Consider the following 55,408-nt stretch of genomic DNA (forward strand, 5'->3'; position numbering starts at 1 on the left):
TGGATGTAGGTAAGGGGCGTGAGCAGGACGCGGAAGCTTTGCTCGGTTTTTACTTATTCTTACATGGATGTAAGCCAGTAGAATAACGCAGGAGCAGTTATCGAGCCCACTAGGTTACAAACCTCACGCCGCGATTAAATCGCCCCTAGATTGAATAAATTTCAATCCACAAAAATCAATACGCCCTAGATTTATTCCTACTCAAAGCACTTACTACTAGCCCAATTCCCATCCCAAGCGCTGGCCATACTACCCAGATATAACTAGGCGAAGTTAGTAAATTTATAACGCTTAGCAAAGTTAAAATAAGTAAATATGCTTTAATTTTTTTGCCTATTGTAATTGTATTGCTCATTTATATTCTCCAAGTAATGTATGTCGCTATTATTGTTTTAATAAGCAACGTACACACCTGCCAAATGTCACTAAGTGATCTGACATTAGTCATTATTTTTCATTTAATTACATAGTTATTTATTACGTATAAAAACATAAAAAACAATACTTTAATCTATTTGTGTTAGAATCTAATCTCAACTAACCTAAACAAATATGCATCAGAGGATGAACTAAGTGATCGAAAAATCAAAAGATTGTGAAAAAGTGACATGTAGTAATTGTGCTGACGCCAACGATCTTGAATTTGATTTTTCTATGGCTTTTCAACCGATTATAAACTGTAAAACTCGCCTAATTTATGGCTATGAAGCATTGGTTAGAGGTTTAAATGGCGAGTCTGCTTATTCAATTATTTCAAAAGTGAATGAAGACAACCGCTATGCATTTGATCAGCTTTGTCGTATTAAAGCCATTCAACTAGCCGCAAAGCTGGGCATAACATCAATGCTAAGCATTAACTTTTTACCTAATGCTATTTATAAACCTGAGCGATGTATACGCACCACACTCGAAGCTGCAAAAAAGTATAACTTTCCAATTCAAAATATTATGTTTGAATTTACTGAAGTTGAAAAAATAGAAGACACCGCACACATTAAACGCATTGTTGATTACTATCAGTCTCTCGGATTTAAAACCGCCACTGATGACTTTGGTGCAGGTTATTCTGGTTTAAATCTACTGGCTGACTTTCAAACAGATATTATCAAGCTTGATATGGCGCTCATACGCGATATTAACAACGACAAAAAACGCCAACTAATAGTAACTCATTGCTTAAATATGTTTCGCGATTTAAACATCACCGCACTAGCTGAAGGGATTGAAACGGTAGAAGAATATAAGTGGCTTAAAAACGCAGGTGTTGAGCTTATGCAAGGGTATTTATTTGCCAAACCAAGCTTCGAAAACTTGCCTGAGGTAAACCTAATTTTTTAATTAGGAAAACCAACAACATCTAAACACTTTATTACAATCATTTAATTGCCTTATAAACCTCACAAATATAATACCCATTCTAGTAACAAATTTACTTAATTATAAGAAGGGATACTTATGCGCTTTTTAATGCCACTCACTTTACTCGCACTTAGCTGCACAGCGTCTGTAAACGCCGAGCAGTCAGAATCAAAACAATGGTTTAACTCTATAAACTACGCAAAAATTGATTCTGATTATTACAACGATGATGTGTACGGGTTATCAACTCACTATTACTTTGAGAAGCAGCAAAATTCAGGTGTGTGGGATGATTTTGGCTACTTAGATACAGATAGCAATATAGGCTTAAATTATTTTAATTCAGATGGTTATAGTGGAAAAGGTATTTTTGGAGAAGGCTTTTACGGCAATGCTTTTGCAACTTTTGAACTACCTAATATTGGTGATGCCGACAACTATTCACTAGGTTTAGGTTACTTATTTGCTGATTCACTAAAAGTATCTGTACGTATGTTAGATTATGAATATAGCGATACAGTTTATTTGTTTAAAGCTCAGTATAATCATGAAATTAACGACACCGACTACATTGGTTTTACTGTTGAAACAGATGATGAAACAGAGTCGTGGGACCTATCATCACGTTACTTTGCCCATCTTTATGATGACAGCTATTTTGCTGTAAATGTTGACTATCTAGATGTTGGCGACGACTCAGTTTTTAATGTGCTCGCAAACTATTACTTCAATAAACATGTTGCAGTCGGTATTGGCTCAAACGACTCTGATTTAGTTATTGAAGGTAAGTACTTTATTAATGATAGCTACTACTTCACAGCTAATTACACTGATAATGATAACTATGATATATACAATCTTAGCTTTGTAGCCCAGTTTTAATAAACACAAAAAAGCCGCCTTGCTGGGTCTGCTCAGTCAAACAAGGCGGCTTTTACTAAACAACTATAACTTACATATTACCCAGCTCTATCATCATCGCTGTGTACATACGCAAATTAAGATCTAGTTGCTCAAGTGTCATAAATTCATGCTCTGAGTGACCTGTGTAGCGCTTACCTGGCATTGAAGGACCAAACGATACCGCGTTATCAAACAGCTTTGCATTAGTCCCACCACCAATCGATACAAAGTCAGCTTTTTCGTCACCCGTAAAATGCTTGAAAATATCAAGTAGCTTTTGCGCATGCGGCGCACCATCAAGTAGCATAGGTGTGCCAATAATTGTTTCTATGTTAGCAAGCGTTACATTGTTAGCAGCCTGCCAATTCGCGAGTGCATCATCAATTTGCTTTTGCAGTACAGCTTCGTCTTTACCCATTGGGCGACGTGCATTTACAGCAAGTGTTAGCGCATTACCATCGCGCTCAATAACGGTTGGTGCCACTGTCATTGGGCCCATAAAGTCGTGCTTGTAAGCTATTTCGCCAAATTGTTTACCGTGAATGTCTAAACCAATTAACTGATTCACAAAGTCGATTAGCTCGCCGTCACTGTTATTTTCAAGCTTCACACCTTTAAATAACTCAGCTAAATAAGCAATAGCATTTATACCCGACTCCGGCTCAGATGAATGCGCCGACATACCTTTAACGCTTATTGCTAAACCATTACTTTTTTCACTAAAGTTAAATTCAACTTTATTTAATGTTTTAGCTTTTGCTTTTAATGTATTAATAAGTGCCGCGTCTGCATTGTGAAGCACTAAGCTGGCGTCTTCTGGAATTTGGCTTCTAAACGCACCGCCAGTTACATCGCTTACATACACACCCGTTTGTGGTGATGTTGCATTAAAAGTAGGTGCAATTAAGCTCCAGCCTTTCTCGGCAACCACTACAGGGTATGATGCATCAATCGTTACTGCATATTTTGGTTGTTCGTACGTTTTCATAAATTGAGTAAGCGGACCCCAATCAGACTCCTCAGCAAGGTAAATCATAAGCTCAATACGGTTATTAAGGGTTATGCCTTTATCTTTAATTGCTTTCATGGCGTAAAGCGCTGTTGCTATTGCACCTTTGTCGTCCTCAGTACCACGACCAACTAATTTACCCGGTTCAGATGTATCAATAATAAAAGGGCTTTGTTTCCATTTACTTGCATTAGCAGGTTGCACGTCGCCGTGGGTTACTACCGTTACTTTTTCGCTTTGCTCGCCCATACCAATTAATACGGTGTAGCCTAAATCTTGGTAGTCAAAACCAAGCTCTGCGGCTTTCATTTTTAAAAGTGCTTTAAAGCCAATAAAATCGGGATTTTGAGGAGTGCTAATGTCGCTTTTATTAACCGTCGGAAAAGCCACTAAGTTAGTTAGTGTGTGTATTTGAGCATTTTGGTAGGTATTTACTGCGTAATCGGCAACGCTATCAATATTTTTATTTAACTGCGCATGTGCGCCAAATGCAAATAAAGCAATACTGGCTAAAGCTAACTTTTTCAAAACAATTCCCATTTAATTAATAGCTAAGAGCGGTAATTATAACGCTATGAGTTACTTACTTATAGCTCTTTACGCCAAACGCGCAGATTACTTAAGGCAAATATTTATATAGCAGCTTTTATGAGGATGACTGTATAATGCGCGACTTAAAATTAAGAGAGTATTTAATTGTGAACCGTCGTAAAAAAATCGTCACTAAATTTCAAAAAAAAGATAAACGCACTAACGCTAAACTACACAAAAGCAACAAACCTGGTTATGTGTCAAAAGCTGAGCGCGAAAAACTAGCTGAGCAAGAAAATAATGAGCCACAGGTAATCCAAGAGTAACTTTACGTTACCTGTTGCTTTGATAATTTAAAGTGGCAAAAGTACCGACCACTTACATAACCAACCACTGCCGTGGCAACTATAAGTTCAAACGTAGCTAAGTAATTAACTGTATCTACATATGGCATTGCGAGGTTTATACTTTGCATCCAGTCTTTCATTTTAAATAATGCAGTTGCCCCAATAACCATTGGAAATGTAAAAGCAGCGTAGCTCGGCGTAAAAGGTCTGCGTAATAACTTTATAAATAACACATAAACAATCAGTGTTTTTATTATCGCTAATATAAATAATGCCCCCACTATAACAAGTGACGGATTAGCTAAAACATGAAAATACCCCACTAATGTTAAACTGGCTGGTGCTGCTAAAATGGCAAGTGTTGGCTGCATTTCGTAGTCACTTTTTAAGGCTAATAAAAAACGATAAAACATAATTGGCAGCATTATGGCGTACGTTGATATACCAATAACTAACGCACTATAAGCTAACCACGCTAATGTCGGATTACCCAAAAAAGTAACATCTGCAATAATGATCCCCACTGGTGGCACAAACCAGCTAGGTGCCATATCTTCAAAATCAAACTTTTTTGCCCGCTGGTATAAAAAGCTCACCAAAAATGTGAGATGCAGCACAAAAGCTAAAACCCACATAATATCACCAGCTAATGGGTTAAATTGCCCAACTGAGTTTGAAATAACAAGATTAGCCATTGCAAATGTAGGGATCACACTTCCTGCAACTGGGTGTGCTAAATCGGCTTTTAATAAATGAGGGTGTAGTAAAAACTTAGCAGCCAAAAGTAAAACTAATACGCCAGCTAATACCGCTCCCAAAAATTGCCCTTGGGAGTTTAAATTAAAAACGTTTTCCCATGTCCATCCCATACTAGCAATACCCAAAGCTAAACCGGCCATAGCTGTTGGCGCACCCATCACTTTATTTTTAAATTGCTTAAACACTGTACTTCCTAATCATTGGGTGATGAACAAGTTACTGCTTTTTACTGCATTGCCTTAAAATAACGCTGTAAAATTAGTACAAGCGTGCTTAATAGAGCGCTTTTTGCGTACAAATATTTCATAAAAATAAGTTTACGGCTTACATATTAAAGCGTATGAAAAAAGCCATAACACAGTTATGGCTTTTACTTTATTTTAAAATTTAATTTAGTTAAAACGCGTAACTAATGCTTACATTAAATGAACGACCCTGCCCAGCAAGTTGTTCAAACCCGTTGCTGCTATCTTGTTTAAGTGCTGCAATACTTACGCCGCCTAGTGGGAGTTGGTAGTACTCATCAAACACGTTACTCACTTCTGCGCTTAGCGTTAATGAATCCCATGTGGCTTTAGAGCTTAAATTAACCAAGCTGTAGCTGTCTGTTTGGTTTTCAAAACGATTATTATCTACACGGCTTTTATTATCGACCCACTGCCAAGATAATGCGTTTTCAAACCGACCCATTTGCTGGCTAATACCTAGCTGGGTCTGCAGTGGTTTAACTTGATAAAGCGGCTGGTTAGTATCGTCGCGCTTGCCTCTCGTATTAGTAACATTAGCGTGTAACTGCCAGTTACCTAAGTCCTTAGATTCATAAATGTTGGCTGTTAAATCTATTTTTGCACCATACAAAATGGCATCTACATTAGTGAACTGAAAAATGTTACGCGTTGTATTGTCCAAGTTATAACTATTGAAGCTTCTTACAACATCAGCATCAATATAGTCGCTCACATCGGTATACCACACATTGGTACTTAATCGCCAACCATCATCTTTAGCCGATCTAATATAAGTAGCACTTATTGTATGCGCAGTTTCAACGTCTAAATCAGGGTTACCAATATAGCCACTACCATCGCCATACCAACCAATCATGGTGGTTGCCATGGTGCTTACACCCCAACTGTATCGCTCGTATAAATTGGGCGCGCGGTTTTTACGGGCAAGACCAAATTGCAGCTCATCATAATTTGTTATTTGGTAGTTAATTAATAAGTTAGCATCAACTATAGTGTCGGTTTTATCTCTGCCGCCAGCATTAAAATTCTGTGCAGCAATGCTATTATCTGTAGACGTATCACTCATGGTCATAGTTTCCATACTATCCATGTCGCTCATATCGTCCATATCCATCATGCTCATACCGTCGTTGTAAGGCTGAACCTCACCTACTTGGGTATTAACACTTTCAATACGTACACCTGCGTTTAGCCACAGTTTTGTATTTATTTGGCTCTCATATTCAGCAAATGCCGCTATGCGCTCTCGTTTACCGTTATTTATATTTACGTAATCGTTTGGTCCCATCATGGTTGAGCCTTCAATACCTGGCCACCAATCATCAATGCGGTAATTGTAATATTCTTGAGCGAGTAAAATACTGCTGCTTTTATTAAGCGCGATACGCCATTTAAGCTGCGTACTTATATCTTGTGCATCGGTTTTCATTGGCATCATGCCTGTTTTTTCTTGGCTAAAAAAACCCATTTCGTGCTTTACACTGTGCCAATTAACTTGCCCTTCAAGCTCGCTGTTATCAAAAGAGCGTTTGTATTGAGCTATTGCACCGTAACTGGTGTTATCGGTCATATCCATATACTGATTTGCAAATCCCTGATACGGGATTTTTTGATGTGTTAGCTTTATCACTAATTGCTGTTTATCATCGCGCATAGCTGCGGTTAAACTATGATTTTGTGCTCGATACAATGTATCTAATACTACATCGCCGTTACCGTCTTCATAACTATCTGCGTCACTAAACGAACCCTGATAATTAAGGCTAAGCGTGTCACTTGCTAAACGTGCACCAACGCCAAGTTTACGTCCGTTATCAACGCTACTGTACTTTGCTGACACATAACCTGAGTGCCAACCTAATTCATTGCTATCGCTATACTGTGGTGAAATAGAATTAACGCTTATTACGCCAGCAATATTATCGCCGCCCGCACTCACTGGCGACACGCCTGCAACCACATTATAAGACGTAATTTGATTAGCCGAGATATACGAAAGTGGCGGGTTCATATGATTAGCGCATGCAGCGGTTACATCTGCGCCATCAATTAACACTTTAACTCTGTCGCCCATTAAACCATTTAAAATAGGTAAGTTAGATACGCCGCCCGCAGCTGAAAAGTCGACACCTAAATCACTTAATAACGATTCTGACGAACCAAGTGCTAAGTGCTTATTTTGAACATGTCCGTGTACTTCAATTACTTCTAAAGACGTATCGTCGGCAAATGCAAAAGTAGATAGCACACCGCTAATAAAAAGTGCGACAGGGGAAAGTAAGTAAGTTTTTTGAGTTTTGCTTTTATAAACCATTGTTAATTTATGCCACTGTAATAATTGGCGTAATTATAGTGTGAACTGCAAAAGCAAAAGCGCGACATATTGTCGCACTTTATCAATTTTGAATGTTGTTAGGCGTGTTTAATCTAAAAGGTCATATAATAAATTAAGTATTTAACTCAGCGACTGTTTGAGAAACAATATCAGCCCCTCGCTCAATCTCTTTAATAACCTCAGATACATTCGCAATAAGCTCTCGGCCTTGCTCTGAAGAGTCTGAAACCGACGTAATTTGCCTTGATATATCATTAGTGAGCTCTTGGTTATTTTTAACAACGGTCGCTATTTCATTAGTTGAACTACTCGTACTGGCTGCAAGTTGCCTTACTTCGTCAGCTACTACAGCAAAACCTCGACCGTATTCACCAGCACGTGCAGCTTCAATAGCAGCATTGAGTGCAAGTAAATTAGTTTGATCAGCAATGCTGCTGATTGTAGAAACAATGGAGCCTATTACAGCTGATTGTTCATTAAGATTTTTAATTAAATCAACTGACTTAAGAACTTGGCTTACAATAGCATCTGAGTTTGCAACAGAACTTTGTAGTATCTCAGAACCTTTTTTAGCGGTTTGCGTTGTAGCTACCGCCGATTCATACGCGATTGCAGCGGCTTCAGTCACTGCATTATTATTGTGTATACGATCAGTAATATTTGATGCAAACTTAATTATTTTAATTACATTACCTTTGCTATCTAATATTGGGTTATAAGTAGCTTCTAGCCAAATTTCTGAACCGTCGGCGGCAATACGTTTAAATTTTCCTGACTTAAACTGCCCCTGCGCTAATTCATTCCAAAAGTGTGGGTTTTTCTCATAAAACACTTCAGTACAAAACATTTTATGATGTTTACCTACAATATCTTTTAAGCTGTAGCCTACTGTTGCTAAAAAGTTTTGATTTGCGCTTAAAATATTACCTTGTGGGGTAAACTCTATTGTAGCCAATGCTTTATCGAGTGCACTAGCTATGGCTTCTTGTGCCTTTCGTTGTATATAACTAGTCGTAATATCAGAGGCTATTTTAATCACTTTAGTGACTACGCCATGCTCTTCTACAGGAAAGTAAGTTGCCTCAAGCCAAAGCTTATCGCCATTAGCTTTGTATCTTAAAAACGATCCTGATTTAGAATCTCCGGTTTTTAATGCTTGCCAAAATTGGCTATATTCGTCTGACTTTGCATATTCAGGTTCGCAAAACATGCGATGATGTTTGCCAATTATTTGCTCTTTGCTGTAGCCTACAGTAGCTAGAAATAACTGATTTGCGTCTAATATTATTCCTTCAGGTGTAAACTCTATATAAGCCACATGCTTGTTAATTGCCGACAAGATAGACTGTTTTTGAATTAATTGAAGCTCCATTTCTTCAATTTTTGCGTTTCTTTTAGAAATACCAAACATATAAAAACCTTAAGGAGTAAATTAGTAAAAACATTAGCAAATTAATGTGATATCAACATGTAACTGTACTGTAAATATAAGCTCTAAATAACCTTTCGGCGAATATTTAACACCTTATAGATGCATGCTTTATAAATAGTTTTTTTATTTTATGAATTTTAAGTAGTATTTTCTTCTAATTAACATTTTAAAAACCTAACAAAAACACTAATTTATGCATGACTCTGTACTTTTTTTAACTTAAAATAGCACTTTCACAGACTACCCTCTCACACCAAAATTTAAGCATACATATAATATTTTCTATTCAGAATTTATTGCGCTGTTTCACTTTTAAAATTAAATCTTAAGGGATCATCTATGACATCAGATGTAACGTCGGCATCTAGTCAACTTAACAGAACCGCTATTTTACTCGTATTAGCACTTGGCACATTTATTTTAGGATTATCTGAGTTTTCGATGATGCCTATGCTGCCACTAATTAGCGAAACATTTGGCTCAACGCCCTCACAAAGTGGTTACGCAATTAGTGCTTACGCCATTGGTGTTGTAGTGGGTGCGCCTATTTTAATGCTTACCACTGCTAATATGAGAAAGCGCAAAGCATTGCTCATTTTTATAAGCTTAATGTTTATCTCAAACGGGTTAAGCGCGATGGCAACGTCGCTTGAGCAGCTTGTAATATTTAGATTTTTAAGTGGCTTACCTCATGGTGCATATTTTGGTGCTGCTATTTTATTAGCATCAGATATTGCCCCAAAAGGTAAGCGTGCAAGCTTTATGTCTAAGGTGTTTATGGGTTTAACTGTGGCTACTATTGTTGGCGTGCCTATAGTTACACTTGTAGGTCAAAATTTAAGTTGGCGTTATTGTTTAGCTGGCGCTGCAGTACTGGCCTTTATTGCTTTTGTTTTTGTTTATAAAGTAGTGCCTAGTATCGATAACGCTAAGCCTTCTAACTTACTAAACGAGTTTGGCGTACTTAAAAATAAACTGGTTTGGTCCATTTTGGGTATTGTAATTATTGGCTTTGGCGGAGTGTTTTGTATTTATACTTACATTGCCGACACCATATTAGTGGTAACAAAAACAGCTCCGTATACTATTTCTATCGCAATGGTAATGTTTGGTATCGGTTGTACACTCGGTAACTATGTACTGGGTAAAGCTGCCGATAAATCAGCAATTAAAACGACTGGCCTTGCGCTTGTATGTACTATTGTATTTGCCTTTGCATATGTAACGGCAAGCCATAATATTTGGGCTCTTTACGCGGTGATCTTCTTTATTGGTTGCAGTGTGGGCTTGGCTACGCTGATTCAAACGCTTTTAATGGACGTTGCGCCCGAAGGCCACGCTATGATTGGTGCCTTAGTACAGTGCGCATTTAATACTGCCAATGCTATAGGTCCTTGGGTTGGCGGAATTGCAATAGCGCAAGGTGCTGCACCTAATCAAACAGGTTACGTAGCAGCTGCATTGTTTTTAGGTGGTTTGGGTATGTGGCTATTAAGTTACTTACAACTAAACAAACAGCAACCAACAGCGCAAGCTACTAATTAACTGAGTTCGAGTTAATTTAAAATACAAAAAGAGCCGCTAATTAGCGGCTCTTTTATTTTTAATTTACCTAGTAAATTAAGCGTTTAACGATGCCATATCAATAACAAAGCGGTATCGTACGTCTGACTTTTCCATACGCTCGTATGCCGTGTTAATTTCGTCAATGTTGATCATTTCGCACTCAGGTAGCACGTTATTTTCACCACAAAAGTCGAGCATTTGTTGCGTCTGTGCAATACCACCAATAAGTGAGCCTGCAATACGACGGCGACCCATTAATAATGGCACCGTGCTTAGCTCATCCACTGGACCAACTTGGCCAACAATAACTAATGTACCATCTACATCAAGTAGCGGTGTGTAAATAGATAAATCATGTTTTACAGGGACTGTATCTATAATGACGTCAAAGGCAGATTGCGAGTCTTTCATTTCGTCATCATTAGATGACACTAAATAGTGCTGAGCGCCTAATTTAACCGCATCATCTTTTTTAGACTCACTACGGCCAATTACCGTAACGCTTGCACCCATTGCAACTGCATTTTTAACGGCCATGTGACCAAGACCACCTAGACCAACAACACCAACACGGCTACCTTTTTTTACGCCCCACTTATGAAGTGGCGAATACGTAGTAATACCTGCACAAAGTAGCGGTGCAACGCGTGAAAGGTCTAAATTTTCTGGTACAGAAAGTACAAATTCTTCGCGTACAACAACATGCTTAGAATATCCACCTTGGGTCATTTCACCACTAACGCGGTCTTTGCCTGCGTACGTACCAACCATGCCTTCGCGGCAAAATTGCTCTTCGTCGTTATCACATTGATCGCAACTTTGGCACGAATCAACCATACAACCCACAGCAACTGTGTCGCCTTGCTTATATTTTTTAACGTCGCTACCTACCGACATAACTTTACCAACAATTTCGTGCCCAGGTACTAGCGGGTAGTCACTGCCACCCCAATCATTTCGTACGGCGTGTAAATCTGAATGGCACACACCACAGTATAAAATTTCAATTTCTACATCGTTATTTCGCAAATCGCGGCGCTCAAAAGAAAACTCTGTCAATTCAGAACCTTGGCTTTTTGCTGCATATCCTACTGTTTTCATAATAACTCCATAGTGGTTAAAAATTTAAATCATCAACAGCATAGTCCATAGCCCGTGAATAGAACCTGACAATATAAAATAGGCACAAAAAAGCCCAAACAGTGTTTGGGCTCAATCGTTAGTACTAGGGCGCTAAATTTAATTATTTTGCAAGTAAGCTGTTTAGTTCATTAATAATTGAATGAATGCGCTCTGCATTTTTTCCTAAATCACTACGCCCTACTCGCGATTTACTACGAATATCAACAAAACGCTGGCTGCCTTCATCTTTAATACGAATTACCACATCGTCTTTAAAACCAAACCATGTGGTTGTATCAGTAGCTTCTACAATACCTGTAGCCGTGTTTGCACTTACCACTGCAAAACCAAGATTTTTAACTGCTTGTTCGCTTGCTGCCATCAAATCGGCTTTAGATTGTGCAAAGCTTAACGTTGCCAGTTCAGGGTATGCTTTGCGTTGCTGTACTGCCGTTTCTTCACCTGCGTACTCTACTGGATTTGGTGCTTCAACACGCAGTGGCGCAATTGCTACAAATTTTGGTGGGTTAACTAAATCTGTTGAAATATCATGAATTGCCGGTACGCTTTTAGCTTTGTTCATCATGTTAAGTGGCATAGCAATAGCCACAACCGAAAACACAAGCGCAATAACACCACTGCTTAGCGTTAACGTTTTACGCATAAATAACGCTTGTACTATAAGTAGCACCAATGCAGCGCCACCAGCGTAAACACCAAATTTAAAACCAGCAAACGCAGTTCCTAGCTCTACAATACCAAATTTATACAAAGGCCCCGGCAGTATGACGAGTAAAAAGGCGATTAGACTAACTAAGCTCACTAAAACTTTCATTTTATGATTCCTATATTGTGTGATTTTTTATTATTAAAACAATTAAGCACTATTAAACAGTAGCTTATACTACTAACAAGCGCTTTTAGATTACTATTAGCGACTAATTACACAAAAAAGTCCAATGTTGTGTGATCAAAGTTACTCAAGTTTGGAAAAATATCAACAAGCTCAGAGCTTGGCACACCAAACCACTGAGCCAATGTGGCAAAGTACTGCTCATTAGCAACACTTGGAATTAAACGCCCGCCACCGGTATCTTGTGCGCCATCCAAATGTTGAGTTAATAGCTCGCCATATATATTGCCGCCTTTTACTGCGCCGCCCATTACTATTTGGTTCCCTGCCCAACCATGGTCAGTGCCATCGCCATTTGAGGTCAACGTGCGACCAAAATCAGACATAGTAAACGTAGTCACTTTATCAGCCATATCAAGCTCTTTCATCGCACTATCAAATTCACTTAACCCTTGAGCTAACGTATTTAATAAAGCAGGGTGCGTTGTTAATTGGTTGTCGTGGGTATCATACCCCCCCATAGAAACAAAAAACACTTGGCGTTGAGTACTCAACTTTGCCTGTACGCTAATTGTTTTAGCGACTGCGGCAAATTGCTCACTAAGGCTATTATCGCTAAATGGGGTAATAAGTGCAGGCGCGCTTTCTAACGCGCTGTTCATTGCTTGAGTGTTATTTATCGCACTTGTTAAGCCATTGGCATAAGCTGTACTTAACGGATGGCTCGTATTGCCTAGTAAGCGGTTCATAATAGCGGTTACGTGCTCGCTACGAGGTTGATACCCTCCAAACGCGTTAATACTACTAATGCCGCTTTTGTTAAGCGCAAATGCATTGCTAGCACTTCCCGTTTGCCATAAATTAGTACCGTCGAGTGATACATTAGCTGCAAACTCATCTTGTAACTCTAAACGCTCTAAAAGTCGTGCGCCCCACCCGCTATTAAGTGATTGTTTTTCTCGACCATACATCCACGCAGCTTGCTGATCGTTATGCGAAAACAAATGCTTAGGCAAACCTATTGTTTTATTTTTATAGTCATTCAATGTTGTGGGAGCGAGTAAAGTACCTACCCCGCCTATAAATGCTAAATTTTGAGATTCAAACACATTTTGTATCGGTTCAAGTGAAGGATGAATACCTACGCCACCTGCAAACTGGCTTTTAATGCTTAGCTCAAGTGGGCTCTCTACCGCTAGGTTTTGCCTGCTTTGCTTGTACAAACTCCGTTGCTCGCCTTCAAGCGGAACGAGCATATTTAACGAATCATTCCCCCCGTATAAATACACACACACTAATGCTTTATAATCACCTAGCTCAACGGCATTAGTCGCTCCAGTTAATGCTTGTAATTGCAGGCTCGTTAACGCGGCAGCCGATACGCTGCCTTTTACACATAACGACAAAAACTCTCTTCTATTAATGCTCATTATGCGCTCCTAATACTGCACGTTAAATTCAGGTGAAATAGCAATCATATATAATAAATACGAAACCCGTTCACGGTATTGCTCTTCATTAAAGTAGGCATCTAAATCAAGTAATGCTTGGCGTGTGCCACTGCTCATTGCGCCTGCAAAATATAACGTGTTGTACTGAGTTAATAGCGCGCTAACACCGTTTTTCTCTAAAACATTCATGTCGTCTTGAATATAAACATAAATACCATTTGAATTTAAATCACTGTGTGCTTCAGCGGTACTCCACACTAAACTTGCGTAAAGCGCGTTCATGGTGCCAATCAGTGTCGCATCGTTTGCTATTTGTAACTCTGGCGCAACAATACCTTCATTTCGCAAAGCTGCGGTTTGATAATCAGGCCTAAAAAAGTTAAATACCGAAGCCGACTGCATGGGTCCTTGCCCGTAGCTATTTATTAAATTCCATGTTTTATAGTAACTAGCCAAAGATTTAGCATCGAGATTTCGCCAAAACTGTACGGTTTTTAAAATAGGCTCTTTAATTTTACCTTGATAGTTAAGCACTGAGCCAAAATGCCGTGCTTCATCATCTAAATATATAGCCTTTACTACCGCCGCTAAATCGCCGCGTACACCGGCGCCATTATCAATAAATACATTAGCTACTCGTTCAACGTATTGGGGGGTTGGATTTGACGTAATTAATCGCTGAATAAGTTGCTTAGTAATAAATGGCGCAACATTTTGATGGTTAAATAAATTATCGAGCGCTATTTGCAATGACTCTTCTGCTGTATAACCTTGTGGTATAACCTCGCCATTTAGTAAGGTTTTTTGTTTACTAGAATGGTACTCGTCAAATGCTTCCATTGGTTTAATATAGTCACGACTTTTACGCTTAAATGTTTCACTATCGGCAAACGTCCAACCAGTAAATACGCGTGCAAAACCCTCTATTTCGACCTGTCCGTAAGTAGCAATAGTATTACCTTGTGCATCAAGCTTGGCGCTGCCATCTAGGTTTAGCTCTTCAAGGCCAATAGTAAATAACTGCATTACTTCACGTGCGTAATTTTCATCTGGGCGAATATTAAGTGCATCGTCTGCTTTTTCGTTACCCAAATGGCTTAAGTAAGTTCCCATAATAGGCGAAAGCGTGACATCTTCGAGTAAGTCACGATAATTACCAAAGGCATGCTTTAGTAGCAAATCGTAATAAGTGATCATGCCCTCAGGTTGGCCTCTTAAGGCACTGTTTTCATCCGACACTACTAATATTTCACTTAACGCAAATGCAACACGTTGACGAAGTTGATCGTCACTTTGCATTACTGCCTTCCACCATGCGTCTATGCGGCTTATGTATTTAAAGTCATCATCGTCATTTAACTTTACTAAATAATCACGGTGATAATTAATAGGTAGCGCTATTTGTTTATCAAGCCATTGCTGCTCGCTTAAACCTTGTGCGTTTTGTATTTCACTAAGCTTAGGTCCCATTGTTGCTTGGTGTAGTAACCGTGCGGCGCTAATGTCATCCATATTATTACGTGCAGTAAAGCTTAGCGTTTTTACACTGCTTGCCCCTTCGTTATCGGTTGCTGTTACCGAAAAAGCATAATCAACAGGCTTATAACTTTGCGCATTTAGCAGTGTTACTGAAGTAGTTGTTGCCTCTAAAGGCCCACTAATTAGTTCAGGCCCTTGCGTTTGTTGCCACACAACAGATGTAATAGTGCCGTCTTTATCACTGGCTGTTGCTGTTAGCTCAATTGTTTGGCCTTTACTTAATTCACTAGGAATATCAGCGACTGACAAAATGGGGATTTTATTTCCGTTAACGGTTGGCGTATCATCGGAGCCTGAACCACCGCAAGCGCTTAGTATAAAAACCGAGCTTGCGATAAGAGCAAATTTATAATGCATGTAAAGTCGTCATCATTTGTTAATTAAAGTACGTTAGTGTGTACCGAGTTTAATGCATTTATTGAAACACAAAATTTACAATTTAACTCTTTATTTTTTGTAACCGAATCATGAACGCCCCATTAATAATGCGCTAGCAGCTGGGGTAAACAGCCAGAGCTTTATTATTTATGAAAACAGAAATTCGCTATTGTTTTGAATCTTCACAAGTTGCTAACCGATTTTTACACGAGCTCAAAGACTGGCCGGTTAACGATGTAAAAACACGACTTTTTAATGGCGGCGATAGTGTAAAAGTGACATACGAATACGACGAAAGTGGTTTTGATTACACTTGCGCCGAACTTGATGACCTTGCACAGAGCCATGGCGGGAAAGAGGTTTAGCAGGCAGTAACATAAAAGTAGCGCCTATTCTTATAATAAAAGCCAAGATCATGCCGATACTCTGCATTTAGCTGTATAGGGTGCTTTACAAAAATTAACTACCATAAAAAATAGCTATGTATAAATAGCCTTACTGTATAAAAAGCGCCATTGATACAGTGCTTCAATGGCGTAAAATTATATTTTTAGATAGAAAAAAAGCTGAAACTATTTCGCTACCGAAACTTCCACTTTCGATGAAGATGAACTCGCAAGATCCAGTACTTCATAATAATTTAAGCCATCAATTTTTTTACCAATAATAAAATAATTCATTTCATTCATCATGGTTGGGTCGCCTAAAACATCTTCTGCGCTTTGCACATCAGAAAATTGAATTGCAATTAAGGCGCCTATAAAGCGCATTACATCTTGAGATTTTAATGTCTTTAAAACTTTATTAACTCCGGCCTGAGTTGACTCAGGTGTAGAACCATCAAATCTAAAATCACTTTTTGTACTAGCGCATGCACTAAGCATTAATATTGATAGTGCGATAAGTAAATGTTTCATATATATCCTTATTTGTTATTCGTGGTACTTGCGGATCATCGCCACTTTACCATTTTCAACTTCAATCACTTCCATCATTGTGGAGGTGTATTCTATTGGCTGCTTACTTTGCGGGTGAATGCCCTTTGCATGACTCTTATAACGAATAGCAAAGCCTGTATTGTTAAACACAAATGTATTAAGCAGTGTGCTTTCAAACAACGTGTGCGCACCTAAGTAAAAACTCATACCTTTGCGCATCTGCTCTTTGCCATCAGGAGTACGTGAGTCATCCGATTGATACGGAATATGCTGATTGCCAATATCATCGGCACGGGCTAAAAGGCTAAGAAATATAATTAATAGAAAGCTTAGCTTGCACTTCATAACGATTCTTTCTAAAAAAGTATTTTTACTAAAACGACTAAATTTATTAATACATTAATTTTTTAGCGCAGCTTTTCTTGCTAGTTCTTTTATATCTTCATCGATATTGTCATCAAAAGACATTGAATAAATTCTCCAACCTTCTTTCACTTTAAAAAATTGAAATTCAAAACGAATAGGCTGCCTATCGTAGGTTACTAGATAGGTTACATGAACAAAAAGCTCCCCAACTTTATAATCAGAAACCTTATTAATGAAATTAATTTCACCAACAAGATCATCAAGTGAGGATAGCTGTGTTTTTATCTGTTTTACCTGGTCAGGTATCGACGATACATATTTATTACTTGCGTAAATGGAATCAACAGCATCGCTTATTTTTTCATCAGAGTACAATTCAAAAAATTTATCAACTTCTTCTTGGTAATTGTTAGCACTGACACCCGATGAGAGTAAAAGTAAAGCAGCAAATATAATTTTCATTTTTAACATTCCTTATTGTTTTTAATATAAAAACACACTATTTAAAGTAAATAAAGTTATAAAATACGGCAAATTACATTTTGCTCTTTACTCTATTTGTTGCAACGCTGTTGGCTGGGTCGTCTGGCCAAAAATGTTTAGGGTAGCGGCCTTTCATTTCCTTTTGCACATCGCGGTAACTGCTAGCCCAAAAGTGGGCTAAATCTTGAGTAAGTTGCAATGAACGTTTACCTGGCGATAGCAGCTCCATAAGCAATGGCAATTTACCATTGGCAAGCATAGGCGTACTGGTCAAGCCATAAACTTCTTGCATACGCACGCTTAGCTTTGCGGGGCCATCAAGTTGGTATTCTATCTTTATATTTGAGCCACTGGGCACCGTTAAGCGCAAAGGTAACAAAGCTTTTAACGTGGTTTGTTGTTGCCAATCAAAGCAGTTTTGTAATGCTTCAAAGTAGTTAAACTTTTTAAGCTGCGTGAGCGTTTTAATATCTTCTAAAAACACGCCTAGCCACTGCGCTGCATTTTGAATAAGTTGTTGCTCGTTTATTTGCGGGAATTTATCGGGCATTAAATTACTTGCTAGGCTCATACGTATCAGCAATTGTTGCGCATCAGGTTGCTCGTTAAATAAAGCAAAACCGTGTTTAGTAAATAAGCTAAGCCACGCTTTAGCACGCTCGCTCTTATCTAGTTTTTGTTTACTAGGCTGGCTGCTGAGCGTTATAGCCCCGAGCTTTACTTCATCTTGGTGAATAAAGCGCGCTGATTTTTCATCAAACTCACAACGAGTAAGTTCACTAAATAAATGCGGTAAAAATTCTTGTAACTCAAATGGGTTAAGCGCGGTGGCTGCAAATATACGCCCACCTTTGTGCCCGCCCATGGTTGCTATAGCTAAGTAATCGTCGTTGTGCCAGTAATCGGCATTTAACTCAGCACCAGCACCATTGGCAAGTAAATAACCATTACCACGTTTTTTAGCGATGCGATCGGGGTATGCCAATGCCACCAGCAAACTTATATAATGCGTATTTAATTCGCTGTTTTCGTCTTTTACTTTTAAGCGGCTTTGCCAATATTTTAACTGTTGTTTAAATACCGGATGCGGACGTTGCTGCTGGCTATGCAGCGCTAAGCTCAACTCGTTTGCACTATTTACTCGGCTCTCAAGTAATGCCACTAAATAAATAGCGAGCCTAAAAATACCAGGGAGTTGGTCATCAAGTATTTGTGCTTTTAATAGCATATGCGCCAAACGAATATCAGCACCAAAACCTAACATTTTACTGCCAAGCGGTGTGAGCTTACCTTTGCTATCAATAGCTTCAAGCATATTAAGCAGGTTACTTGCTTGTTCGCATTGCTGCTCAGTGGGCTTATCAAGTAGGGTTAGCTCATCAATACTGGCTCCCCACTGCTTTGCCTCAAGCATAAGTTGGCTTATGTCTGATGTGAGTATTTCGGGATTGTCGTGGCTATTACGTCGCTCAAAGGTTTGCTTTGAGCCAATTCGATAAACAATGCCCGGCTCTATACGTCCTGCACGCCCAGCACGCTGCACAGCAGATGAGCGCGATATACTTTGTGTTGTGAGCTCTGTAACCCCTGTTTTTAAATTAAAGGTGGCTGCACGGCGCTTGCCGCTGTCAATTACAATGCGTATGCCTTCAATAGTTAAACTGGTTTCGGCTACATTGGTGGTTAGCACTACTTTGCGCATGCCGTTTGGTGCAGGAGCAATAGCAGCTTGCTGATTAGCTTTATCTTGCTCGCCAAATAGCGTTGCAACTTGGCAGTTACTTGGTAAATCGCTCAGTGCTTGTTGCACGCGTAGTATCTCAAACTGCCCAGGTAAAAATACCAATGCGCTACCTGTTTGCTCATTAAGTGCTTGTTTTACTATGTTAGGAATTGCATCAAGCCAGCGACTTTCATCTTTTATGGGTATGTATACTTCATCTATTGGATAGCTGCGACCGCTTGATTGAATTACAGGGCAGTCAAAAAAAGCTGTATAGCGCTCTGTATCTAGCGTTGCCGACATAAGCATGATGGTTAAATCTTCACGCAGCGCACTTTGGGTCTCGAGCGCAAAGGCAAGTGAGGTATCGGCTGCAATTGAACGCTCATGAAATTCATCAAATATCAGTAAATCAATATCGCTTAATTCGGGATCGTTTTGCAGCATGCGCGTTAGCATGCCTTCGGTGACTATTTCGAGGCGCGTATTAGCGCTTACTTTACTCTCACCTCTAATCCGCAAACCCACACTTTGCCCAACACTCTCGTTTTGGCACTTTGCTAAGTAACTTGCAATATTACGTGCAGCTAAACGGCGAGGCTCTAGCATTACAATACGTTTAAAATGCCCGTCACGCATTAGTTGTAGCGGCAACCACGTAGATTTACCCGCACCAGGCGGTGCTTGTAATAACGTAATAGGATTACTTTGTAATGTAGTAACGAGTTGTTGATATATGTCTTGAACCGGCAGCACAGCTATTTACCCAAAATTGCTTTGTGTGCATTGTAACAAAAACCAAAAATAAACGCGCCGCTAAAGCTATGTGGTTATAAAGGATTTAATTAAGGGTTACATAATCAGAAATAATTACAGACCGCTCTGTACATTTTTTAAGGATGTGCTCAAAAAATTAATTATTACTGCCCCAATAAAAACATAACACCATGATTATAAATGCAAAATAAAAATTTAACTTATTGGTATACGCCTTGCTCCTTTTATACTGAACGTTAATTAAATCTAAGTAAGGAGAAACTTATGAACAGCGATCGTATGAAAGGTAATTGGAACGAACTTAAAGGTAAGGCTCAGCAAAAATGGGGCGATCTTACTGACGACGATTTAGATAAAATTGAAGGTAGCCGTACAGAGCTAGTGGGTAAAATCCAGCAGCAGTATGGTAAATCTAAAGAAGAAGCAGAGCGTGAAGTTGATGAGTTTGAAAAAACTCACTAATCGCTAACTTCTAAAAAAACCGCCATTTTGGCGGTTTTTTTGTTTAAGCTGTAGGTTATTTAGTTACGCTTTTAACTGGTCACCTATTGGTAACTGCCTAATACGCTTTCCACACGCTGCAAAAATAGCATTACATAATGCTGGCGCATAAACTGGTGTAGATGGCTCGCCTACCCCTGCTGGTGGTGCATCGCTTTGTACAATTTCAACGTCAATCTCAAGAGGTGAATCGCTCATACGCGGTACGCGATAATCATGAAAGTTACTTTGCTGTACGCGCCCTTTATCAAAGGTAATACCATCGCTGATTGCAGTTGTAATCCCGTAAATAGAGCCACCTTGGGTTTGGTTTTTAACGGTGTCGGTGTTTACAACCGTACCCGCATCAATGGCAACCCACGATTTAATTACGTTTAAATCGCCAGCATCCGACACTTCTACTTCAACTACCGTAGCTACGTAAGTTAAAAAGCTTCTGTGTGCTGCTATGCCTAAACCTCGCCCTTTAGGAAGTTCTCGCCCCCATTTACTCATGTCAGCTACTTTTTCAATAACATGGCGCAGTCTGCCAATATCTAAAGGGTAAACCTCTTTATCGCCACCGTAATTATCGTATGTGGCATTTTGCTCAGTTACATCAACAATGCGACTCGGACCTATGGTGTCTAGTAAATAGTCTTTTTGGTCGCGACCGGCTTTGTGCGCCGCTTCGCCAATAAATGACTGAATAGCAAAGGCATGAAAAATATTTGATACAGAACGCATCCAACCAATTCGTGCTTTGGCAGGCGCATCACCATTTTCTAACATCATGTTAGGTGTGTTAATAGGGTTATCGGTAAACCCTAAGCGCAGTTCAAAGCTCCCTGGCGTAGTCGCCCCTTCTGAAAAGGTAGAGGTAATTGGTGAAAACGCGGTGCGGTGTAAATAAGATTCTATAGCGCCATTTTTATCTAGCGATGCTTCAATATGCTGAGCCGAAACCGCATGGTAAAAACCATGTTGTATGTCATCTTCACGCGTCCATTGCACACGAATAGGTTTGCCTACTTTCATTGAAAGGTAAGCTGCTTCTGCTGAAAAGTCAGGTTTTGACTTACGCCCAAAGCCGCCTCCTAACATGGTAACGTGAACATTAATTTTGCTCTCATCCATGCCAAGCATGGCAGCCACTGTTTTCATATCGGCTTGTGGATTTTGCGTAGCAGCCCATATATCAACACTGTCTTTGTTGTACATAGCTGTTGCACACGGCGGCTCCATTGGTGCTTGAGCAAGATGCGGTGCGTAATAATCAGCTACGAGTTTATTGCTCGATTTAGCCAACACGCCCATGGCATCGCCTTTATCACGTATGTTTGCCTGTGGAGTTTGTACTGTTTTTAGTAATGACTTTTTAAATTCTTCTGAATTGTAATCGCCATTTTTGCCATCATCCCACACGACTTTTAATGCTTTACGCCCTTGCCATGCAGCCCATGTGTTTTTAGCTATAATTGCAATACCGCCTTTTGGCTGAAACTGCGGCGCGCCTTTTGGTGCAGGTATTTCAATAACATCTACAACGCCGTTTATCGCTTTTGTAGCACTGGCATCAAATGACTTAACAACACCGCCTACTACCGGCGGGCGTTCAATTATAGCCACTAGCGCTTGTGGTTCGCGTACATCGGCTGCAAATATTGCTTTACCTGTTACTAAATCGGCTAAATCTATGTGCGCCATGCCAGTATTAATGTAGCGCCATTCTTTGCGTGTTTTAAGTGTTAGTTTGTCAGCTTCTGGTGGCGTTATTGTAAGCGCTAAGTCGATTAAATCTTTATAAGTAAGCGATTTACCTGAGCTGTGTGTAACAACGTGTTGATTAGCAGTACAGGTTTGTGGGTCAACTTTCCAATACTTAGCGGCAGCGTGCTGCATCATGTAACGCACACTTGCGCCCATTTCACGTAGGCGCTGCATGTTGTAGCGAATACTGCGCGAGCCATCGGTATTTTGATCGCCGTATTTAGGGTCGCCCTTACCCTGAATAACAATAACCTTATCCCACGCAGCTTCCATTTCATCGGCAACTATTTGTGCAATCGCGGTGCGAATTTGCTGACCCATTTCAGAGCGATGGCAGGTTATTTCAACCATGCCGTCTGGGCGCAGTGCAATAAATAAGTTTGCGCGTTTTGCTTGCTCAGATGGCTGCTCTAATACACCCGCAAATGCTCTTGGCGCACTGCCTACAAAATAAGTACCAAGTACCAATGCACCTATTGCGCTAGTTTTTAAAAACTTACGGCGGTTTAAATCAAAGTATTTGTTATCTTGGTTCATACTTCTTCCCCTTGTTCATTTGGGTCAAAATATTGAACACTCGCCATTGTTTTAGCGGCTGATTTAATTGCTTTATGAATGCGCGGGTATGTACCACAACGGCAAATATTTCCCGACATATTACTTACTATTTCATCATCGGTAGGGGTTGGGTTTGCAGCTAATAAGCTTGCAGCTTGCATCATTTGACCGCACTGGCAAAAACCACACTGCGGTACTTTATGCTCTATCCATGCTTGTTGCACGGGATGGTCGCCCTGCTCGCTTAGCCCTTCAATTGTAGTAATTGAACGCCCTGCTGCAGCCGCTACAGGTAATACACACGAGCGCTGAGCTACCCCATCAATATGCACGGTACACGCACCGCACTGTGCCATACCACAGCCAAATTTAGGCCCAGTTAAATTCAATTCATCTCGGAGATACCATAATACTGGCGTTGACGGATCGCCAGAAAACTCATGTTTATTACCATTAATGGTAAGCGTGATCATACTAAACTCCTTGGCAAAGCGCTTTACAGGAGGGTTCCTTGTTGCGCGAGAACTATTTTTAATTACTTACTATTTTATACTTACTACTTTTAGCCTACCACTTAGATCTGTTTTATAAAAATACTAATTATTAGAACGTTTAAACCACATTGAAAATATTAACGTCTGATTATTAGTATTATGAGTAGGCCCTACTGACCTTTTAGATTAAAACTCACTCAATCTAGGGGAGATTTAATCGCGGCGGGAGGTTTGTAAACAACAAAGCGTAAATTGCCCCTATGCAGAACCCTTGGGCATTGCATGTTAAACCTCGAAAGATAAACAGCCCTAAATAAAAGTTTAAAAAGACTATTAATAAATAAAAAACCGCCATTTGGCGGTTTTAGATAGTGTAAATAAGCTTTTAACTATTAATTAAAACGGCGTCTACCAAATAAAACCACTGATAGCAGCGTAAGTAAGTAATAAATACTGCCACCTGAGCTAGAGCCTGAATCAGATGAAGGAGTCGCTACCGTAGCCGCTTGCTTACCTTCAACGTTTATAGTCACAGTTTGAACTGCAGAACTATCAAATTTATCTTTAGCTACATAGCTAAACGTTACTACATGATCGGATTCGCTCGTAGGAGTTAGTTTAAACAATCCAGTATCAGGCTCAAATGTTAAAGTTCCTGAGTTTGGCTCGGTTACCACTTCAAATTCAAGTGTATCGTTGTCGCTATCTAATGCTGAAAAGCGACCATTCACTTCACTCTTATAAGAGGTGTTATATGTTACATTTTGAGCTTGTGGGGCTGTATTTGTCAGTTCAATAACAACATTATGAAGCTCTGATTCAACTAAAGAATCTTTCACTGTAAAGCTAACTGATACTGGCTCAACCGAGTCACCACTTGGTGAAAAGGTCACGCTACCTAAAGCAGAGTCCATTAACTGAATTTGCCCATGAGCAGGCGAATTTTTAATTTGAAATACTAATGGCTCTGCGTCTTCATCCATACCTTCTAGATTAAAGTTAAGCGGTGTATTCCAATGAGTTTGCAGTGTCATATTATTTGCTGTTGGTGCTGTATTTTTTAGCTCTAACGTTAAGCTTGATAACGCTGAACGTGAACGCTCTTTTACTGTGTAGTAACTAAGCTCGTCAATGCCTACAGCGCCCGATGGTATATAAGTTAATAGACCCGCCTGTCTGTCGGTAAACTCGACCCTACCCAGAGTTGGTCTCTTATTTAAAACTACATAATCAATATCATCTGATACAGGTAAATCTATTTGTATGCTTTTTAAAACATGATCAGAGTAGCTTACAGCTTCAGGCTTAGCTAAAGGCTCAGCAACTTGATTAGAAAACACCTCCAATGACTGACCTGCCAACAAGGTATAATCAACATTATTATACGTAGAAGTTGCTAACCAACTGTCATTATTCTTACGCTTAGCAGTGTATGAAACCACATTGCTATCTAGGTTATATTCACCAAACTGATCAGAACACGAATACTGCACAAACCCAGCTCTTACAGACACAATGTTATTTAAAGTGTTTTGGCACACTTCACTAATTAATGTTGTCTGCCCATTTAAAGCCACTTTATAAAGTGAGCCATTATAGGTAGAGGCAACTAAAGTTTCTTCTCCATTAATAACAGTGTTAACCAAACCGTTAAAGCTTTGCTCTAAAGCAACTTTAGAAATAGTGTTTTCAGAGTAGTCATAACTAATGAGGTAATCACTAACGAGACTAACCACATCTATATTTTCGTTATTAAGAAAGCTTCCAGTTACTATTGAACTCATGCCGCCCCAATAAAATCCTAAGCGAGGCGATGTTTTTAATAACTCTCCAGTTTGCCCATTTAATACTTTAAAAAAGGTACCTTCACTTCCGGTATGCTCAGCGCCATTACCTACTATTATTTCTAACTTGCCATCATTATTAATATCTAACGTTGTTAAGGTACTAATGTAGTCTCCGCCGCCAAGATATGTTTGAAATAGCTCTTCACCCGTTTCAGGTGAAAACACCTGTACATTCGCATCGTATATAGCAGAGCTGCCAGTAATAATATAATTCTTACCATCATCAAACAGCTGAGCAGTAGTGAATAAATTGTTATTATCCCAATCGTTACTAACGCTTATATTTGTAAGTATTTTTTCATTAGTTTGTGTATCTACTATGTGCAAAGCGTTACTGTCACGCTCGGAATAAAGTATATCTAAGCTTCCGTTATTATTAATATCAGCAAGTGCTAACGCTTTATTTGAGTAGTACTTAATGCCTTTAGCCCACTGCTGGGCTTTATCATCCGTGTTGTGAATATAAAAACCATCTTCACCTGACGAAGAATAACCTGAGCCCCAAGCAATATTTTGTTTGCCATCGCCGTTAAGGTCATCTACAACAATGCCCGACACACCATGCTCTGGATTATTAATACTCCAAAACTCAACGCCTGTTGTGAGTGAAAGCGCATATAAGCTCCCCCACTGACCATCGCCGTAAACTAAATCATCGGTACCATCATTATCGATGTCTGCAACTATTACTTTATCGATATCTAAGTCGCTTTGGGCTGTCCATAAAATACTTTCAGTGCTTGGGCTAAGCATTTCTATGCTGTACCAACTTTGCCCATTAATCACTTCATCTAAGCCGTCGTTATTAATATCAACAGTAATTAAATGCTCGCCATTAATACTTACACTAAGTTGTTTGTGCAGTACAAATTCTGAATTTTCAAACCTATAAACTGCACCATCACTAAATAAAACTTCTTTAGCATTAGCCTCAGTAAACGAGCCTGTCACAAAATTTTGTGGTACGTTTTCAAGTACCGCAATTTCAGATAAATCGAGCGAGTTAAGAACAAAAAGCTTACTACTTTGATAAACAAAAAGCTCATCTTGGCCATCGCTGTTTATATCAAACTTATCTGCTGCTCTTGGGTAATAAAATTCTTTGCTTAGCTCTATTTCTTGAGTGACTAAATTAACTTTATGTACTGCGTTATTGTCTAAAACATATAAGTAATATGTATCTGCCACTGTATCTTTAATTAGTGTGGTATCTTCAATATAGTCATCAAAGTCGTAGCGAGCTGTTACTTTATACGCACCTTTTACATACTCTATAATATTAAAATTGCTCTCTTGGGCAGATATTATGTGCTTGCTACCTACACCCGACAAAGGTGCAATGTACATGCCTTTGCGACCTGTTGAGTTACCTAATGAAAATTCACGAAATACGCTACTAAGCTCTATGCTTTGCTCGTCTGAGGCCGCTTGAGTAAGGCTATTATTTTTTATAATTGGCGTGAGTTGAGGCTTTTTAGATAAACTTTCAAAATGAGCTTTATCAAAATTTATTTTTTGATCGTTAATTAAAACAGCATCACCGTAAGTATTTTTTTGAGTGTTTTTTATAGGTTGTGCATGAGTATTGGCATTCACTGAATACGCGCTCATCATGAGCAACGTAAGGCAAGATAGTTTAATCAATTCCATAATCCTTTGTATTTCTTTATTTAATAACGCCACTACAACTGCAACGTTCCATTAACACGGCATTATATAGAGTAACAACCTGAAATAAAGAGGCGATTAACAAAATTTTACAAAGACATAGAAGAAATAACGTAATAATATTTAGCTTGCAGCTAAGCTAATTTTCTAAAAAACTTAGCCGCATACTTACTAATTAAAATCGATTAATGAGTGCTTATAACATCTTCAGACAACAATTTCTCATCGTCTTTATAAACTTCAAGCCAACCTGGTGGTGATGTATCACAGCCAATAATGGTTACATGTAGTATGTAACTATAACGTCCATTTTTAAACGTATAATGGTGATTACCGCCAGTGCCACTAACCGTTACATCGCCGTTAGATAAAACCATATCAGGCTTGTCCTTTGGCCTTTTATCACTACTCCACACCGCATAACGGTAATTTCTATCACCTAAATCATCAATACGAATATGGTAGTTAGCCGTTTTCCAATCGAGTACTGGTTTTTCAAAGGTATTAATACTTGCGTGCAAGGATTGCTTACCTTGTTCGATTAAGCTTTTAGCAAGTGTCTGCTCTTTAGTATTTTGTGTATTTACAGCAATAATTTTACCGTCGGTATCTACCCACATAACGCCGTTATTTAGCATAATGCCGCGCCAACCTACTTTCTCCCAATCAGTTTTAATGTTTGAACTGGCAATAACTGCCGCTAGCTCATCATTAAATACTTCATCAAAGCGGTTAATAAACTCGGCTTCATTTTTAATGTCAGGTATGGGATATAGTCGTTTTAGCGGGTAGCGAATAAGTGCTGCAATCGCAGTTTTATCATGCGCTTTAAAAGCAGCAATAACAGGTAAAACACTCTCGTGATACTTTTGCTCAAGCGCAAATGTGTTAGATGTGAAAAGTAGTGATAGGCACAGTAGAATGTGGCTTAGATATTTCATTTATAGTCCTTTATTTAAAACTATCATAAATGGATTGCGTGAGGCTGGTGATATAAAATACTAAGTGAGGATATATAATTAGAAGAAAGTTCATAAAATATATTTTTACAAAGTTCCAGAAAACTATATATTTTTAAATTACAACTCAGGGTTTTCTAGCTTTTTTAATAAAGAGTTAAATACATTTTCTCGAATACCTTCTAAGTATTCAGACCATTCTTCATCATATTGAATATTAAAAATGAGATCATAATTATTTTTTTTGCTTATTTTATCTGATAAATCATTTAACTCTGAAGACCAGTTAGGATCAATTTTATCAAATCGCTTTTGATCAATAGTATCCATAAGCTTTTCAACATCATTTGCTAATTTATACAAATTTTCAAAATCTCCTTTTAATATTTTATGTTTATCCGGAGACAAAAATCTTAAACGTGTAACTAAGTTAGATAATTTATTATGAGAAATTGTAAATTTTTGATGGAACTCTAATGTCGACTTCAAAGAACTGCTCCATTTCTCCATTGCAATATCTTGCTTGTCTCTTGAAGAACTTCTTAATGATTCCAAGCAGCTTTTGGTTTCTAGTTGATACAAAGTACAATACATCCAACTGTGAAAATACTCTCCTTTTACACAACTCAGTATTTCAAACCTCTCATATGCCCCATCAACCCTTTTACGATTCCTGTACTCAATAATTGCGATAAATACAGCATAAATAGTACCGACACCCCCAACCCAACTACCTAAATCAGACCAAACATCATAATGTCGATTAGAGTGATAGAGTATTTCATAAACACCAATAAAAGTAATAGCAAGAGCAGAAAATGTGATTAATATAAATTTTTTCCTATTCCAAAAATCCTTAATTTTACCCCTCAAAACAGCTAATCCTTATTTTTAAAAAACTTACGAATTCACTCGAAAATTAGGTAACTAAAAAATTATATTTAGCTCCTAAACATAGTAGTTTCCAATTACTACAACTAGACCATTACTTTATAGGAACTCCTAACCGTTTACCTAATATTAATCCAGTCCAAGAAAAAAACTAATCACACTTGAATAGCCATATTATATGAATTCAATCGGTCGCCCTTATGCAAGTTAATAAAAAAACGAGCCACATTGGACTCGTTTTTTGTTTTAACTAATAGCTAGAAACTAACCGTTTCGCTCTACTCCGGATCATACCCCAAGTTAGGCGATAGCCAACGTTCAGCTTCTTCAAGCGTCATATTGGTTCGCTTAGCGTAGTCTTCTACCTGATCCTTTTGCACAGCGGCTACTGCGTAGTATTTAGCCTCAGGGTGTGAGAAGTACCAACCCGAAACAGCAGCACCTGGCCACATGGCGTACGAGCTAGTTAGCTGCATACCAATGCGCTTTTCGGTATCGAGCAACTGCCAAATTTTCTTTTTCTCGGTGTGCTCTGGGCACGCTGGGTAACCTGGCGCTGGGCGAATACCTTGGTAGTTTTCGCGTATTAGCTCATCGTTTGCTAGGTTTTCGTCTGGTGCAAAACCCCAATACTCTTTACGTACTTTTTCATGTAAGTATTCTGCAAACGCTTCGGCGAGCCTATCGGCAACGGCTTTAACCATTATTTTGTTGTAATCGTCTTGCTGCGCGTCAAACGCATTTGCTAAGTCGTCTTCTTCTAGGCCGCCCGTTACTGCAAACGCGCCAAAGTAATCAGGCGTGCCTTTGGGTGCTATGTAGTCGGCTAGGCAATAATTAGCAAAGTCAGTTTTTTCGGTTTGCTGGCGTAAATGGCATGAAGTAGTTAATACTTCTTTGCGTGTTTCGTCGGTGTATATTTCTATGTCATCACCCACGCGGTTAGCCGGGAATAAACCAATTACACCAAGTGGTTGCAAACTGCCTGCTTTTTCAAGGTCGTCTAACATATCTTTAGCGTCTTTAAATAAGCTTTGCGCTTGCTCGCCTACTACTTCATCGTCCATTATGCGCGGGTATTTACCGGCAATTGACCACGTCATAAAGTATGGCGTCCAATCTATGTATTTACGCAAAGTCGCGATTGATACATTTTTAAACTCGGTCACGCCCAGCTTTTTAGGCACTGGTGGTGTGTAGTTATCCCAATCAAGCTTTGCTGCGTTATCGCGTGCGCGCTGGATAGTAACAGGCTTAGAGCGTGGTTTTTTACGCGCTTGTTGCTCGCGTACTTTTACATATTCAGCTTTAGTTTTAGCTAAAAAGTCAGGTTTAATGTCTTTTGATAATAAGTTTGAAACCACACCAACTGCACGGCTTGCGTTATTTACATATACAACGCCTTTGTCATATTGCGGCTCAATTTTTACTGCTGTGTGCGCTTTAGAGGTAGTTGCACCACCAATAAGTAGCGGCAGTTCAAAACCACGGCGTTTCATTTCTTTTGCTACGTGCACCATTTCGTCAAGCGATGGGGTAATTAAGCCCGATAAACCAATAATATCGGCTTTTTCGTCGATGGCGGTTTGCAGTATTTTATCGGCAGGTACCATTACGCCTAAATCAATAACTTCGTAGTTATTACACTGTAGTACCACGCCTACAATATTTTTACCTATGTCGTGTACGTCGCCTTTTACGGTCGCCATCACTATTTTACCATTGGTTGAACCTTCTTCTTTTTCGGCTTCAATAAATGGGTCTAGGTAGGCTACGGCTCGTTTCATTACGCGCGCCGATTTAACCACTTGTGGTAAAAACATTTTACCTGCGCCAAATAAATCACCTACCACGTTCATGCCATCCATTAACGGCCCTTCAATTACGTGAATAGGTTTATCGGCAGCATCGCGGCACTCTTCGGTATCTTCATCTATAAAGGTAGTAATGCCTTTTACAAGCGCGTGCTCAAGGCGTTTTTCAACAGGCCATGTGCGCCATTCTAAATCTTCTACTCGCTCGGCTTGTGCCATACCAGAGTATTTTGGTGCAAGCTCTACTAAACGCTCGCCTGCACCTGGGTCTGTGTTAAGTATTACGTCTTCAACGGCTTTACGAAGCTCTTCTGGGATGTCGTCGTAAACGGCGAGTTGCCCTGCATTTACAATGCCCATATCCATACCCGCTTTTATGGCGTGGTATAAAAATACCGAGTGAATAGCTTCACGTACTGGGTTATTACCCCTAAATGAAAACGATACATTTGACACCCCGCCCGACACTTTACAGTGCGGTAAGTTTTGTTTAATGCGGCGTGTGCCTTCAATAAATTCTACTGCGTAGTTGTCGTGCTCTTCTATACCGGTGGCTACGGCAAATATATTAGGGTCGAATATAATATCTTCTGGTGGAAAACCAATGTCTTCTACTAATATTTTGTAGCTGCGGGCACATATTTCATATTTGCGGTCTGCTGTATCAGCTTGCCCGTCAGTATCAAACGCCATTACAACGGCAGCTGCACCAAAACGTTTTATTATTTTAGCTTGGCGAATAAACGGCTCTTCGCCCTCTTTTAGCGATATAGAGTTAACAATGGCCTTACCTTGAATACACTTTAGGCCTGCTTCTATTACTTCCCATTTAGAGGAGTCGACCATAATGGGTACGCGTGAAATATCAGGCTCTGAGGCTATTAAGTTTAAAAACTTAACCATCGCGGCTTTTGAGTCCAACATGGCTTCGTCCATGTTTATATCAATAACCTGTGCGCCATTTTCTACTTGTTCGCGGGCCACTGTTAGCGCGGCTTCAAAGTCTTCTTCCATGATTAAACGTTTAAACATGGCAGAACCGGTTACATTGGTACGTTCGCCGACATTAGTAAATACTGCTATTTGTTGGGTCATGTTGGCTCCTTAATTTAAGTTACAGGCTTCAAGGCCTGATAAACGCATGCGTACTTCAAGCTCTGGCAATTGGCGTGGTTTAACGCCCGCTAGACCTTTTGCAAAAGCACGAATATGCGCAGGCGTGGTGCCACAACATCCACCTACTATATTAATAAAGCCCGATTTACCCCAATCGATAATTTCGGCTGCCATTTCAGGCGCTTCTAAGTCGTATTCACCAAACTCATTAGGCAAGCCCGCATTAGGGTGTACCGATGTAAAGGTTTCGCACACGCGCGAAAGCTCTTCTACATATTGGCGCAGTAAATCAGGGCCAAGCGCGCAGTTTAAACCAATCGAAATAGGCTTAATATGGCGAATAGAGTTATAAAATGCTTCGGTTGTTTGCCCAGAAAGCGTACGGCCAGAAGCGTCAGTAATAGTGCCCGAGATCATAACTGGTAATGTGCGCCCTGCTTGTTCAAAGGCTTCTTCTACACCAAACGAGGCGGCTTTTGCATTAAGCGTGTCGAATATAGTTTCGATTAGTATTAAATCGGCGCCGCCTTCCATTAATGCAAGGGTAGACTCTACATACGCAGTAACTAGCTTATCAAAAGTAACGTTTCGGTAACCCGGATCGTTTACGTCTGGCGAAATTGAACACGTTTTAGATGTCGGCCCTAAAACACCGGCTACATAGCGCGGTTTTTCTGGCGTTTTAGCCGTAAATTCATCGCAAATTGCGCGTGCTAATTTAGCCGACTCTAGGTTTATTTCACGGCTTAGGTTTGCCATGTCGTAATCTTCCATCGAAATAGTGGTCGAGTTAAACGTGTTGGTTTCGATAATATCGGCGCCCGCTGATAAAAAACCACGATGAATATCAGTGATTAAGTCGGGCTTGGTTAGGCTTAATAAATCGTTATTACCTTTAATTAATACATGCCAGTCTTTAAAACGCTCTCCGCGATAGTCTTCTTCTTCTAGCTTATGATCTTGGATCATGGTGCCCATTGCGCCATCTAAAATTAAAATGCGTTCTTTTAATGCGGCACTTATTTCGGCTTGCTTATTATTTGTAGGCGCGTTATTCGGCATAGTTGTTAGTCCTCACGTCTTGGCTAACTAAATTAATATCATACGGTGTGGTTTGGTACACGTAGTAATTTAACCAGTTCGAAAAAAGTAAAAAAGCATGGCTTTGCCACGTTTTTGAAGGTTGTTTGGTTGCATCGTCATCCGGAAAGTAATTTTCGGGCTTTGGTGCATTAGGGCTTTTTTTACAATCGCGCTCGTATTCTGCTTTTAGCGAGTCGGCGTCGTACTCTGGGTGGCCGGTTATAAACACTTGGCTACCCGATTTATTTTTAAGTAAGTAAGCCCCTACTCGCTCAGAACCTGCCAGTACAACGAGTTCTTCACAGGCATTTATTTTATTTATATCAATGTGGCCGTAGCGTGAGTGCGGTACTAAAAAGGTATCGTCGAATCCACGAGTCAGTGCACCGTGATCAAAATAACACTGGTGAGTAAATACGCCACACAGTTTATCGTCTTTTAAATCACGCTTTAAATTGTAACGATGATATAACGCTGCATGCGCTGCCCAACACGAAAATAACGTAGAGGTAACGTGTTGCTCAGCCCAATCAATAATGACTTTTAGCTCATCCCAATACGCTACATCGTCGTATTCTAAATGCGCAAGTGGCGCACCGGTTACTATTAATGCATCGTAATTGTTGTCTTTAACCTCAGAAAAGTAACGGTAAAAGGTATCAAGGTGCTCTTCTGAGTTGCTGCTACTGCGGTGAGTGTCGAGGCGCAGTAGTTCTACGTTTACTTGCAAAGGCGAATTGGCAAGTAAGCGAATAAACTGAACTTCGGTTTCTACTTTATTAGGCATCAAGTTTAAAATAGCCAAACGCATTGGGCGTATTTCTTGCGTTTTTGCACGACTTTTTGGCATTACAAATACGTTTTCTTGACGTAAACGTGCAATTGCCGGCAACTCGTCTTTTACTGTAATTGGCATACTTTACTCCTGCTCATAAAAACCGAGGCTTAATTATGAACTGAAAGTAAAAAATATCAACCTCTAGATGTATAGATGTCCAGATGAAATTTATTCATGATTTTATACTTTACGTACAAGCATGCTTTGGTGCTTTAAAACCCGCCATTCGTTGACTGTTTCACCCGTCAGCCACTACAATACAACATTGAAATTTTTATTATTATTTGAAGGCTTTCCTCCATGGTTTTACCTGATAAATTTATATTCTCGATGAGTCGAGTATCTAAGGTTGTGCCACCTAAGCGCACTATCTTAAAAGATATTTCGTTGCACTTTTTTCCTGGCGCTAAAATTGGTGTGCTTGGTTTAAACGGTTCTGGTAAATCTACGTTACTGCGTATTATGGCCGGTGTTGACCAAGATTTTGAAGGTGATGCACATCCTCAGCCTGGTACTAAAATTGGTTATTTACCGCAAGAACCTGTTTTAGACGAAAGTAAAACAGTACGTGAAACTGTTGAAGAAGCTGTTGGCGAAGTTAAACATGCACTTAAACGTCTTGACGAAGTGTATAACGAATACGCCATGGAAGACGCTGACTTTGACGCACTTGCAAAAGAGCAAGGCGAGCTTGAAGCTGTTATTCAGGCGCACGATGGTCATAACATCGACAACGTTTTAGAACGCGCAGCTGATGCACTTCGCCTGCCAGAGTGGGATGCTAAAATTGAGCACCTTTCAGGTGGTGAGCGTCGCCGTGTTGCTATATGTCGATTATTACTTGAAAAACCAGACATGCTTATCCTTGATGAACCTACTAACCACTTGGATGCTGAGTCGGTTGCATGGTTAGAGCGCTTCTTACACGATTACGAAGGCACTGTTGTGGCTGTAACGCATGACCGTTACTTCCTTGATAATGTAGCTGGTTGGATATTAGAGCTTGACCGTGGTGAAGGTATTCCATGGGAAGGTAACTACTCTTCTTGGCTTGAACAAAAAGATGCGCGCTTACAGCAAGAACAAAAATCTGAAAAAGCACGTCAAAAATCAATTGCGCAAGAACTTGAATGGGTTCGTTCAAACCCTAAAGGTCGTCAAGCTAAGTCAAAAGCACGTATGGCTCAGTTTACTGAAATGCAGCAGTCTGATTACCAAAAACGTAACGAAACTAACGAGATGTTTATCCCACCTGGTCCGCGTTTAGGTGACCAAGTACTTGAAGTAACTAATCTTCGTAAGAGTTTTGGCGATCGCGTTTTAATTGATGACTTAAGCTTTAGCATGCCAAAAGGTGCCATTGTGGGCATTATTGGCGCGAATGGCGCGGGTAAATCAACGCTGTTTAAAATGATAAGCGGTGAGCAAACGCAAGACAGCGGTAACATCAGCGTTGGCGAAACAGTACACCTAGCTACTGTTGATCAGTTCCGCAACGGTATGGACGAAAGCAAAACTGTTTTCCAAGAAATATCAGACGGACAAGACGTACTGAAAATTGGTAACTTTGAGTTCCCAAGCCGAGCATATGTAAGTCGCTTTAACTTTAAAGGTAACGATCAGCAAAAGTTTGTTAAAGACCTATCAGGTGGTGAGCGTAACCGTTTACACCTTGCTAAGTTATTAAAAGCTGGCGGCAATGTGTTACTACTCGATGAGCCAACCAATGACTTGGACGTTGAAACACTACGTGCACTGGAGAACGCTATTTTAGAGTTCCCAGGTTGTGTAATGTGTATCTCGCATGACCGTTGGTTCCTTGACCGTATCGCTACACATATTTTAGATTACCGTGATGAAGGTCAAATTAACTTCTTTGATGGTAACTACACTGAATATGAAGAGTGGCTTAAAAAGACCCTAGGCGCTGAGGCAACTCAGCCTAAACGTATTAAGTACAAAAAAATTGGCTAAAAATATTGGTTAATTTTATGTTTGTATAACTTAAGCCCTGCACTTTGCAGGGCTTTTTTATGTCACCAGCATTACAGGAGCACATCTTGCTAGCATGTAGAGAATTACCCGCTATGCTTAATTTATTATAAAAACAGTAAGGCTAAATTAGGTTATGCAAAATCGTCGACAGTTTTCTCGTGTGCTATTTTCAACTAACGCTCTGTTATGTTTTGATAGCCAACAGTATCCGTGTAAATTACTCGATCTATCGTTACATGGCGCGTTGGTTACTAATTGTGATGCATTTATTGGCAGCCACAATACGCAAGCAATACTGCGTTTTACATTACCTCAAAGCGATATAGAAATAAAAATGGAAGTAGTGATTTGCCATATTGAAGCCGATCATATTGGTTTAAAATGCCATCACATTGATATAGACAGTATTACTTATTTAAAGCGTTTAATAGAGCTAAACTTAGCCGATGATGAGCTACTGCATCGCGAATTAGCGTCACTTATTAATGACTCACAATAGACTCATTCTCTTAAGTTGATTACCATAGCGCAAACTTTATAAAGCTTGTAAATATGCGCTTAAATCCTCATTTGCCTTTGGTATACCATCCTAACTACTCGTTTAGCTTTGATCCTAAGCATCGCTTTGTAATGAGTAAATTTGCACATTTATATCAACATGTTGCAGAGCTTGGTTTAATCGGCAGTAACCTAGTTGAGCCAATATTAGGCACGCCAGAGCCCCTTGAGCTTGTGCATTGCGATAATTATATCCAAGATTTATGGCACAACCGCTTAGATGAAAAAGCAATGCGTCGCATTGGTCTACCTTGGTCAAAAGAGCTTATGGCACGTACATTTACAGCCCCTCAAGGAACGCTTCAAACAGCCCGCTTAGCACTTAAACACGGTATAGCGTGTCATCTTGCTGGTGGTACACATCACGCACATAATGACTTTGGTTCAGGTTTTTGTATGGTTAACGATTTGGCCTTTACCACGCAAACTTTAATTGAATCGGGTGAGGTAACTAACGTACTTATTTTTGATTTAGACGTGCACCAAGGTGATGGCACAGCTGCAATGTTAAAGCATCAGCCCTATGCGTATACTTGCTCTATCCATTGCGAAAAAAACTTCCCCTTTAGAAAGTCCGCTAGCGATTTAGACATTGGCCTGGCAAATAATATGAAGGACGACGAATACCTTGCCATAGTTGACGAAACACTAAGTTATTTACTTAAAGAGCTAAACCCAAGCTTAGTACTTTACGATGCTGGCGTTGATATTTGGCAAGGTGATGGCTTGGGTAAGTTAGATATTAGCTGGGATGGCATAGCTAAACGTGATCATTTAGTATTAAAACGCTGCCTTGAACACAATACACCTGTAGCTACTGTGATAGGTGGAGGTTACGATAGAGATCACCTACGCCTCGCTAAACGCCACGCTATTGTTGTTGAACAAGCTGCTGGCTTTTAGTTTGAAAGAAAAATGTTAAATTATCGTTCTTGTTTAATATGTAAAATAAAAAAGAGCATATTATGAAACAGCTATTTATTACCATCACGCTAATTTTATTAAGCTTTACAGCTTACGCACAAGATACAAGCTCAGAAGCAACATATCCTAAATTGCCAACATTAAATTTACAAATGGCTGATGGGTCGCCACTCAATACTCAAGATTTATTAGGTCAACCTTACGTTTTACACTTTTGGGCAACATGGTGTCCGTACTGTAAAAAGCTGCAGCCAGCACTTCAAAAAATTGATGATATGGGATTAAAAGTTATTGCCGTGAGCTTTGAAGAAGATGACGATGCTACTCCCGCTAAAGCACTTAGCGAAAGAGGTTATACTTTTAAAACAGCTGTAAAAGCCGATGCAATAGCACAGCAATTAGGTATACGAGGCACACCTACTACATTATTTGTAAATAAAGAAGGCAATGTAATTTGGCTGACTAATACGTCAAACCCAGAAGATCCAAATCTTCATTTAAATGCACGAACATTGTTGCACTCCATAGAAATGGCAACTGAGTAACTTATTGCGCTTTTAACTGATTAGGTGTTAAGCCTGTCCAGCGTTTAAAGGCGCGCCGAAAGTTAGGTATATCGTAAAAAGCTAAATGTTCAGCGACTTGTTCGTTATGTTTGGCGCACAGAGTAAGTAGGTAAATAGCTTTGTGCTTATTTTGCTCATCTATTAACGCTGAAAAGCGTACCCCATTGAGTTTGAGTCTGCGCTTAAATGTAGCTGAGCTCATAGCAAAGTGCTTTGCGGTGCACTCTAAATTAGCACTTGGGTGAGAGTATAAGTATCTGCAGACGGCTTCAATAAAAGTCATGCTAACTACGCTTTTATTATGTAGCTGCGACTGCGCTTGCATAAATCGTAATTGACTCGCATGCGGGTTTTTAGCCCTTAACATGGTTTTATTTAATACCCAGCGAGTACATGGCTTATCAAAACTTACCTTTAGCCCTAAATTTTGCTCGTAATCTTGAATATGCCGAGGGCGTTTAAAAGCAAAGTCGAACTGACAATGCGGGTAACTTTCGCTCACTCGTTTAAGTAAACTATAAAATGCAGTGCTGTATATCTCTAGCACATAGTGGTAAAGGCTTTCATCAAACCCATGTGCTGGCTGAATATAAATATAAACATTATCGTTTTTAATATACGTTTGGCTAAACAGCAAAGGCGCTAATTGCATTCTTAAAAGTGATAATTGCTTTAATACTTGAGCTAAATTATCGCTATATTTTAATGCCTGAGCTTCGGCTCGAGTGTCGTTAATAAGTTGGCTACCGAGTAAAAAACCACTGTCAGTACTTTTCATCAACAACTTAAATTGAGCTAATAAACGCACCTGCTGAGACACACTAAATGTATGCTGAAAATTAAGTAAGTCTTGTTCAAAAATACCGGTACCGCGTAGCAGCTTATGTAAATTTATGTTTCGGCTTTGAGCAAGCTCTACAGCTGACGTAATAAGCCCTTGAGCGCTTAAATATTTGTCGTCTTGGCTAACAAACATGTGCACGGTGCGCTACTTTTAGTTGATGCTTTTTTTGTTGTAATTGACTATGCAATTGGCTTGTTAGTTTACCTGTACTGCTATGCGTATTACCTTGTATTAAGGCGGTAGTGACATATTGAAACTTTGCTTTTTTAGATGCTTCAACTTTAAATGCACAATGCTTTAGAGCTCCTTTAATTTGTGCCATCAACTCTTTAGCTTGCTGCTCTGTGGTGGCTGGCATCAATACCATAAAGCAATCTCCTGCGTAGCGGCACACTACATCACTTAGTCGGCAATTCATTAACAATAGCTCGCTAATTTCACGCAGTAACCGGTCGCCCTCACTAAAGCCAAACTCACTATTAAAATGCGAAAAATCACGAATATCAATAGCCCCAAGCCAGAGTGGTTGTTTGCTCGTAAGTTGCTCTTTAATTGCAGAATCTAGGTACTGCGCCTTATAAAGACCTGTAACTGAACACACCTTATCGTGCTCACGTAAATGCGCTTCACGGCGGCGTAGCTGACGATTTAATACGTACTGCTCTTGATGCCAATAATACAAACCCACACTCGTTAACAACATGCCTAAAGGTGCTGGCAGAGATTCAATCCAACTGAGCCATTGATGGGCGGGATGCATTAGCCATTCATCAAGTAAATCGAGGGTTGCCGAGAACATAAATAACCCAACACCTATCACTAAGTAAGTGGTTACTTTACCCGGTGGTCTTGAAATTAATAACGCGGCAATCCATACGAGAGTCATTAATACAATACCGCCCTCCCCCATAATATCGAGCCACTGAATACTGGCGTAAGTTTTTAATACACCTAAATAACTACTTAAAAACACAGCGCTAAAAAACATCGCAATAATAGCGTTTATTAATAATCGGTGGCTGATAAAGGGGTTAAATCGCATGTGCGGTATCTCGTTTATAAATGAGTTTTAAAGTTAGTTCATACAAGTTTTTGTTAGCAGGGTCATATTAGCTCAGCTATATGACAACTAAATGATACCTACTTTAAAAACAGCCCTGCACGGTACATAACACCTGACTTTACGAGGAGTGATAAAAGCTCAATACGCTCTAGATATTGCTCAAACACCTCTAAATACATGTATTTAAACTAAACACTGTCACATTTACGTAATCAAATATCTTTAGCTTGCTCGCCATATCAAGAAACAACCCAGCAATAACCAAGAGCAAATACAATGAAAGACTTTAAAATAAAAGCACTGGTAGCCGCATTAGCCTTATGTAATTTAACGGCTTATGCAGAAGATGATGCAAAAGAAACCACAAAAAAAGATATCGAAGTTTCTGACAAAATTGTTGTATACGGTGAAATTGGCTACAGAAACCGCTCAGACGAACTCGCACCAACCTTAGAATATTCACAAGAGTACTTTCAACGTTTTGAACCATTGACCGCAGGCGATGCATTAAAACGAGTACCCAGTGTTACATTTTTATCGGATGTGCTTGAATCGGATGGTGCACGTATGCGGGGGTTAAGCCCTGCTTATACAAAGGTGCTTATAAACGGTGAAGAAGTACCTGGCGCTGGTGCCGACCGTTCATTTTTTGTTGACCGAATTCCGGCTGAGTTAATTGAACGCGTTGAAATTATTCGCTCATCAAGTGCTAACCGCTCAGCCGATGCTATTGCGGGCACATTAAATATTGTATTGCGCGATGGTTACAGTTTAGATGGCGGTTACTTGCGTGCTGGTGGCTTGCTTTATGACGATGGTGAATTTAAAGAAAGCTTGGCTGCTGTGTACGGTACTGAATTTGCTGGTGGGCGCTTATTACTTGGTGCAAATTTACAAGGCAGATATAACCCAAAACAAAAAACTAGTTTGCGCTACGGCGATAGCCCTGAAAACAATATAAATTTTCAAACAGAAGAGTTTGATAACCGCGAAGACCAATCAGACACTCGCGATGGCGACGACACGTCACTTAACTCCAGCTACGAAATTGTTTTTGACGACGATAGTCAGTTTAATATTAGCGCTATGTGGGTTGATACAGAGCGTACTGAGGATGAACGTTCATTTGAATACAACGACCCAACTGCAACCAATAACGATATTGTAAATGGCGGTAACTTAGAAACAGATAATGCCAATGTTAAATATATTGACCAAACTAATTACAACATCAATACCGCTTACGAATTTCCACTACTAAGCGGCACAAGTAAGTTTAAATTTGGCTTTGCTCGGTTTGAAGAGTCTGTTTATGAGCAAGAAGTAGAACTAGATACGTCTGAGCTGCCTATGGTATTTGAAGAAGAGCAAACTAAAAGTGAAATAGATGATAAAGAATGGACTCTACAGTGGCAACACAGCCAACCTTGGGGTGACAGCAAAGAAATTCAGCTTGGTGCATTTTTACAAAATAAAAAACGCGACAGTGAAATTTTAGAATCGCAAAACGAATTAGAACTTGCACTTACCAGTTGGGATCAATACGCAGCATCACCTTTAACGCTTGCTGCATTTAATAGCGAGTACGAAGCGGTTACTGGTGGTGTAAATACTTTAGAAGAAGATCGCTTTGACTTATTTGCCCTTGTTAAGCACAAAGATGATTTATTTGCTTGGGAGCTGGGCGTTCGCTGGGAGTCTACCGATTCTAAAATTAATGATAAAACAATTGGCGTGACCGAAAATAATAGTTACGACTTTATCCTCCCCTCGGCACACTTTCGTTATAACGTTAGCGAAAATGGGCGTATAAGTGCATCGATTGCGCGTAGTTTACGCCGCCCTGAGTTTGATTTTTTAACGCCGGCACTTATCGAAAAAGAGCTTGGCGATAACGACCAACTAGGGAACCCTGAATTAAAACCAGAATCAGCTTGGGGTATGGACTTAGGCTACGAGTATCGCTTAGGAAAAAGTGGCGTTGTAGGTATTAATTTATTTTATCGCAAAGTAAATGACCTAATAGAAATAGCAAATACAGGACAAGAAGGCTCTGAGGGCGAAGGTACATTTGTACTGCAACCACGCAACACCGGCGATGGTAATGTTAAAGGAGTTGAGCTTGATTTATCTACTCCACTTGGCGCATTTAGCATGCCTAATACGGGTGTATTTTTAAACTACTCATGGCTTGATAGTGAAGTAACCGATTTTTTTGGAACTCGCAAATTTAACGACCAATCAGACTACGTTTATAACATTGGGTTTATTCAAGACTTACCCGAACTCAAAGCTGCATTTGGCGTAACTTACCGTAAGCAAGGTGATGCCTATGGACGTATTGTAGGTGAAGAAATAACTACATCTTACAGTGCCGACTTTGAAGTGTTTTTAGAAAAACGTTGGGAAGATGTAACGCTACGCTTGGTGGGTTCAAACCTACTTGATGCAAGTAAAGACGAAACCTTTAATAAATTTGATACCGTTGAAGATCAGTTTAGTAGAAGCTTTGATGAGTACGAAATTGAATCTGAAGAAGCGGGACCGGTTTATCAACTTATGCTGCGTTACGCGTTTTAAATAAGTTTATAAGGTAGTGCTAATCACTTTATTTAGCGCTACCAAACATGAGAGAACTATAATGATAAAAAAAACATTACTGCTAATAACACTTGGCTTATGCAGTATACAAAGCGTATTGGCAAACGTAACGTACACCGATGTATTATACGAGCAACAAAAAATTGCCAACTTGACGGTGCTGCCTAAGAGCTTAAATTTTACGGTTATTGGTGATTGGGGACATAACGGGCACTTTTATCAAAAAGACGTAGCACACCAGTTAGAAATAGCGATGTTTCAAACGGATGGTGATTTTACTATTTCAACTGGCGATAACTTTTATCCCAATGGCGTGGCAAGTGTTAACGACCCGCTTTGGCAAAGTGCCTATGAAGATATTTACCATGGTCCACATACATTCGAGCCTTGGTATGTAGTACTGGGTAATCATGATTATTTAGGTAATGCGCAAGCACAACTTGATTACAGTAAAAAAAGTCAGCGCTGGAATTTACCTGCACGCTATTACAGCAAAACCTTTACTTTAAAAGGTGGCGAGCAGATATTAATGGTGTTTTTAGACACTAATACTTTAAATCCTGAATACAAAACACGCGAAAAATACAAAGCAACTCAAGGGCAAAACAGCCAAGCGCAATTAACATGGTTAGATAGCCAACTCTCAAATAGCCAAGCACGATGGAAAATAGTGGTTGGTCATCACCCACTTTATAGCAGTGGAAAACGTTACGGACTTACTGAAGGTTTACGTAATTTACTCGAGCCCATATTTGAGCAAAATGGTGTGCAAGCATACATAGCAGGGCACGAACATGACCTGCAACATAACCAAATAGATGGCAGTAAACTCGACCACTTTGTATCTGGTGGTGGTAGCGAAGCGCGTTACGTAAAACAACGTGAATTTACGCGTTTTGCAGAAGCTACTCCAGGATTTTTGAGCTTTTCGATTAACAATGAAGCACTAAAAGCAACGGCTATTAACTATAAAGGCGAAGTGCGTTACAGCACTCAAAAGCGCTTTGACCAATAAAGGGTTACAACATGAACTTTAAATTAAAAACATCTATTAGCTTAATTGTAAGTAGCTTAGTGCTTAGTACATTAAGTGCGTGTAGCAATAGTAATATGGCTACAAATACGGCAGTAAAAAACACATCCGATAAAATAGTCATTAATAGTACTGAATTTGGTCCAACAGATAACATGCAAGGCTCACAAGCGGCATGGTTAAATAATAACAATTGGTTGCTAGCAAGCGAAAGCAAAGGCTTAGTGTTAGTTGAAAGTGAAACGCAACAAAGCCGCATTATAAAAAAAGGTAACTTTGAAGCGCTTGCTGTCACTAAGCTAACAGCACACTCATTTTTGGTTGCAACTATTGATAACAATCAAGATAACGTTGTTATATTTAAGCTTGAGCACACTCAAAGTGGCTGGGATACAATTGAACTAACCCGCATTAACCCACCACAAGCACAACCCGATACGGTGTGTTTATTTGCTAATAAAGCGAGTGAATCAATATCGGCATTTGTACCTGATGTACGCGGGCTAATTACCGAAACTATTATTTTTGATACAGCGAATAATAAAGCGGTTAACGTAAATGTACGTGAATTTTCTGGCGTTAGTGAGGCGTCGGGTTGTGCTGTAAGTACAACAACAAATACCTTATATGTAAGTGAAAGCGAAGTAGGCATTTGGGCAATAAACGCGAACGCGGAATCGCAAGCAGATAAAAAACCGATTGCTTTAGTCGCCCCCTTTGGAAAGTTAGACAGTGAACTAGGAGCTATTTCAGCTTCGCAAGATGGTATTATCTGGTTTACTAGTACCAAAAACAATACTGTGTATGCTTATGATCCAATTAGTAAAATGCTTAATAACTGGATGTTAAATGGTGACTTGAGCTTGGAATCGGTAGCGGTAAATTACACAAGTAACAACGCGGCAACGGCAGTGCTGTATAACGACGAAACAGGCGCTTATATTAAAAGTACACTACCTGTAACACCTATCATAAAATCATTAAAAACCAGCCCCCAATCAATTACTCAAATAAAGGCAAGTGCACAAACTGCCCCCGTACAAGCGTTTGGTGATGCAGCAGACGATCCGGCAATTTGGGTTAACCCTAAAGATGCAGCAAACAGCTTAATTTTAGGCACCGATAAACGCCGTGGACTAATGGTATACAGCCTAAATGGCAAGCTTGAACAGTCACTTGGAGTTGGTCGTTTAAATAACGTAGACCTGCGACAAAATAGCACGATTAAAAACAGTACCAATACATTAATAACTGCCAGTAACCGAACGCTTAACGGTATTAGTGTATTTACAGTACAAGCTAATAATAGTGTGAAGTACATTGCTGATATTCCTACCAATCTTGATGAAATTTATGGCTTATGTATGTACTCGTCAAATACGGGGAACTATGTATTTGTAAATGATAAATCGGGGCTATATCAGCAATATAAAATCAGTGAGAATAACGAAAAAATAACAGGCAAACTTGTTCGCGAGTTTAACCTACCAAGCCAACCAGAAGGCTGTAGTGCAGATGATGAACTAGGACAATTATTTGTAGGCGAAGAAGATGCCGGTATTTGGTTTATAGGTGCAGAGCCAACGGCAGGCAGTACACCGGTTATGCTGCAAGGTATAAATGAGCAACTTGTTGATGATGTTGAAGGTATGGAAATTTACCACAGCGACAAAACACGTTATTTAGTTGTTTCGAGCCAAGGTGATAACAGCTACGTACTGTATAAAATAAAGAATGGTACTGCGGGCATTAAAACACCTAGCTTAGAGTTTGCAGGTAAGTTTAGTGTAATAAGTGATTTGGTTAATGGTATTGATGGCTCATCAGAAACCGACGGGTTAACAGTAACATCTAAGTCTCTTCCGGGTTATCCTGAAGGTATTTTAGTTGTACAAGATGGTTATAACCGTATGCCACAGCAGCCTCAAAACTTTAAAATAATAGATTGGCGAGAAGTAAAAAAAGCAATTAAGTAGTGCTTATTTAGTCGCCATTATTTTAATGTCGCATTGAGATTACCTTGAAATTGTATAAAAGGCTCATTTGAGCCTTTTATACAATTCTTTGCAGTTAAGTATTAAGTGTAATTAACTCAATGTAATATATATTTTTATACTACAATTTAAGCTCATAAATTAATTGAGATTATAATGCGCCTACTACTTACTTTATTACTAGTTACTTTAAGTGGCTTTGCTGTAGCAGAAGAAGAAAAAACAGAACTACCACCGGTAGACCCCACTTACAATGCTGAGCATCCTATGGCTTTGGTTAATCAAGGCTCATCTATAATTGCGATTAACTTACCTAGTTATAATTCTCCAGATGATGTGCAAGTTGTTTATAAAATAGGAAACCCCGATGTCGCACTCTTAAACTTTGTTAGAAATGCTGAGCTAATCACGGTTAAGCCACAAGCGTTTAATATTCAACATTTAATGCGTGGTGAAGAAATTACGATTATTGCCGATATTTACGAGGGTGATTATCAACAAGGTGGCAGCTTAATTTACTCAAAAAAAGAGCTTGAACTGAGTAAGCAACTGTATGCCAGAGAGCTAAAAGATTTAAGTGAATCATCGCAATGGCAAGATTACGACATGATTAATCTAGGCGGTACTGAGCATATTTATATTCATAAAATTCAACAAGCGCCGAGCTATAACCATCTTATTTTTGTTGATTTAGTTAATGCATGTATGCAAAAGCTTCGTACCTCAAAACGTGTCCCAGCTGAAAATGAGCTTACCTATAAATTTATTAACTGCGGCACGCTTAAACCACTTTATTACAATGCTGATGACTTTAAAAAATAGTTACTTATATTCAGTTATGAGTTTGATCCCTTGCTTCATTGCCTCAACTGATTGCCCTGCAAAGCCTAAGCGAACATAACTATATTGCTTAGGCATTAAACTTCTCACTGAATCAGCAAAGTAAAACTCAGATTCTGCTTGTAAATACACGCTTTTACTTTGCATTGCTTGTTTTATATTACTCGTATTTTTATTTAAGTTAACCCACATTGCCATACCGCCGTCTGGCTTTTTATACTCTATTGGTAGCCCCTGTGATTGCAGCAACGCTAACGTGTTGTCCATTGCTTCATAACGTTGTTTATAGTGTTTAGTCATGCGTTTCAAGTGGCGCTCAAATCCACCTTCTTGCATAAAGTGCGCAACGGCTAGCTGCATAACCACATCATTTTTATGATTCATTAACTGCTTCCATGCGGTTAACTGTGCTAATACTTCAGGAGCTGCACAAATGTAGCCAATTCTAGCGCCTGAGAACATGATTTTAGAAAATGTAGATAAGTAAATAATAATCCCAGCGGGATCGTCCCCAGCCATAGGTTGCAATGGCTGACAGCGATAATGAAACTCGTGATCGTAATCATCTTCAATAATCATTACGCCATACTCATAACATAATTGATAAATTTGCATGCGCCGTGTGGGCGAAAGCGTAACGGTAGTTGGGTATTGATGCAGCGGGGTTAAGTACAGCATTTTTATTGGATATCGTCTAAGTTGCGCTTTTAAGTCATCAACACATAAACCATATTCATCTTGTTTTATATCTATTAATTGCGCGCCACAAGCAGCAAAGGCTTTGCGTGCTGGTGGGTAGCCTAAAGTCTCAACGGCTAAGAAGTCATCTTTACTTATAAAGGCCTTTGAAATTAAAAACAAAGCTTCTTGTGAGCCATTACATACAAGTAAGTCTGATACTTTTAAACTTCTAGTTTTATGTAAGTAATCACTTATCTGAGTTTTTAGCTCACTCACTCCACCTATATCACCATAATGAAGTTTACTGGTATCTAAATGATTAAATACATGGCTCATAGAGCGTTTAAATTCTTTATAGGGAAAGCTATTTAAATCAGGAAGTCCACCTGCGAAATTATATACGTAGTCTTTTAAATTCATTGCCGGAATAGGCACGGCTAACTCTGTAGCAAATTTATAAGGTTTTGGTGTTAAAACTGGCGTGTGATCACAGTTAGCACTGCTTTGAATTGGTAGTGTTTGAGTGACGCTATACCCAGAGCGTTCATGGGATTCTAGCCATCCTTCGGCTACTAATAACTGCAATGCGTTCATTATTGTATGGCGATTTAACTGATACGTTTGCGCCATAACTCGAGCAGAACTGAGTTTTATACCAGGTGCAATATCTCCCTTTACGATAGAACCACGCAAAGCATCTGCAACTTGTATGTACTTAGCTTTGTTTGAGTCATTAAATTCAATATTAAGCGGTTGCATGTTATCCTTTTATAACTGGTATAGCTAAAAAGCCAATTCTGGTTGTTTTTACCAAACCAAATTAGCGTACATTTGTTGCTCGTAAATAGCAAAGCATAGAGGCAACATGTTTACTCAACAGATACATAAAACAAATAAGGTAATTTTAGAGCCATTAAATTATGAGCATTTAAAAAGCTTATATAAAGCTGGGCAACATCCAAAAATATGGGAATGGGTATTAAGCAACTATACAAAAACACCCGAACAGTTAAAGGAATGGTTTACCACCAGTGCACAATTTAATAACAAAGAACAAATTGTATTTGCCATAGTAGACATAGCCAGCAAAGAGGTTGTAGGCACTACACGACTATTTAGATTAGATACGCATAACTTAAGTGCTGAAATTGGTCATACATTTATAAGCCATCACTGGCAGCAAACTTATATTAATACTCACACTAAATATTTACTGCTTAGCTACGCTTTTGACGCGTTGAATTTAGTGCGAATAACATTTAATACCCACGAAAAAAATCAAAAATCTCGAAATGCAATTACTCGACTAGGCGCCCAATTTGAAGGTATAGCCCATAAAGATAGATTGCTAAGTGATGGAAGTTACAGAAGCACTGCAAAATTTAGCATCATTGACGAACATTGGCAGAGCATTAAGTTGCAGTTAGAGGGGAAGCTTTAATGTACCCACCCACACATTTTCAAGAACATAATATTGAACGTTTGCAAGCATTGGTTGAGCAATTCCCTCTAGCGAGTATTTTAATGCCCTGCTCGCAAAGTGACTTAAATAATATATGCCAAGTGCCTGTATTATATGAGCCCTCACGTAATGTATTTATTGCACACGTAGCAAAACATAACCCGCTAGCGCAATGTGATAAACAGTCAGTAAAATTACTATTTAGTGGCGATAACTGTTATCTATCTCCCTCGTATAGTAATAATAAAACACTGCCGAGCTGGCTTTATTCATCAGTACAAGTAACTGCAAATGTGAATATTATTGAAAGCGATAATGAGAAAGACAAAATAATGCGGCAACTAACGAGCCATTTTGAGCAAGGCTTTACGCCAATTTGGAAGATTACTGACGTGCCCAAAAGCAATCGCCAAGCAATGTATCAACAATTAAGCTTTATAGAATTCACTCCCACTCATTGGAGTGGAAACTTTAAGCTAAGCCAAAATAAATCACCAGAGGTAAGAGCACGAATAAAACAAAGCCTAGAACTTGCCAATAAGCGCTCTATTGCAAAACTATTTTAGGCATAAAAAAAGGCCCTTTCGAGCCTTTGGATTAACTTTGGAATAGTTAAAAATTTTTAAATTAGGTAAGCGTTAATAGCTGTGGAGCAACGCTATGATAGTCAACAGCCATAGCAATGCTTAACGCTGTAATATTAATAATTGAAAATGCGAACACTTTACGTGCCCAGCTACTCATATCAATATTACGACGATAACCGCGCAGCGCCATTAGCAACCACCAAAAGCTGGTAATACAAGCAACAGCCATAAAGGCAGCACCTGTGTAGCCAGTAATTGGTAGCAACATCACCACCAATGCATATACAGCAATGTAAAGTACGATATGGCGCTTTGCTTTATCAATTCCTTGCGCTACAGGTAATACAGGAATACCTGCAGCTTGGTAATCTTTAAAGCGAAAAATAGCAATGGCATATGAATGCGGCATTTGCCACAAGCTAAACATGACTAGCAGTATTAATGCGCCCATATCGAACTGCCCTGTTACGGCGCAGTAACCAACTACTGGCGGTACAGCGCCAGAGAGACTACCTACAAAAGTGCCATATACTGAGTTGCGTTTCATGTAGAGGCTATAAACCCCTACATAAATTACGTAGCCAAAGGCTGCAAAAAATACCGCGGCTTGAGTGGTGTAGGCGATAAGTAAACCAAAGCCCACAACACCCAATAAAATACCGTGACTAAGTGCAGCAAAGGCCGACATTTCGCCCGTTACTGTAACCCGCGTACGAGTACGCGCCATGGCCACATCTATGTCTCTATCTATAACATTATTGATAGCGCAACCTGATGCAACCACTAGCGACAAACCAATTAATGTGGCAATCATTAACCATGGGTCTATATCACCGCGCGAGGCAAGTAAAAACCCGCCCGCTACGCTGATCAAATTGCCCATAATAATACCCGGCTTTGTCACTGATAAATAACGACGAAACATCTTCAACTCCTAGTACATCATCATTGCGTTAGATTCATAAATGATCCAAACAGATAACCCAACAACCATTACGATGATCAGAGCACTGAATAGGAATGAAAAAGTACTTGCACGGCCATCTTCGGTGGTAAAATTAAGGTGTAAAAAGTATTTTAAATGCACCCAAATTTGTACGATTGCTAAAGTAACAATGCTCCAAAGCGTTGTTGCTTTTGAGAAGTCACCTTCCATTACCATGTAAAACGGTATAGCAGTTAAAATTACCGATAGCACAAAGCCAATTAAGTAAGTTTTAACACTGCCATGAGATTCATCATGATGATCACTTTGCGTTTGCTTTAACGCATGCGTTTCGCTGTGGCTCATTACATTGCTCCCATTAAATAAACAACGGTAAATACACAAATCCAGACAATGTCTAAGAAGTGCCAAAATAGGCTTAAGCAGCTTAAACGCGTTACGGTTGCTTTACCTAAGCCGCGTTTAGCAACTTCAATCATCATTATGGTCATCCAAATTAGACCCGCTGTTACATGTAAACCATGTAAGCCAACTAATGAGAAAAACGATGTTAAAAAGGCACTTTGTTGTGGACCATTGCCATGCACAATTAGGTGATGAAATTCGTATACTTCCATACCAATAAACACAGCACCTAAACAAAACGTAACAAATAACCAAGTCAGTGTTAGTGCCTTTTTTTGCCCTTGAGCGGCAATCATGGCAAAACCAAAAGTAATACTACTAATCAGTAGTGCTGCAGTTTCTACTGCTACAAAGTCGAGTTCAAAAATATCTTTACCCGATACGCCACCGGCTGTGTTCATAAATAACACAGCGTAAGTGGCAAAAAACGAGGCAAACAGTAGGCAATCGGTCATTAGGTATAACCAAAAACCAAATACGGTATCACCCGAAGTATCGTGGTGATCATGCGCGTGGGCATGATCATCGTGTGATACAGAGTCTAAATTTGCAGAAAGTGTACTCACGCTTTTAACTCCTTAACGCCACTTGAATTATATGCAGCTTCAATGCGTGCAATTTCATCAGGTTGTATATAGTAATCTACATCGCTGGTGTAACAACGTTTGATAAATATGGCAATTCCGCCTACTAGTCCAACAACAGCTAACCACCAAATATGCCAAATCATTGCAAAACAAAATACTGTTAAACTTGCTGCCATTAACACGCCAGCTGATGTGTTTTTAGGCATATGAATAGGGCTGTAGTTTGCTTTATCTTGATATGCTTGACCTTTTTCTTTCATATCGGTCCATGCATCAATATCATCAATATGTGGAATTGTTGCAAAGTTATAAATTTGCGGAGGTGAACTTGTAGCCCACTCAAGTGTGTGGCCGTTCCACGGATCGCCTGTTGTATCGTCAAGCGCTTCACGGTCTCTAAAGCTCACATATAATTGAATTACTTGGCTGATAATACCAAACATAATAATTACAGCACCGCCTGCGGCAATGTATAACCACATGTTCCAATCTGGGTTGTTAGTGTGGTTTAAGCGACGTGTCATACCTAAGAAACCAAGTACGTACAGCGGCATAAATGCTACGAAGAAACCAATAATCCAACACCAAAATGATGCTTTGCCCCATTTTTCATTAAGTTTAAAGCCCATTGCTTTAGGGAACCAAAATACAAAACCGGCCAGGTAACCAAACACAGCACCACCAATAATTGTGTTATGGAAATGTGCAATTAAGAATAAGCTGTTATGCAGTACATAATCGGCGCCAGGAATGGCAAGTAATACACCGGTCATACCGCCTACGGTAAAGGTAACCATAAAGCCAAGAGTCCAAAGTACCGGTACACTTATACGTAATCGACCTCGGTAAATAGTAAATAACCAGTTAAACAACTTAACCCCAGTTGGTACGGCAATAACCATAGTCATTACCCCAAAGAACGCGTTAACGTTAGCACTTGAGCCCATAGTAAAGAAGTGATGTAACCAAACAATAAAGCCTAAAATTGAGATTGCACCGCTGGCATAAACCATCGATTTGTAACCAAACAAACGTTTACCGGCAAAGGTCGAAATAATTTCAGAAAAAATACCAAACGCTGGTAATACTAATATGTATACCTCAGGGTGACCCCATGCCCAAAACAGGTTGATGTACATCATGGCGTTACCGCCCAATTCATTGGTAAAGAAGTGGAAGTCTAGATAACGGTCAAGCGTTAGCATTGCAAGTACAGCAGTTAAAATTGGGAATGATGCTGCAATTAAGATGTTTGCCCATGTACATGCCCATGTAAAAATTGGCATTTTCATTAGGGTCATACCTGGTGCACGCATTTTAAACACGGTTGCTAAAAAGTTTACGGCTGTTAGAAGTGTACCGAGCCCGGATATTTGCAAGGCCCAAATATAATAATCGACCCCCACCCCAGGGCTAAAGGTCAGCTCCGAAAGCGGCGGATATGCCACCCAACCTGTTTTTGCAAATTCACCAAATACAAGCGACAAGTTAATTAAAATGGCACCACTGGCTGTAAACCAAAAACTTAAATTATTTAAAAATGGAAAAGCAACATCGCGAGCACCAATTTGAAGTGGTAATACAATGTTCATTAGACCAATCATAAATGGCATTGCCATAAATATGATCATGATTACGCCGTGGGCAGTAAATATTTGGTCGTAGTGTTCTGGTGGTAAATAACCTGGCGCACCACTGGTAGCAAGTGCCAACTGCGCACGCATCATTATTGCATCAGAAAAACCACGAAACAGCATTATTAGTGCTAAAAGAATATACATTACGCCTAAGCGTTTGTGATCAACAGACGTGATCCAGTCGCGCCAAAGCACGCCCCATTTTTTATACTTTGTAATAAGCCCGGCAATAATAAGCCCAGCTATCGCAATAACCGACATCGTGAACACAAGAATTGGCTCATGAAACGGAATTGCGTCGAGTGAAAGATTACCTAATAACGACATTATTATTCCTCGCCTTGGCTGTGAGATGAAGGCATTGAGTGCTCACTCATTTCATGATGCTTTTTACTCATTTGCCCATGTTCGCCCAATGCATGGTGTTTTTTGTTCATATCGCCATGCGCCTGCATATACTTCATAACAATGGTATGAAATAAGCCGTCATCAACTTTTCCGTAATATGCTACTGGGTTATTTTCACTTGCTTTTGCAAGCTCAACATAATTTGCATGAGTCAGGTTATTAGCGCTTGAATTCGCTTTCACATCACTCACCCACTTATCAAAGTCTGCTTGAGTAGGTGTAGCAATGGCATTAAATTTCATGCCAGTGAAACCTGCGCCGCTGTAATTTGCTGAAAAGCCTTTAAACGTACCTGGCTCATTTGCAATTAAGTGAAGCTTGGTTTCCATCCCAGCCATTGAGTATATTTGACTACCCAATTGCGGAATAAAAAATGAATTCATTGTGCTCTCTGAGGTGATTTTATATTCAACAGGTACATTTGCTGGGAACACTAATTCATTAACCGTAGCAATACCTTGCTCAGGATATATAAATAGCCACTTCCAGTTTAGTGAAACCACTTCAACAGTAAGATGTTCACCTTTACCTTCAATGGGTTTATAGGGGTCTAAGTCTTGGGTAGACTGCCAGGTAATAACACCTAAAATGATTACAATAACAATAGGAACAGCCCAAACAACGGCTTCAATTTTATTTGAATGAGCCCATTTTGGAGCATAAATTTCTTGGTTTTGAGTGTCTCTATATTTCCAAGCGAAATACAAAGTCATCACAATAACGGGAACGACTACAAGCAACATAAGCACGGTTGCGATGATGATTAAATTTTTCTCATCAATGCCTATTTGCCCTTTTGGATCGAGTATCCCGCCTTTACAGCCTGACAACGCCAGCACTGTACTAGCTAAAGCAATATTACAAAGGTTACGAATTAACAAGGGAGTATCCTACAAACCTAGAGTTTCAATTTGCTGCTTAAAATAAAAACCAAAGCAACGATTTTTCAATAAAAACCCAAGTTAACTAGAATTAAATTATAAAAATAAGGGGGCTATTCAAAAAAACCTAAAGCTCATGCCATTAATGACCTAGCAACAAACCCAGCTTTCTAAACGCATTTATATAACGTAATAAAAGTTAACTTGGGTGAGTGGTGGTTGGCTGAAATGTGTTTAAAGAAACACGGAGCTACTTTGTTTTAGCTAACCTTAATTATTTACAGCAAGAACAAATAATTAAAACCAGCAACAAGATGCAGCGTTACAGGCAACCTGTAAAGCTAGGTGGAGCACGACAACCATGTGAAGAGATCACAGGCTGAAGAACTTTAGCCTCGCTAAAAGCAAAGGCTGCTTTACGGAGGATTATGCCAGCACGACGCGCTGGACAAATATGGAACAATAACCAACAAAGGCCAATAAGTAACTGACTTGATATGATCGGATGAGCTAAAAATTGCGCAAGATTAAGTAACAGTGGCTCTACAATAAACCCATCACTTAATAGCGCTTCAAGCTTGAAGGCATCCTCTAGTGCACCGCTTAGCAACATTACAGTATTAAACACTAATAAAGTTATAGCTACACACACGCCCTTGCCTGCTTTATTCAAGCGTTCACACGTCTGCGGCTCGCCAGAGGCAAGTTCCGTAGCTGTATGATGCAAAGAAAGTGTGTTCAAAGACATTAACCTACTAAAATGACTATAACAAAATTAGAGTAATACAGTTTGCAATGGAAAAATTTAAAAAACATTGCTGTTGTAAACCCTAAAACCAGGTGCTAAATACAATCAAATCCAGCTAGCACATATTTACCTAGCGAAAATTGATCCGTATCAACCAAACTTTCAAAACTTACTGAAAGTTCGAACGTGAGTATAACAAAGAGAATTTTCTGTTCAACTAAAAATCAATTAATTTGAGTTAAGCTTTCGAAGCTATTTTGTTAATAAAAAATAACACGATAAAAAACATTAGGTTAGCTAAAATAAAAAACGATTTAAAGAGAAATATTTAATAGGATTATAGGTTTTTAGGAGGGAGTAATAATTGTGTGGCACAAATAAAAACAGCCCAAATTCAGTCACCACCGAACTTGAGCCGCCTTTCACACTGACAACATCTTCACACACAATATAAAGATTCTTGGTTTACACTACGTGGCAATTGTAGGGAATAAAAACAACTCAAGCTAAGTCACCACCGAACTTGAGCTGCCTTTCACACTGACAACATCTTCACACACAATATAAAGATTTTTGGTTTACATTACGTGGCAATTGTAGGGAATAAAAACAACTCAAACTCGTTCTTTATGGAAGTGAATCCACCGAACTTGAGTTGCCTTTCACACTGACAACATCTTCACACACAATATAAAGATTTTTGGTTTACACTGCGTGGCAATTGTAGGGAATAAAAACAACTCAAACTCAGTCACCACTGAACTTGAGTTGCCTTTCACACTGACAACATCTTCACACACAATATAAAGATTCTTGGTTTACATTACGTGGCAATTGTAGGGAATAAAAACAACTCAAACTCGTTCTTTATGGAAATGAATCCACCGAACTTGAGTTGCCTTTCACACTGACAACATCTTCACACACAATATAAAGATTCTTGGTTTACATTACGTGGCAATTGTAGGGAATAAAAACAACTCAAACTCGTTCTTTATGGAAATGAATCCA

At 39.4% G+C, this 55,408-nt stretch carries 45 protein-coding genes and 1 pseudogene; 16 read left to right on the plus strand and 30 right to left on the minus strand.

Going from position 1 to position 55,408, the window contains the following annotated elements; genetic code table 11:
• Positions 1–175 precede the first annotated feature (175 nt).
• Positions 176–355: a 2TM domain-containing protein gene (locus tag H5090_RS03330; RefSeq protein WP_182695029.1), complete on the minus strand. Its 180-nt coding sequence runs from the start codon at positions 353–355 to the stop codon at positions 176–178.
• A 218-nt stretch (positions 356–573) separates the two neighbouring features.
• On the opposite strand from H5090_RS03330, the gene H5090_RS03335 reads away from it, so the two are divergent.
• Positions 574–1,338, plus strand: coding sequence for an EAL domain-containing protein (locus tag H5090_RS03335; protein WP_182695030.1), 765 nt, complete (start codon positions 574–576; stop codon positions 1,336–1,338).
• Positions 1,339–1,455: 117 nt separating this feature from the next.
• Positions 1,456–2,241, plus strand: a complete 786-nt coding sequence (locus H5090_RS03340) for a putative porin (RefSeq protein WP_182695031.1) — start codon at positions 1,456–1,458, stop codon at positions 2,239–2,241.
• Positions 2,242–2,311: 70 nt separating this feature from the next.
• Here H5090_RS03340 and H5090_RS03345 read toward each other — a convergent pair whose 3' ends face one another.
• Complete coding sequence (locus H5090_RS03345; RefSeq protein ID WP_182695032.1) at positions 2,312–3,799, minus strand: dipeptidase; 1,488 nt, start codon at positions 3,797–3,799, stop codon at positions 2,312–2,314.
• Between the two features lie 137 nt (positions 3,800–3,936).
• Between H5090_RS03345 and H5090_RS03350 the strand changes: the two genes are divergently transcribed.
• Positions 3,937–4,128 (plus strand): DUF2986 domain-containing protein, encoded by a 192-nt coding sequence (locus tag H5090_RS03350; protein WP_182695033.1) that lies wholly within the window; start codon positions 3,937–3,939, stop codon positions 4,126–4,128.
• Between the two features lie 2 nt (positions 4,129–4,130).
• Here the strand turns inward: H5090_RS03350 and H5090_RS03355 are convergent, their stop codons facing one another.
• The 3 genes from H5090_RS03355 to H5090_RS03365 form a co-directional block, all read right to left on the minus strand.
• Positions 4,131–5,093: a TDT family transporter gene (locus H5090_RS03355; RefSeq protein ID WP_182695034.1), complete on the minus strand. Its 963-nt coding sequence runs from the start codon at positions 5,091–5,093 to the stop codon at positions 4,131–4,133.
• A 211-nt stretch (positions 5,094–5,304) separates the two neighbouring features.
• On the minus strand, positions 5,305–7,470 hold the full coding sequence (locus H5090_RS03360; protein WP_182695035.1) for a TonB-dependent receptor: 2,166 nt from the start codon (positions 7,468–7,470) through the stop codon (positions 5,305–5,307).
• Between the two features lie 133 nt (positions 7,471–7,603).
• Positions 7,604–8,902 (minus strand): PAS domain-containing methyl-accepting chemotaxis protein, encoded by a 1,299-nt coding sequence (locus tag H5090_RS03365; RefSeq protein ID WP_182695036.1) that lies wholly within the window; start codon positions 8,900–8,902, stop codon positions 7,604–7,606.
• 360 nt (positions 8,903–9,262) lie between these two features.
• On the opposite strand from H5090_RS03365, the gene H5090_RS03370 reads away from it, so the two are divergent.
• The gene (locus tag H5090_RS03370; protein WP_024598262.1) at positions 9,263–10,468 is read left to right on the plus strand and encodes an MFS transporter; all 1,206 of its coding nucleotides are present in this window, start codon (positions 9,263–9,265) and stop codon (positions 10,466–10,468) included.
• Positions 10,469–10,543: 75 nt separating this feature from the next.
• Here H5090_RS03370 and H5090_RS03375 read toward each other — a convergent pair whose 3' ends face one another.
• The 4 genes from H5090_RS03375 to H5090_RS03390 all read right to left on the minus strand — a co-directional run bounded on the left by H5090_RS03375 (position 10,544) and on the right by H5090_RS03390 (position 15,811).
• Complete coding sequence (locus H5090_RS03375) at positions 10,544–11,590, minus strand: NAD(P)-dependent alcohol dehydrogenase (protein WP_002958143.1); 1,047 nt, start codon at positions 11,588–11,590, stop codon at positions 10,544–10,546.
• Positions 11,591–11,732: 142 nt separating this feature from the next.
• Complete coding sequence (locus tag H5090_RS03380) at positions 11,733–12,446, minus strand: DUF1499 domain-containing protein (RefSeq protein ID WP_076925126.1); 714 nt, start codon at positions 12,444–12,446, stop codon at positions 11,733–11,735.
• Between the two features lie 107 nt (positions 12,447–12,553).
• Positions 12,554–13,894: a DUF1501 domain-containing protein gene (locus H5090_RS03385; RefSeq protein ID WP_076925127.1), complete on the minus strand. Its 1,341-nt coding sequence runs from the start codon at positions 13,892–13,894 to the stop codon at positions 12,554–12,556.
• A 9-nt stretch (positions 13,895–13,903) separates the two neighbouring features.
• A complete protein-coding gene (locus H5090_RS03390; protein ID WP_182695037.1) occupies positions 13,904–15,811 on the minus strand; it encodes a DUF1800 family protein in 1,908 nt (635 codons plus the stop codon).
• Between the two features lie 170 nt (positions 15,812–15,981).
• Between H5090_RS03390 and H5090_RS03395 the strand changes: the two genes are divergently transcribed.
• Positions 15,982–16,197 (plus strand): hypothetical protein, encoded by a 216-nt coding sequence (locus tag H5090_RS03395; protein WP_002958138.1) that lies wholly within the window; start codon positions 15,982–15,984, stop codon positions 16,195–16,197.
• Positions 16,198–16,404: 207 nt separating this feature from the next.
• Here H5090_RS03395 and H5090_RS03400 read toward each other — a convergent pair whose 3' ends face one another.
• The 4 genes and pseudogenes from H5090_RS03400 to hrpB form a co-directional block, all read right to left on the minus strand.
• Positions 16,405–16,749 (minus strand): hypothetical protein, encoded by a 345-nt coding sequence (locus H5090_RS03400; protein WP_182695038.1) that lies wholly within the window; start codon positions 16,747–16,749, stop codon positions 16,405–16,407.
• A 15-nt stretch (positions 16,750–16,764) separates the two neighbouring features.
• A pseudogene (locus H5090_RS03405) lies at positions 16,765–17,082 on the minus strand (nuclear transport factor 2 family protein); the annotation flags it as partial.
• A gap of 87 nt (positions 17,083–17,169) precedes the next feature.
• A complete protein-coding gene (locus tag H5090_RS03410; RefSeq protein ID WP_024593532.1) occupies positions 17,170–17,598 on the minus strand; it encodes a hypothetical protein in 429 nt (142 codons plus the stop codon).
• Between the two features lie 73 nt (positions 17,599–17,671).
• On the minus strand, positions 17,672–20,098 hold the full coding sequence (gene hrpB / locus H5090_RS03415; protein ID WP_182695039.1) for an ATP-dependent helicase HrpB: 2,427 nt from the start codon (positions 20,096–20,098) through the stop codon (positions 17,672–17,674).
• Positions 20,099–20,383: 285 nt separating this feature from the next.
• Here hrpB and H5090_RS03420 point away from each other — a divergent pair, with 285 nt between their 5' ends.
• The gene (locus tag H5090_RS03420) at positions 20,384–20,581 is read left to right on the plus strand and encodes a CsbD family protein (RefSeq protein WP_002958133.1); all 198 of its coding nucleotides are present in this window, start codon (positions 20,384–20,386) and stop codon (positions 20,579–20,581) included.
• A 63-nt stretch (positions 20,582–20,644) separates the two neighbouring features.
• Here H5090_RS03420 and H5090_RS03425 read toward each other — a convergent pair whose 3' ends face one another.
• From H5090_RS03425 to metA, 8 genes are all read right to left on the minus strand, one after another.
• Positions 20,645–22,906: a xanthine dehydrogenase family protein molybdopterin-binding subunit gene (locus H5090_RS03425; protein ID WP_182695040.1), complete on the minus strand. Its 2,262-nt coding sequence runs from the start codon at positions 22,904–22,906 to the stop codon at positions 20,645–20,647.
• Complete coding sequence (locus H5090_RS03430) at positions 22,903–23,400, minus strand: (2Fe-2S)-binding protein (RefSeq protein ID WP_182670838.1); 498 nt, start codon at positions 23,398–23,400, stop codon at positions 22,903–22,905. Before H5090_RS03430 ends, H5090_RS03425 begins: the two co-directional genes overlap by 4 nt.
• A gap of 413 nt (positions 23,401–23,813) precedes the next feature.
• Complete coding sequence (locus tag H5090_RS03435) at positions 23,814–26,912, minus strand: Ig-like domain-containing protein (protein ID WP_182695041.1); 3,099 nt, start codon at positions 26,910–26,912, stop codon at positions 23,814–23,816.
• 209 nt (positions 26,913–27,121) lie between these two features.
• Positions 27,122–27,877, minus strand: coding sequence for a hypothetical protein (locus H5090_RS03440; protein WP_182695042.1), 756 nt, complete (start codon positions 27,875–27,877; stop codon positions 27,122–27,124).
• 138 nt (positions 27,878–28,015) lie between these two features.
• Complete coding sequence (locus tag H5090_RS03445; RefSeq protein ID WP_182682207.1) at positions 28,016–28,768, minus strand: hypothetical protein; 753 nt, start codon at positions 28,766–28,768, stop codon at positions 28,016–28,018.
• A gap of 296 nt (positions 28,769–29,064) precedes the next feature.
• Entirely contained in the window at positions 29,065–31,695 is a 2,631-nt protein-coding gene (gene metH, locus H5090_RS03450) for a methionine synthase (protein ID WP_182695043.1), read from the minus strand.
• Between the two features lie 9 nt (positions 31,696–31,704).
• Complete coding sequence (locus tag H5090_RS03455) at positions 31,705–32,778, minus strand: homocysteine S-methyltransferase family protein (protein WP_024605362.1); 1,074 nt, start codon at positions 32,776–32,778, stop codon at positions 31,705–31,707.
• Complete coding sequence (gene metA / locus H5090_RS03460) at positions 32,768–33,715, minus strand: homoserine O-succinyltransferase (RefSeq protein ID WP_002958117.1); 948 nt, start codon at positions 33,713–33,715, stop codon at positions 32,768–32,770. The genes H5090_RS03455 and metA overlap by 11 nt, the downstream gene beginning before the upstream one ends.
• Positions 33,716–33,937: 222 nt before the next feature.
• On the opposite strand from metA, the gene ettA reads away from it, so the two are divergent.
• The 4 genes from ettA to H5090_RS03480 all read left to right on the plus strand — a co-directional run bounded on the left by ettA (position 33,938) and on the right by H5090_RS03480 (position 37,659).
• Positions 33,938–35,611, plus strand: coding sequence for an energy-dependent translational throttle protein EttA (ettA, locus tag H5090_RS03465; RefSeq protein ID WP_182695044.1), 1,674 nt, complete (start codon positions 33,938–33,940; stop codon positions 35,609–35,611).
• A 154-nt stretch (positions 35,612–35,765) separates the two neighbouring features.
• Positions 35,766–36,131 (plus strand): PilZ domain-containing protein, encoded by a 366-nt coding sequence (locus H5090_RS03470; RefSeq protein WP_002958114.1) that lies wholly within the window; start codon positions 35,766–35,768, stop codon positions 36,129–36,131.
• A gap of 53 nt (positions 36,132–36,184) precedes the next feature.
• Entirely contained in the window at positions 36,185–37,093 is a 909-nt protein-coding gene (locus H5090_RS03475) for a histone deacetylase (protein WP_182695045.1), read from the plus strand.
• 62 nt (positions 37,094–37,155) lie between these two features.
• Positions 37,156–37,659, plus strand: a complete 504-nt coding sequence (locus tag H5090_RS03480) for a TlpA disulfide reductase family protein (RefSeq protein ID WP_182695046.1) — start codon at positions 37,156–37,158, stop codon at positions 37,657–37,659.
• A 1-nt stretch (position 37,660) separates the two neighbouring features.
• On the opposite strand, the gene H5090_RS03485 is transcribed toward H5090_RS03480, so the two are convergent.
• Both H5090_RS03485 and H5090_RS03490 read right to left on the minus strand, forming a co-directional pair.
• Positions 37,661–38,662 (minus strand): AraC family transcriptional regulator, encoded by a 1,002-nt coding sequence (locus H5090_RS03485; RefSeq protein WP_182695047.1) that lies wholly within the window; start codon positions 38,660–38,662, stop codon positions 37,661–37,663.
• Complete coding sequence (locus tag H5090_RS03490; protein WP_024596554.1) at positions 38,646–39,566, minus strand: GGDEF domain-containing protein; 921 nt, start codon at positions 39,564–39,566, stop codon at positions 38,646–38,648. The genes H5090_RS03485 and H5090_RS03490 overlap by 17 nt, the downstream gene beginning before the upstream one ends.
• A gap of 297 nt (positions 39,567–39,863) precedes the next feature.
• Between H5090_RS03490 and H5090_RS03495 the strand changes: the two genes are divergently transcribed.
• The 4 genes from H5090_RS03495 (at position 39,864) to H5090_RS03510 (ending at position 46,037) form a co-directional block, all read left to right on the plus strand.
• Positions 39,864–42,167, plus strand: coding sequence for a TonB-dependent siderophore receptor (locus tag H5090_RS03495; protein ID WP_182695048.1), 2,304 nt, complete (start codon positions 39,864–39,866; stop codon positions 42,165–42,167).
• Positions 42,168–42,228: 61 nt separating this feature from the next.
• Positions 42,229–43,203: a metallophosphoesterase gene (locus H5090_RS03500; RefSeq protein WP_165723817.1), complete on the plus strand. Its 975-nt coding sequence runs from the start codon at positions 42,229–42,231 to the stop codon at positions 43,201–43,203.
• A gap of 11 nt (positions 43,204–43,214) precedes the next feature.
• Positions 43,215–45,197 carry a phytase gene (locus tag H5090_RS03505; protein ID WP_182695049.1) on the plus strand — a complete coding sequence of 661 codons (1,983 nt, stop codon included), beginning with the start codon at positions 43,215–43,217 and terminating at the stop codon, positions 45,195–45,197.
• Positions 45,198–45,371: 174 nt separating this feature from the next.
• On the plus strand, positions 45,372–46,037 hold the full coding sequence (locus tag H5090_RS03510) for a hypothetical protein (protein WP_182695050.1): 666 nt from the start codon (positions 45,372–45,374) through the stop codon (positions 46,035–46,037).
• Here H5090_RS03510 and H5090_RS03515 read toward each other — a convergent pair whose 3' ends face one another.
• Positions 46,038–47,495, minus strand: a complete 1,458-nt coding sequence (locus H5090_RS03515; protein ID WP_182695051.1) for a PLP-dependent aminotransferase family protein — start codon at positions 47,493–47,495, stop codon at positions 46,038–46,040.
• Between the two features lie 106 nt (positions 47,496–47,601).
• On the opposite strand from H5090_RS03515, the gene H5090_RS03520 reads away from it, so the two are divergent.
• Complete coding sequence (locus H5090_RS03520; protein WP_182695052.1) at positions 47,602–48,177, plus strand: GNAT family N-acetyltransferase; 576 nt, start codon at positions 47,602–47,604, stop codon at positions 48,175–48,177.
• On the plus strand, positions 48,177–48,764 hold the full coding sequence (locus H5090_RS03525; RefSeq protein WP_182695053.1) for an FMN-binding negative transcriptional regulator: 588 nt from the start codon (positions 48,177–48,179) through the stop codon (positions 48,762–48,764). The genes H5090_RS03520 and H5090_RS03525 overlap by 1 nt, the downstream gene beginning before the upstream one ends.
• A 61-nt stretch (positions 48,765–48,825) precedes the next feature.
• Here H5090_RS03525 and cyoE read toward each other — a convergent pair whose 3' ends face one another.
• From cyoE to H5090_RS03555, 6 genes are all read right to left on the minus strand, one after another.
• Positions 48,826–49,710, minus strand: a complete 885-nt coding sequence (cyoE, locus tag H5090_RS03530; protein WP_002958102.1) for a heme o synthase — start codon at positions 49,708–49,710, stop codon at positions 48,826–48,828.
• Between the two features lie 9 nt (positions 49,711–49,719).
• The gene (cyoD, locus tag H5090_RS03535; protein WP_002958101.1) at positions 49,720–50,076 is read right to left on the minus strand and encodes a cytochrome o ubiquinol oxidase subunit IV; all 357 of its coding nucleotides are present in this window, start codon (positions 50,074–50,076) and stop codon (positions 49,720–49,722) included.
• The gene (gene cyoC, locus H5090_RS03540; protein WP_002958100.1) at positions 50,076–50,702 is read right to left on the minus strand and encodes a cytochrome o ubiquinol oxidase subunit III; all 627 of its coding nucleotides are present in this window, start codon (positions 50,700–50,702) and stop codon (positions 50,076–50,078) included. Before cyoC ends, cyoD begins: the two co-directional genes overlap by 1 nt.
• The gene (cyoB, locus tag H5090_RS03545; RefSeq protein WP_024596558.1) at positions 50,699–52,687 is read right to left on the minus strand and encodes a cytochrome o ubiquinol oxidase subunit I; all 1,989 of its coding nucleotides are present in this window, start codon (positions 52,685–52,687) and stop codon (positions 50,699–50,701) included. The genes cyoC and cyoB overlap by 4 nt, the downstream gene beginning before the upstream one ends.
• A 2-nt stretch (positions 52,688–52,689) precedes the next feature.
• Positions 52,690–53,649 (minus strand): ubiquinol oxidase subunit II, encoded by a 960-nt coding sequence (gene cyoA / locus H5090_RS03550; RefSeq protein ID WP_165723814.1) that lies wholly within the window; start codon positions 53,647–53,649, stop codon positions 52,690–52,692.
• 322 nt (positions 53,650–53,971) lie between these two features.
• The gene (locus H5090_RS03555; protein ID WP_002958097.1) at positions 53,972–54,391 is read right to left on the minus strand and encodes a hypothetical protein; all 420 of its coding nucleotides are present in this window, start codon (positions 54,389–54,391) and stop codon (positions 53,972–53,974) included.
• Positions 54,392–55,408: the final 1,017 nt, after the last annotated feature.

Origin of the sequence: Pseudoalteromonas sp. SR43-5, from assembly GCF_014163835.1 — a bacterium.
Classification (GTDB): Bacteria; Pseudomonadota; Gammaproteobacteria; order Enterobacterales; family Alteromonadaceae; genus Pseudoalteromonas; species Pseudoalteromonas distincta.

Excerpts from the sequence above, each read along its gene's own strand:
- H5090_RS03330 (WP_182695029.1), bottom strand. The coding sequence starts at position 355 with ATGAGCAATACAATTACAATAGGCAAAAAAATTAAAGCATATTTACTT.
- H5090_RS03340 (WP_182695031.1), top strand. The coding sequence starts at position 1,456 with ATGCGCTTTTTAATGCCACTCACTTTACTCGCACTTAGCTGCACAGCG.
- H5090_RS03350 (WP_182695033.1), top strand. The coding sequence starts at position 3,937 with ATGCGCGACTTAAAATTAAGAGAGTATTTAATTGTGAACCGTCGTAAA.
- H5090_RS03360 (WP_182695035.1), bottom strand. The coding sequence starts at position 7,470 with ATGGTTTATAAAAGCAAAACTCAAAAAACTTACTTACTTTCCCCTGTC.
- H5090_RS03365 (WP_182695036.1), bottom strand. The coding sequence starts at position 8,902 with ATGTTTGGTATTTCTAAAAGAAACGCAAAAATTGAAGAAATGGAGCTT.
- H5090_RS03370 (WP_024598262.1), top strand. The coding sequence starts at position 9,263 with ATGACATCAGATGTAACGTCGGCATCTAGTCAACTTAACAGAACCGCT.
- H5090_RS03375 (WP_002958143.1), bottom strand. The coding sequence starts at position 11,590 with ATGAAAACAGTAGGATATGCAGCAAAAAGCCAAGGTTCTGAATTGACA.
- H5090_RS03380 (WP_076925126.1), bottom strand. The coding sequence starts at position 12,446 with ATGAAAGTTTTAGTGAGCTTAGTTAGTCTAATCGCCTTTTTACTCGTC.
- H5090_RS03385 (WP_076925127.1), bottom strand. The coding sequence starts at position 13,894 with ATGAGCATTAATAGAAGAGAGTTTTTGTCGTTATGTGTAAAAGGCAGC.
- H5090_RS03390 (WP_182695037.1), bottom strand. The coding sequence starts at position 15,811 with ATGCATTATAAATTTGCTCTTATCGCAAGCTCGGTTTTTATACTAAGC.
- H5090_RS03395 (WP_002958138.1), top strand. The coding sequence starts at position 15,982 with ATGAAAACAGAAATTCGCTATTGTTTTGAATCTTCACAAGTTGCTAAC.
- H5090_RS03400 (WP_182695038.1), bottom strand. The coding sequence starts at position 16,749 with ATGAAACATTTACTTATCGCACTATCAATATTAATGCTTAGTGCATGC.
- H5090_RS03410 (WP_024593532.1), bottom strand. The coding sequence starts at position 17,598 with ATGAAAATTATATTTGCTGCTTTACTTTTACTCTCATCGGGTGTCAGT.
- H5090_RS03420 (WP_002958133.1), top strand. The coding sequence starts at position 20,384 with ATGAACAGCGATCGTATGAAAGGTAATTGGAACGAACTTAAAGGTAAG.
- H5090_RS03425 (WP_182695040.1), bottom strand. The coding sequence starts at position 22,906 with ATGAACCAAGATAACAAATACTTTGATTTAAACCGCCGTAAGTTTTTA.
- H5090_RS03430 (WP_182670838.1), bottom strand. The coding sequence starts at position 23,400 with ATGATCACGCTTACCATTAATGGTAATAAACATGAGTTTTCTGGCGAT.
- H5090_RS03440 (WP_182695042.1), bottom strand. The coding sequence starts at position 27,877 with ATGAAATATCTAAGCCACATTCTACTGTGCCTATCACTACTTTTCACA.
- metH (WP_182695043.1), bottom strand. The coding sequence starts at position 31,695 with ATGACCCAACAAATAGCAGTATTTACTAATGTCGGCGAACGTACCAAT.
- H5090_RS03455 (WP_024605362.1), bottom strand. The coding sequence starts at position 32,778 with ATGCCGAATAACGCGCCTACAAATAATAAGCAAGCCGAAATAAGTGCC.
- metA (WP_002958117.1), bottom strand. The coding sequence starts at position 33,715 with ATGCCAATTACAGTAAAAGACGAGTTGCCGGCAATTGCACGTTTACGT.
- ettA (WP_182695044.1), top strand. The coding sequence starts at position 33,938 with ATGGTTTTACCTGATAAATTTATATTCTCGATGAGTCGAGTATCTAAG.
- H5090_RS03470 (WP_002958114.1), top strand. The coding sequence starts at position 35,766 with ATGCAAAATCGTCGACAGTTTTCTCGTGTGCTATTTTCAACTAACGCT.
- H5090_RS03475 (WP_182695045.1), top strand. The coding sequence starts at position 36,185 with ATGCGCTTAAATCCTCATTTGCCTTTGGTATACCATCCTAACTACTCG.
- H5090_RS03480 (WP_182695046.1), top strand. The coding sequence starts at position 37,156 with ATGAAACAGCTATTTATTACCATCACGCTAATTTTATTAAGCTTTACA.
- H5090_RS03490 (WP_024596554.1), bottom strand. The coding sequence starts at position 39,566 with ATGCGATTTAACCCCTTTATCAGCCACCGATTATTAATAAACGCTATT.
- H5090_RS03495 (WP_182695048.1), top strand. The coding sequence starts at position 39,864 with ATGAAAGACTTTAAAATAAAAGCACTGGTAGCCGCATTAGCCTTATGT.
- H5090_RS03500 (WP_165723817.1), top strand. The coding sequence starts at position 42,229 with ATGATAAAAAAAACATTACTGCTAATAACACTTGGCTTATGCAGTATA.
- H5090_RS03505 (WP_182695049.1), top strand. The coding sequence starts at position 43,215 with ATGAACTTTAAATTAAAAACATCTATTAGCTTAATTGTAAGTAGCTTA.
- H5090_RS03510 (WP_182695050.1), top strand. The coding sequence starts at position 45,372 with ATGCGCCTACTACTTACTTTATTACTAGTTACTTTAAGTGGCTTTGCT.
- H5090_RS03515 (WP_182695051.1), bottom strand. The coding sequence starts at position 47,495 with ATGCAACCGCTTAATATTGAATTTAATGACTCAAACAAAGCTAAGTAC.
- H5090_RS03520 (WP_182695052.1), top strand. The coding sequence starts at position 47,602 with ATGTTTACTCAACAGATACATAAAACAAATAAGGTAATTTTAGAGCCA.
- H5090_RS03525 (WP_182695053.1), top strand. The coding sequence starts at position 48,177 with ATGTACCCACCCACACATTTTCAAGAACATAATATTGAACGTTTGCAA.
- cyoE (WP_002958102.1), bottom strand. The coding sequence starts at position 49,710 with ATGTTTCGTCGTTATTTATCAGTGACAAAGCCGGGTATTATTATGGGC.
- cyoD (WP_002958101.1), bottom strand. The coding sequence starts at position 50,076 with ATGAGCCACAGCGAAACGCATGCGTTAAAGCAAACGCAAAGTGATCAT.
- cyoB (WP_024596558.1), bottom strand. The coding sequence starts at position 52,687 with ATGTCGTTATTAGGTAATCTTTCACTCGACGCAATTCCGTTTCATGAG.